The organism is Cellulosimicrobium arenosum (assembly GCF_014837295.1).
GTDB lineage: Bacteria > Actinomycetota > Actinomycetes > Actinomycetales > Cellulomonadaceae > Cellulosimicrobium > Cellulosimicrobium arenosum.
Genome location: NZ_JACYHB010000004.1, coordinates 113,204 through 169,868, shown reverse-complemented (window position 1 = coordinate 169,868; position 56,665 = coordinate 113,204). Strand labels below are relative to the sequence as shown.

General features: G+C 74.5%; 53 protein-coding genes and 1 riboswitch (2 of these 54 cut by a window edge). Of the genes, 31 read left to right on the top strand and 22 right to left on the bottom strand.

All coding sequences use genetic code 11. The annotated features are described in order from the left end of the window. The 3 genes in view from IF651_RS06965 to IF651_RS06955 are tightly spaced (at most 34 nt apart) and all read left to right on the top strand, a layout consistent with a single transcriptional unit that may run on beyond the window. A protein-coding gene (locus tag IF651_RS06965; RefSeq protein ID WP_191828375.1) for an acetyl-CoA C-acetyltransferase crosses the window boundary here: on the top strand, positions 1-1,253 show its 3' portion. It extends 154 nt beyond the left edge of the window; the window shows 1,253 of its 1,407 coding nt (coding positions 155-1,407); its start codon lies beyond the left edge, outside the window; its stop codon occupies positions 1,251-1,253. Positions 1,254-1,287: 34 nt separating this feature from the next. Then, the gene (locus IF651_RS06960; protein ID WP_191828374.1) at positions 1,288-2,658 is read left to right on the top strand and encodes a 3-oxoacyl-ACP reductase; all 1,371 of its coding nucleotides are present in this window, start codon (positions 1,288-1,290) and stop codon (positions 2,656-2,658) included. Continuing rightward, positions 2,655-3,716, top strand: coding sequence for a MaoC/PaaZ C-terminal domain-containing protein (locus tag IF651_RS06955; RefSeq protein ID WP_191828373.1), 1,062 nt, complete (start codon positions 2,655-2,657; stop codon positions 3,714-3,716). The genes IF651_RS06960 and IF651_RS06955 overlap by 4 nt, the downstream gene beginning before the upstream one ends. Positions 3,717-3,757: 41 nt before the next feature. Here the strand turns inward: IF651_RS06955 and IF651_RS06950 are convergent, their stop codons facing one another. Further along, positions 3,758-4,306, bottom strand: coding sequence for a hypothetical protein (locus IF651_RS06950; RefSeq protein ID WP_191828372.1), 549 nt, complete (start codon positions 4,304-4,306; stop codon positions 3,758-3,760). 182 nt (positions 4,307-4,488) lie between these two features. Here IF651_RS06950 and IF651_RS06945 point away from each other — a divergent pair, with 182 nt between their 5' ends. Then, positions 4,489-4,659: a CsbD family protein gene (locus tag IF651_RS06945; protein WP_191828371.1), complete on the top strand. Its 171-nt coding sequence runs from the start codon at positions 4,489-4,491 to the stop codon at positions 4,657-4,659. Between the two features lie 115 nt (positions 4,660-4,774). On the opposite strand, the gene IF651_RS06940 is transcribed toward IF651_RS06945, so the two are convergent. Beyond that, positions 4,775-6,196, bottom strand: coding sequence for an aminotransferase class V-fold PLP-dependent enzyme (locus IF651_RS06940; RefSeq protein WP_191828370.1), 1,422 nt, complete (start codon positions 6,194-6,196; stop codon positions 4,775-4,777). 30 nt (positions 6,197-6,226) lie between these two features. Then, a riboswitch (SAM riboswitch) is annotated at positions 6,227-6,343 on the bottom strand. Between the two features lie 227 nt (positions 6,344-6,570). On the opposite strand from IF651_RS06940, the gene IF651_RS06935 reads away from it, so the two are divergent. From IF651_RS06935 to IF651_RS06905, 7 genes are all read left to right on the top strand, one after another. Then, the gene (locus IF651_RS06935) at positions 6,571-7,041 is read left to right on the top strand and encodes a rhodanese-like domain-containing protein (protein WP_191828369.1); all 471 of its coding nucleotides are present in this window, start codon (positions 6,571-6,573) and stop codon (positions 7,039-7,041) included. Next, complete coding sequence (locus tag IF651_RS06930) at positions 7,038-8,294, top strand: O-succinylhomoserine sulfhydrylase (protein WP_191828368.1); 1,257 nt, start codon at positions 7,038-7,040, stop codon at positions 8,292-8,294. The genes IF651_RS06935 and IF651_RS06930 overlap by 4 nt, the downstream gene beginning before the upstream one ends. A gap of 127 nt (positions 8,295-8,421) precedes the next feature. Next, complete coding sequence (locus IF651_RS06925; protein WP_191828367.1) at positions 8,422-9,153, top strand: methyltransferase domain-containing protein; 732 nt, start codon at positions 8,422-8,424, stop codon at positions 9,151-9,153. 128 nt (positions 9,154-9,281) lie between these two features. Next, positions 9,282-12,737 carry an exodeoxyribonuclease V subunit gamma gene (gene recC / locus IF651_RS06920; protein WP_338403833.1) on the top strand — a complete coding sequence of 1,152 codons (3,456 nt, stop codon included), beginning with the start codon at positions 9,282-9,284 and terminating at the stop codon, positions 12,735-12,737. After that, positions 12,734-16,279, top strand: a complete 3,546-nt coding sequence (locus IF651_RS06915; RefSeq protein WP_191828365.1) for a UvrD-helicase domain-containing protein — start codon at positions 12,734-12,736, stop codon at positions 16,277-16,279. The genes recC and IF651_RS06915 overlap by 4 nt, the downstream gene beginning before the upstream one ends. Continuing rightward, a complete protein-coding gene (gene recD, locus IF651_RS06910; RefSeq protein ID WP_191828364.1) occupies positions 16,276-18,309 on the top strand; it encodes an exodeoxyribonuclease V subunit alpha in 2,034 nt (677 codons plus the stop codon). Before IF651_RS06915 ends, recD begins: the two co-directional genes overlap by 4 nt. A 41-nt stretch (positions 18,310-18,350) precedes the next feature. Next, complete coding sequence (locus IF651_RS06905; protein WP_191828363.1) at positions 18,351-18,758, top strand: Rid family hydrolase; 408 nt, start codon at positions 18,351-18,353, stop codon at positions 18,756-18,758. Between the two features lie 20 nt (positions 18,759-18,778). Here IF651_RS06905 and IF651_RS06900 read toward each other — a convergent pair whose 3' ends face one another. Next, positions 18,779-19,135, bottom strand: coding sequence for a hypothetical protein (locus tag IF651_RS06900; protein WP_191828362.1), 357 nt, complete (start codon positions 19,133-19,135; stop codon positions 18,779-18,781). Between the two features lie 244 nt (positions 19,136-19,379). Between IF651_RS06900 and IF651_RS06895 the strand changes: the two genes are divergently transcribed. The 5 genes from IF651_RS06895 (at position 19,380) to IF651_RS06875 (ending at position 23,195) form a co-directional block, all read left to right on the top strand. Beyond that, the gene (locus IF651_RS06895; protein ID WP_191828361.1) at positions 19,380-20,447 is read left to right on the top strand and encodes an LLM class flavin-dependent oxidoreductase; all 1,068 of its coding nucleotides are present in this window, start codon (positions 19,380-19,382) and stop codon (positions 20,445-20,447) included. A 192-nt stretch (positions 20,448-20,639) separates the two neighbouring features. After that, on the top strand, positions 20,640-21,116 hold the full coding sequence (locus tag IF651_RS06890; protein WP_191828360.1) for a DUF7832 domain-containing protein: 477 nt from the start codon (positions 20,640-20,642) through the stop codon (positions 21,114-21,116). Next, positions 21,113-21,328, top strand: coding sequence for a PIN domain-containing protein (locus IF651_RS06885; RefSeq protein WP_191828359.1), 216 nt, complete (start codon positions 21,113-21,115; stop codon positions 21,326-21,328). Before IF651_RS06890 ends, IF651_RS06885 begins: the two co-directional genes overlap by 4 nt. Positions 21,329-21,331: 3 nt before the next feature. After that, complete coding sequence (locus IF651_RS06880; protein ID WP_422110454.1) at positions 21,332-22,264, top strand: MBL fold metallo-hydrolase; 933 nt, start codon at positions 21,332-21,334, stop codon at positions 22,262-22,264. Positions 22,265-22,313: 49 nt separating this feature from the next. Then, positions 22,314-23,195 (top strand): LLM class flavin-dependent oxidoreductase, encoded by an 882-nt coding sequence (locus IF651_RS06875; protein WP_191828358.1) that lies wholly within the window; start codon positions 22,314-22,316, stop codon positions 23,193-23,195. A 31-nt stretch (positions 23,196-23,226) separates the two neighbouring features. Here the strand turns inward: IF651_RS06875 and IF651_RS06870 are convergent, their stop codons facing one another. Genes IF651_RS06870 through purS form a run of 4 tightly spaced genes read right to left on the bottom strand, consistent with a single transcriptional unit; the run spans position 23,227 to position 25,654 of the window. Beyond that, on the bottom strand, positions 23,227-23,523 hold the full coding sequence (locus IF651_RS06870) for a hypothetical protein (protein ID WP_191828357.1): 297 nt from the start codon (positions 23,521-23,523) through the stop codon (positions 23,227-23,229). Positions 23,524-23,532: 9 nt separating this feature from the next. Beyond that, positions 23,533-24,639 (bottom strand): GNAT family N-acetyltransferase, encoded by a 1,107-nt coding sequence (locus IF651_RS06865; RefSeq protein ID WP_338403813.1) that lies wholly within the window; start codon positions 24,637-24,639, stop codon positions 23,533-23,535. Next, positions 24,636-25,358: a phosphoribosylformylglycinamidine synthase subunit PurQ gene (gene purQ / locus IF651_RS06860; protein ID WP_191828356.1), complete on the bottom strand. Its 723-nt coding sequence runs from the start codon at positions 25,356-25,358 to the stop codon at positions 24,636-24,638. Before purQ ends, IF651_RS06865 begins: the two co-directional genes overlap by 4 nt. Then, positions 25,358-25,654 (bottom strand): phosphoribosylformylglycinamidine synthase subunit PurS, encoded by a 297-nt coding sequence (gene purS, locus IF651_RS06855; RefSeq protein ID WP_191828355.1) that lies wholly within the window; start codon positions 25,652-25,654, stop codon positions 25,358-25,360. The genes purQ and purS overlap by 1 nt, the downstream gene beginning before the upstream one ends. A 309-nt stretch (positions 25,655-25,963) precedes the next feature. Here purS and IF651_RS06850 point away from each other — a divergent pair, with 309 nt between their 5' ends. Both IF651_RS06850 and IF651_RS06845 read left to right on the top strand, forming a co-directional pair. Continuing rightward, complete coding sequence (locus IF651_RS06850; RefSeq protein WP_191828354.1) at positions 25,964-26,317, top strand: HNH endonuclease signature motif containing protein; 354 nt, start codon at positions 25,964-25,966, stop codon at positions 26,315-26,317. A gap of 252 nt (positions 26,318-26,569) precedes the next feature. Continuing rightward, positions 26,570-28,105 carry an RICIN domain-containing protein gene (locus IF651_RS06845; protein WP_191828353.1) on the top strand — a complete coding sequence of 512 codons (1,536 nt, stop codon included), beginning with the start codon at positions 26,570-26,572 and terminating at the stop codon, positions 28,103-28,105. Between the two features lie 105 nt (positions 28,106-28,210). Here IF651_RS06845 and IF651_RS06840 read toward each other — a convergent pair whose 3' ends face one another. Then, positions 28,211-29,194 (bottom strand): phosphoribosylaminoimidazolesuccinocarboxamide synthase, encoded by a 984-nt coding sequence (locus IF651_RS06840; protein ID WP_191828481.1) that lies wholly within the window; start codon positions 29,192-29,194, stop codon positions 28,211-28,213. A 27-nt stretch (positions 29,195-29,221) separates the two neighbouring features. Here IF651_RS06840 and IF651_RS17640 point away from each other — a divergent pair, with 27 nt between their 5' ends. Then, positions 29,222-30,757, top strand: a complete 1,536-nt coding sequence (locus tag IF651_RS17640) for an AAA family ATPase (protein WP_241744197.1) — start codon at positions 29,222-29,224, stop codon at positions 30,755-30,757. Here the strand turns inward: IF651_RS17640 and purD are convergent. Both purD and IF651_RS06825 read right to left on the bottom strand, forming a co-directional pair. Further along, positions 30,741-32,030 carry a phosphoribosylamine--glycine ligase gene (gene purD, locus IF651_RS06830; RefSeq protein WP_191828352.1) on the bottom strand — a complete coding sequence of 430 codons (1,290 nt, stop codon included), beginning with the start codon at positions 32,028-32,030 and terminating at the stop codon, positions 30,741-30,743. The two genes, IF651_RS17640 and purD, sit on opposite strands and share 17 nt — an antisense overlap. A gap of 70 nt (positions 32,031-32,100) precedes the next feature. Continuing rightward, a complete protein-coding gene (locus tag IF651_RS06825; protein WP_191828351.1) occupies positions 32,101-33,387 on the bottom strand; it encodes an adenylosuccinate synthase in 1,287 nt (428 codons plus the stop codon). Between the two features lie 153 nt (positions 33,388-33,540). On the opposite strand from IF651_RS06825, the gene IF651_RS06820 reads away from it, so the two are divergent. Both IF651_RS06820 and IF651_RS06815 read left to right on the top strand, forming a co-directional pair. Continuing rightward, positions 33,541-33,975: a DUF3151 domain-containing protein gene (locus IF651_RS06820; protein ID WP_191828350.1), complete on the top strand. Its 435-nt coding sequence runs from the start codon at positions 33,541-33,543 to the stop codon at positions 33,973-33,975. Positions 33,976-34,037: 62 nt separating this feature from the next. Beyond that, the gene (locus IF651_RS06815; RefSeq protein ID WP_191828349.1) at positions 34,038-34,403 is read left to right on the top strand and encodes an STAS domain-containing protein; all 366 of its coding nucleotides are present in this window, start codon (positions 34,038-34,040) and stop codon (positions 34,401-34,403) included. A gap of 17 nt (positions 34,404-34,420) precedes the next feature. Here IF651_RS06815 and IF651_RS06810 read toward each other — a convergent pair whose 3' ends face one another. Further along, on the bottom strand, positions 34,421-36,631 hold the full coding sequence (locus IF651_RS06810) for a SpoIIE family protein phosphatase (protein WP_191828348.1): 2,211 nt from the start codon (positions 36,629-36,631) through the stop codon (positions 34,421-34,423). Between the two features lie 172 nt (positions 36,632-36,803). On the opposite strand from IF651_RS06810, the gene IF651_RS06805 reads away from it, so the two are divergent. Continuing rightward, positions 36,804-37,226, top strand: a complete 423-nt coding sequence (locus tag IF651_RS06805; protein ID WP_422110453.1) for an STAS domain-containing protein — start codon at positions 36,804-36,806, stop codon at positions 37,224-37,226. A 167-nt stretch (positions 37,227-37,393) separates the two neighbouring features. Here the strand turns inward: IF651_RS06805 and fbaA are convergent, their stop codons facing one another. From fbaA to IF651_RS06790, 3 genes are all read right to left on the bottom strand, one after another. Next, positions 37,394-38,416: a class II fructose-bisphosphate aldolase gene (fbaA, locus tag IF651_RS06800; RefSeq protein ID WP_191828347.1), complete on the bottom strand. Its 1,023-nt coding sequence runs from the start codon at positions 38,414-38,416 to the stop codon at positions 37,394-37,396. Between the two features lie 70 nt (positions 38,417-38,486). After that, the gene (locus IF651_RS06795; RefSeq protein WP_191828346.1) at positions 38,487-39,167 is read right to left on the bottom strand and encodes a TrmH family RNA methyltransferase; all 681 of its coding nucleotides are present in this window, start codon (positions 39,165-39,167) and stop codon (positions 38,487-38,489) included. A 49-nt stretch (positions 39,168-39,216) separates the two neighbouring features. Next, positions 39,217-40,197 carry a DUF368 domain-containing protein gene (locus IF651_RS06790; protein ID WP_338403812.1) on the bottom strand — a complete coding sequence of 327 codons (981 nt, stop codon included), beginning with the start codon at positions 40,195-40,197 and terminating at the stop codon, positions 39,217-39,219. A gap of 103 nt (positions 40,198-40,300) precedes the next feature. Between IF651_RS06790 and IF651_RS06785 the strand changes: the two genes are divergently transcribed. Further along, positions 40,301-41,041, top strand: a complete 741-nt coding sequence (locus IF651_RS06785; protein WP_191828477.1) for an HAD-IIA family hydrolase — start codon at positions 40,301-40,303, stop codon at positions 41,039-41,041. 48 nt (positions 41,042-41,089) lie between these two features. Here IF651_RS06785 and pyrE read toward each other — a convergent pair whose 3' ends face one another. Continuing rightward, the gene (pyrE, locus tag IF651_RS06780) at positions 41,090-41,665 is read right to left on the bottom strand and encodes an orotate phosphoribosyltransferase (RefSeq protein ID WP_191828345.1); all 576 of its coding nucleotides are present in this window, start codon (positions 41,663-41,665) and stop codon (positions 41,090-41,092) included. Between the two features lie 29 nt (positions 41,666-41,694). Continuing rightward, complete coding sequence (locus IF651_RS06775; protein WP_191828344.1) at positions 41,695-42,459, bottom strand: SDR family NAD(P)-dependent oxidoreductase; 765 nt, start codon at positions 42,457-42,459, stop codon at positions 41,695-41,697. 59 nt (positions 42,460-42,518) lie between these two features. On the opposite strand from IF651_RS06775, the gene IF651_RS06770 reads away from it, so the two are divergent. The 3 genes from IF651_RS06770 to IF651_RS06760 all read left to right on the top strand — a co-directional run bounded on the left by IF651_RS06770 (position 42,519) and on the right by IF651_RS06760 (position 44,760). Continuing rightward, positions 42,519-43,349, top strand: coding sequence for an exodeoxyribonuclease III (locus tag IF651_RS06770; protein WP_191828343.1), 831 nt, complete (start codon positions 42,519-42,521; stop codon positions 43,347-43,349). After that, positions 43,346-43,966 (top strand): DUF4190 domain-containing protein, encoded by a 621-nt coding sequence (locus IF651_RS06765; RefSeq protein ID WP_191828342.1) that lies wholly within the window; start codon positions 43,346-43,348, stop codon positions 43,964-43,966. The genes IF651_RS06770 and IF651_RS06765 overlap by 4 nt, the downstream gene beginning before the upstream one ends. Positions 43,967-44,094: 128 nt before the next feature. After that, positions 44,095-44,760 (top strand): DUF4190 domain-containing protein, encoded by a 666-nt coding sequence (locus IF651_RS06760; RefSeq protein ID WP_241744195.1) that lies wholly within the window; start codon positions 44,095-44,097, stop codon positions 44,758-44,760. 35 nt (positions 44,761-44,795) lie between these two features. Here IF651_RS06760 and IF651_RS06755 read toward each other — a convergent pair whose 3' ends face one another. Next, positions 44,796-45,683: a peptidoglycan-binding domain-containing protein gene (locus IF651_RS06755; protein WP_191828341.1), complete on the bottom strand. Its 888-nt coding sequence runs from the start codon at positions 45,681-45,683 to the stop codon at positions 44,796-44,798. A 288-nt stretch (positions 45,684-45,971) separates the two neighbouring features. On the opposite strand from IF651_RS06755, the gene IF651_RS06750 reads away from it, so the two are divergent. The 4 genes from IF651_RS06750 to IF651_RS06735 all read left to right on the top strand — a co-directional run bounded on the left by IF651_RS06750 (position 45,972) and on the right by IF651_RS06735 (position 49,693). After that, positions 45,972-46,685, top strand: a complete 714-nt coding sequence (locus IF651_RS06750) for an ATP-binding cassette domain-containing protein (RefSeq protein ID WP_191828340.1) — start codon at positions 45,972-45,974, stop codon at positions 46,683-46,685. Next, positions 46,685-47,554, top strand: a complete 870-nt coding sequence (locus IF651_RS06745) for a hypothetical protein (protein ID WP_191828339.1) — start codon at positions 46,685-46,687, stop codon at positions 47,552-47,554. The genes IF651_RS06750 and IF651_RS06745 overlap by 1 nt, the downstream gene beginning before the upstream one ends. A 127-nt stretch (positions 47,555-47,681) precedes the next feature. Continuing rightward, complete coding sequence (locus tag IF651_RS18180) at positions 47,682-49,037, top strand: histidine kinase (protein WP_191828338.1); 1,356 nt, start codon at positions 47,682-47,684, stop codon at positions 49,035-49,037. Beyond that, positions 49,034-49,693, top strand: coding sequence for a response regulator (locus IF651_RS06735; RefSeq protein ID WP_191828337.1), 660 nt, complete (start codon positions 49,034-49,036; stop codon positions 49,691-49,693). Before IF651_RS18180 ends, IF651_RS06735 begins: the two co-directional genes overlap by 4 nt. 48 nt (positions 49,694-49,741) lie before the next feature. Here IF651_RS06735 and IF651_RS06730 read toward each other — a convergent pair whose 3' ends face one another. The 4 genes from IF651_RS06730 to clpB are packed head-to-tail and all read right to left on the bottom strand — an operon-like array spanning position 49,742 to position 54,571. Continuing rightward, positions 49,742-50,467, bottom strand: coding sequence for a DUF2071 domain-containing protein (locus tag IF651_RS06730; RefSeq protein WP_191828336.1), 726 nt, complete (start codon positions 50,465-50,467; stop codon positions 49,742-49,744). Position 50,468: 1 nt separating this feature from the next. Then, positions 50,469-50,906: a hypothetical protein gene (locus IF651_RS06725; protein ID WP_191828335.1), complete on the bottom strand. Its 438-nt coding sequence runs from the start codon at positions 50,904-50,906 to the stop codon at positions 50,469-50,471. An 8-nt stretch (positions 50,907-50,914) separates the two neighbouring features. Then, a complete protein-coding gene (locus IF651_RS06720; RefSeq protein WP_338403811.1) occupies positions 50,915-51,892 on the bottom strand; it encodes a diacylglycerol/lipid kinase family protein in 978 nt (325 codons plus the stop codon). A gap of 60 nt (positions 51,893-51,952) precedes the next feature. After that, on the bottom strand, positions 51,953-54,571 hold the full coding sequence (gene clpB / locus IF651_RS06715; protein WP_191828333.1) for an ATP-dependent chaperone ClpB: 2,619 nt from the start codon (positions 54,569-54,571) through the stop codon (positions 51,953-51,955). Between the two features lie 212 nt (positions 54,572-54,783). Between clpB and IF651_RS06710 the strand changes: the two genes are divergently transcribed. Further along, entirely contained in the window at positions 54,784-56,142 is a 1,359-nt protein-coding gene (locus tag IF651_RS06710) for an LppM family (lipo)protein (RefSeq protein ID WP_191828332.1), read from the top strand. A 34-nt stretch (positions 56,143-56,176) separates the two neighbouring features. Here the strand turns inward: IF651_RS06710 and IF651_RS06705 are convergent, their stop codons facing one another. Further along, a protein-coding gene (locus tag IF651_RS06705; protein WP_191828331.1) for an enoyl-CoA hydratase/isomerase family protein crosses the window boundary here: on the bottom strand, positions 56,177-56,665 show its end. The gene runs 591 nt beyond the window's last position; the window shows 489 of its 1,080 coding nt (coding positions 592-1,080); its start codon lies beyond the right edge, outside the window; it ends in the stop codon at positions 56,177-56,179.

The window sequence follows — 56,665 nt, the reverse complement described above, 5'->3', positions numbered from 1 at the left end:
CCGCGCTCGAAGGGCTCGTCGCGCGCTACGGGCTCCAGGGCGAGCGGCTCGGGGAGGTCGTCGGCGGCGCGGTGCTCAAGCACGCACGCGACTTCAACCTCGTGCGCGAGAGCGTGCTCGGCTCCTCGCTGTCCGCGCAGACCCCGGCGTACGACCTCCAGCAGGCGTGCGCCACCGGGCTCGAGGCGGCGATCGCCGTCTCGAACAAGATCCGGCTGGGCCAGGTCGAGTCGGGGGTCGCCGGCGGGAGCGACACGGTCTCCGACGCTCCGATCGCCGTGAGCGAAGGGCTCCGTCGCGCGCTGCTCGAAGCCAGCCACGCCAAGACCTTCGGTGCGCGCGTGAAGGCCTTCGGCTCGGTCCGCCCGTCCGACCTCGCGCCGCTGACGCCCTCGACCGACGAGCCGCGCACCGGCCTGTCGATGGGTGAGCACCAGGCGATCACCACCGCGCGCTGGGGCATCACGCGCGAGGCGCAGGACGCGCTCGCGCTCGCCTCGCACGAGCACCTGGCCGCGGCGTGGGACGCCGGGTTCTTCGACGACCTGGTCACGCCGCACCGCGGGCTCGTGCGCGACCAGAACCTGCGCGCCGACTCGTCGCTCGAGAAGCTCGCGAGGCTCAAGCCGGTCTACGGCAAGCGCCTCGGCGGGTCGCCGGACGACAGCGGCCACCGCGACGGTCCCGAGCCGACGATGACCGCGGGGAACTCGACCCCCCTGACCGACGGCGCGTCGACCGTCCTGCTCGGCTCGCGCGAGTGGGCGTCCGAGCGCAACCTCCCGCTGCTCGCGCGCGTCGTCGACGCCGAGACCGCCGCGGTCGACTACGTGCACGGCCACGAAGGGCTGCTCATGGCCCCGGCGCATGCCGTGCCACGCCTCCTGGCCCGCAACGGCCTGATGCTGGGCGACCTCGACTTCTACGAGATCCACGAGGCGTTCGCCTCGACGGTGCTCACGACGCTCGCGGCGTGGGAGGACGACGAGTACTGCCGCACCGAGCTCGGGCTCGACGGCCGGCTCGGGTCGATCGACCGCGGCCGCCTCAACGTCACCGGGTCGTCCCTCGCGGCGGGCCACCCGTTCGCCGCGACCGGCGGACGCATCGTCGCGACGGCGGCCAAGCTCGTCGCACGCAAGGCTGCCGAGACCGGCGGCACCACGCGCGCGCTCATCTCCGTGTGCGCCGCCGGCGGCCTCGGCGTCGCGATGATCCTGGAGTCGGTCCACAGCACCGACGCCACCGCCTGACGGCCCGACCGACGACCCGAGAGGAACCCCCACCGTGACCGACTCCTACGTCAAGGCCGTCAACTCCGGCTTCACCAAGACCCTCGCCAAGAAGCTCGGGCTGCCCCGCCCGGCGGTGCTCCGCCGCTTCCGCGCGGGTGATCCTCTGACCGTCGGGCCCGTGCTCGTGCTCGGCGGCACTCCCGGCGTGGCCGACGACGCCGACCGCGTCGCCGACGCGCTGCTCGGCTGGGACCTGGACGTGCGCCAGAACGCCGACGACAGCACCCGGTGGGGAGCGATCGTCGTCGTGCTCACCGAGATCGCCCGGCCCGAGGACGCGTCGCCGACCGTCCTGGCGCTCGCGGCGAACCTGCGGCGCCTCGCGCCGAACGGCCGCGTCGTGACGATCTCGCGTGCCCCCGCCGACGGCGACGACCCGGCCCTCGCCGCCGCCCGCGAGGGCGTGGACGGGTTCCTGCGCTCCGTCGCCAAGGAGCTGCGCTACGGCGCGACCGGCAACGGGGTCCAGCTCGTCACGAGCCGCGACGAGGTGCCCGTCGACGCCGTCAGCTCCCTCGCGGCACTGCGGTTCTTCCTCTCGGCACGCTCGGCGTTCGTCGACGGCCAGGTGCTCCGCGTCGGGTCGCCGGTGGCCGACGTCGGCGTGGCCGGCGCGTACTGGGACCGGCCCCTCGAGGGCAAGGTCGCCGTCGTCACCGGTGCCGCGCGCGGCATCGGCGCCCAGGTCGCCCGGACCCTCGCCCGCGACGGCGCGCGGGTCGTCGTCGTGGACGTCCCCGCCGCGGGCGAGCAGCTCACCACGGTCGCCAACGAGATCGGGGGCACCGCGCTCCAGCTCGACGTGACCGCCGACGACGCGGGCGCGCGCATCCTCGAGCACGCCCGGGCACGCCACGGCGGGCTCGACGTCCTGATCCACAACGCGGGCATCCTGCGCGACAAGCTGCTCGCCAACATGACGGCCGACAGGTGGGACGCCGTGATCGCGGTGAACCTCGCCGCCCAGGTCCGCATCTCCGAGCACCTCCTCGGCGCGAGCGGGTTCTCGGCCGAGCCGCGCATCGTCTCGCTCGCCTCGACGAGCGGTATCGCGGGCAACCGCGGCCAGTCGAACTACGCGTTCTCCAAGGCCGGGGTCATCGGGCACACGCGCGCGTTCGCGGCGCGGCTCGCGGACCTCGGCGGGACGGCGAACGCCGTCGCGCCCGGGTTCATCGAGACCGAGATGACCGCGTCGATCCCGTTCGTCACGCGCGAGGTCGCACGCCGGGTCGCCTCGCTCCAGCAGGGCGGCCGGCCGGTCGACGTCGCCGAGGCCATCGCGTTCCTCGCCTCGCCCGCGGCCACGGGCGTGAACGGGCAGGTGCTGCGCGTGTGCGGGCAGAACCTGGTGGGCCGATGAGGGTCGAGACGCTGCCGGCCGTCCCGGGACTCGGCGGGCTCTACGGCAAGGGGCTCGCGGCGTCGGGCAGACTGATGATGACCCGGCGGCTGCCGGGCGGCGGCGCGTCGGACCTCGCCCTGCCCGACGTCGCGTACCGCGTCGCGGGCGTCGCGACCGGGGACGACGCCGCGCCCGGCGCGGTCGGCAGCGCCGCGCACCTCGCGCGCTACGCGCAGGTCGTCGGCGAGGCGCCGTCGGAGCACCTGCCGGCGGGGTACCTGCACGTGCTCGGCTTCCCCCTCGCGACGGCGCTCATGGTGCGCGGCGACTTCCCCCTGTCGCTGCTGGGCATGGTCCACCTCGCCAACGCGGTCTCGCTCGTGCGGCCCGTGCGGCTCGGCGACACGCTCGAGGTGCGCGCCTGGGCCCAGGACCTGCGCCCGCACCGCAAGGGTGTCCAGGTGGACCTCGTCACCGAGATCTCGGTCGAGCGCACCGACGACGAGCGCGCCGCGGGCGTCGGCCTGCCCGCGACGACGTTCGCGTACCGCGGCGTCTCGACCTACCTGGCGAAGGGGACGCGCCTGCCCGACGACTCGGCCGGGCGGACGCCCGAGGCGCACCGGGACACGGGCCGGGACGCCCAGACGTTCCAGCCGCCGCTGCCCACGGCGCGCTGGTCTCTCGACGGCGGGACGGGCCGTGCGTACGCCGCCGTCTCCGGCGACCGCAACCCGATCCACACGTCCGCGCTCGGTGCGAAGGCGTTCGGGTTCCCGCGCGCGATCGCCCACGGCATGTACACGGCGGCGCGCGCGCTCGCCGAGTCGGGAGCGGGCCGCGGCGAGACCTACGACTGGACGGTGTCGTTCGCCAAGCCGGCCCTCCTGCCGAGCACGGTGGACGTCGCCATCCGCCCCGCGGCGGACGCGTCGGCCCGGGGACGGCAGGACGTCGAGCAGGTCGAGGCTCCCGTGCCCGACGGCGCGGGCGACCCCCGCACCGGCCTCACCTACGTCGCGTGGGACCGCGCCGGCCGTCCGCACCTGTCGGGCCGGGTCGCACCGCGCCCCTGACCGTCCGGCGGTGTCGTCGCTGAGACCCCGGGCGCGGGGTCTCAGCGACGGTTGAGCGGCACGGAACGTTGGGCGACGAAGGCGCGTGCCGACCGGCTCGTGAGCGAGACGAGCGCGCCGAGCCCCGCCGCCGCCGAGCACGCGGCAGCCCCGAGCCCGGGCAGCGAGAGCGTCCCGGATCCCGCGACGCGCGCCACGAGGACGTCGACCACGGCCAGGACCACGCCGCCGGCCGCAAGGTGCAGTGCGGCGGTCCAGGACGCCCGACCGCCCCGGGCCACGGACTGCGGGAGCGCGACGGCGACGAGCACGAGCACCACCTGGAGACCGACCAGGGCCCACGTCGCACCCGCCGACGGCTCGCGCGTCGTGCCCGCCCCGAGCAGGAGTCCGGCGCCGACCACCGCGAGCAGCACCTGGACCCCGAGCAGGCGCGAACCCGTGACCAGGGCGACGGGCGTCACCAGCAGCCTCTCCTCGCCCTGTCGCCGCGCGCACTCGCGTGCTCGCTCCGCCTCGAGCACGCGCGCCCAGTCGTCCGCTGTCCCACCGAGCCCGCCCTGCTCGAGCTCACGCTGATCCGGGTGCATCGTCCCTCTCCCCCTTGACGACCTGCCGGTCCGTCCCCTGCGAACCGGGGCAAACCTACTGTCCGCCGGAGACGTCCCGGAGGTTGTCCACAGCCCTGGCCCGAGTGCCGGGGCGACTCCTGTCCGCGTGCGAGCGGAGCGGGTCGTGCCTACCGTCGAGGTCCGACGACGAAGGAGCTGAGATGGGACTGGACGACAAGATCAAGCACTCGGCCGAGGAGGCCAAGGGCAAGGTCAAGGAGGCCACCGGCAAGGCGAAGGACGACGAGCGCCTCGAGGCCGAGGGCAAGACCGACCAGGCCTCGGCGAACATGAAGCAGGCGGGCGACGACGTCAAGGACGCGTTCAAGTAGTCGACGCCGTGCACCCGTGACGACGAGCGGGAGCGTGCCCCCACGCGCGCTCCCGCTCGTCTGCGCCGGGGCGCGCGACGCGACGGGTGCGGACGCGTGATCTGCTGCCCCAGGGTCAGGCTGGCGCCGGTCCGCAGCTCGCGGCGTCGGCCAGGAAGCCCGCCGCGGCGGTCGCGAACAGGCCCTCCAGCCCGGACCCGGCAGGCACCGGACGCGGGTCGTCGACGACGGCCCAGCAGCCGTCGACCACCTCGTACCGCACTCCCGGACCGCTCTCGACGTAGCTCCGCACCGCGCCGACGAGACGCACGACCTCGGCCCCGGTCGTCCCGACACCGACGGACGCGCGGATTGCTCCGGCGTCGTACCCGAGGCGCGCGAGCAGCGGGTGCGCGCAGAACCGGCCGTCCCGCACGCCGATGCCGTGCTCGGCCGACAGGTAGGCGGCCACGAGGCCGGGGTCGTGCCCGGCCACCGAGAACGTGACGACGCCGACGGGGTCGACGGCGTCGCTCCACACGGTCACGACCTCCACCCCGTCGATCCCCGACAGCCCGTCGACGAGCGCGTCCCGCAGCGCGGCCTCGTGCGCGCCCAGCGCGGCGGGGTCGAGCGCGGCCAGCGCGTCGCACGCCGCCGCGAGCGCGACCGTGCCGACGACGTTGGGCGAGCCCGCCTCGTGGCGCGCGGGCGCCGGCTGCCAGTCGGTCCCGTCGACGCGGACCTGGCTCACCGCACCGCCGCCGGCGAGGTACGGCGTGCCGGTGTCGAGCCAGTCCCGCCGGCCCACGAGCGCGCCCGAGCCGAACGGCGCGTACGTCTTGTGACCCGAGAACGCGACGTAGTCCGCCCCGGTGCCGGCGAGGGAGAACCCGCGGTGCGGGACGAGCTGGGCGCCGTCGAGCAGGACGCGCGCACCGGCGTCGTGCGCGATCCGCACGACCTCCGCGACGGGCAGCGACTCGCCCGTGACGTTCGAGGCGCCCGTCAGCGCGAGGAGCGCGTAGTCGAAGCGGGCGAGCTCGGCGCGCAGGCCCGAGAGGGTCTCGGCGACCGACCCGCCGCCCGCGAGGACCGTCGCCCCGCCGGTGCGCTGCCACGGCAGCAGGTTCGCGTGGTGCTCGACGTCGAGGACGAGCACCCGGCCGGGCGTGCCGTCCGCGCGGGCGGGCACGCAGCCCGCGAGGAGGTTCAGCGAGTCGGTGGTGTTGCGCGTGACGATCGTCACGTCGTCGGGCCGGGCACCGACGAACACGCCGATCGTGGCGCGCGACGCCTCGTACAGCGCGGTCGAGACCTGGGAGAGGTACCCGGCGCCGCGGTGCACGCTCGCGTACAGCGGAAGGACCTCGGTGACGCGGTCCGCGACGGACCGCAGCGCCGGCGCGGACGCCGCGACGTCGAGGTTGGCGTAGGTCACGCTGCTGCCGTCGACGAGCGGGACGAGCGTGTCGCTCCCGACGACGGGAAGCAGGGCGGGGACGTCGGCGACGGTTCGCGCGGCGGGCTGACAGTCGCGTTCGGCGAGAGCGGTCATGGGTCCTCCGATGGGTCGTCGGGGAGGTCCTCCCCGCGCTTGCCCGCACGCCGGTCGACGCGGGGCCAGGTCGTCACCCGGGGCACCCCGCCGCGAGAGGAGGGTTGCCGGCCAGCAAACCGGGGTTTTGCGCTGGCACTCATGACCTGCGTCCAGGATGGGCGAGGCCCGCGGAGCGTGTCAACCGATGGGCACGTCGTCTCGCATCCTGAGCCGGCGGAGGCCCGGCACCGGGCGCGGTGACGTACGATCCCCTCAACCATCCGGAGCGGCCGAGTGACGTGGCACGTCGACGCCGCAGCAACCCCCCGGCCCCGCCGTCGCGGCGAGGCAGGGCGCAGGGTGCTACTGCCACGACCGATGGAGGAGATCCCATGAGCGATGACCTGACCCCCCGCCCTGCCGCCGGCTACGCCGGTGACCTCACGCCTCAGCAGGCATGGGACCTGCTCGCCGCCGACGAGCGCGCCGTCCTCGTGGACGTCCGCACGGTGGGCGAGTGGCGCACCATCGGGGTGCCCGACGTCGCAGGGCTGGGCCGCGACGTCGTGTTCGACGAGTGGGTGACGCCGCAGGGCCCCAACCCGGCGTTCCTGGACGAGCTCGCGCAGGCGGGGCTCGCGCCGGGGGACGAGCGACCGGTCGTGTTCCTGTGCCGGTCCGGGCAGCGCTCGATCGGCGCGGCCCGTGCTGCCACCGGTGCCGGGCTGGGCCCCGCCTACAACGTGCTCGAGGGCTTCGAGGGCGCTCCCGGCTTCACCGGCGCGCGCGACGTCGAGGGCTGGAAGGTCCGCGGCCTGCCGACCACGACCTACTCCCCCGACCAGGCGGAGACGGACCGGTGAGCGCGGGCGACGGCGTCGGGCGACCCGTCCCCGGTGGCTCCGGCCGCAAGCCGCTGCCCGCGAGCGCCCGCCCGGCGACGCTCGCCGTGCGCGGCGGCAACGCGCGGACCGAGTTCCAGGAGACGTCCGAGGCGCTCTTCCTCACGCAGGGATACACGTACGACCGGGCGGCCGACGCCGAGGCCGCCTTCAAGGGCGAGCTCGACCGGTTCGTCTACTCCCGCTACGGCAACCCGACCGTGCACACGTTCGAGGAGCGCCTGCGCCTGATCGAGGGCGCCGAGGCGTGCTACGCGACGGCGTCGGGCATGTCGGCCGTGTTCACGTCGCTCGCGGCGCTCGTGCAGTCCGGGTCGCGGATCGTCACGGCGCGCGCGCTGTTCGGGTCGAGCGTCGTGATCTTCGACGAGATCTTCGCCAAGTGGGGCGTGCGCACCGACTACGTCGACGGCCACGTGCTGTCGCAGTGGGAGGAGGCGCTGTCCACGCCCGCGGACGTCGTGTTCTTCGAGACGCCGTCCAACCCGATGCAGGACATCGTCGACGCACGACGTGTGGCCGAGCTCGCGCACGCGGCGGGCGCCGTCGTCGTGCTCGACAACGTGTTCGCTACGCCGCTCATGCAGAAGCCGCTCGAGCTCGGCGCGGACGTCGTCGTGTACTCGGCGACCAAGCACATCGACGGGCAGGGCCGCGTGCTGGGCGGGGCGATCCTCGGGACCGAGGAGTACATCGGCGGGCCCGTGCAGACGTTCATCCGCAACACGGGCCCGACCCTCTCGGCGTTCAACGCGTGGGTCCTGCTCAAGGGCCTCGAGACGATGCCGGTGCGTGTCGCCGCGCAGAACGCCGGGGCGGAGCGGATCGCACGCGAGCTCGAGAAGCTGCCGGGCGTCGCACGCGTCCGCTACCCGTTCCTCGAGTCCCACCCGCAGGTCGAGCTCGCGCGCTCGCAGCAGACGGGCGGCGGGACGGTCGTGACGTTCGACCTCGACGTGGCACCCGGGACCGACGCGGAGACCGCCAAGAAGCGGGCCTTCACGTTCCTCGACGCGCTGCAGCTCGTGGACATCTCCAACAACCTGGGCGACGCGAAGTCGATGGTCACGCACCCCGCCACGACGACCCACCGCAAGCTGGGCCCCGAGGGCCGCGCGGCGGTCGGCATCGCGGAGACCACGATCCGCCTGTCGATCGGCCTGGAAGCCCCCGAGGACATCATCACCGACGTGACCCAGGCCCTGGGGTTCTAACCCCACCCTCCGTCGAACATGTGGTTGTGGCCTGTCCTGACGCTGGGACGGGCCACGACCGCATGCTCGACGGGGGATAGGGGCATGATCGATCTCGCTGGCGCGCGGCGGGACTAGTGTCGGAGCCGTGCCCGACGCGATCTTCGACGACCCGACACTCGCTGCGCTCTACGACCCGCTCGACCCGGACCGCTCGGACCTCGACGCGTACGCGGCGGTCGTCGACGAGCTGGGGGCGCGGTCCGTGCTGGACGTCGGCTGCGGCACGGGCACGTTCGCGTGCCTGCTCGCGCTGCGCGGGGTCGAGGTGGTCGGCGTGGACCCGGCGGGCGCGTCGCTCGACCTGGCGCGGACCAAGCCCGGCGCCGACCGGGTGCGCTGGGTGCACGGCGACGCAGCCGCACTGCTGACCCTGCCGCCGCTGCAGGTCGACCTCGCGACCATGACCGCGAACGTCGCGCAGGTGTTCCTGACCGACGACGCGTGGACCTCGACGCTGCGCGGCGTGCACGCGGCTCTCGCCCCGGGGGGACACCTGGTCCTCGAGACCCGGGTGCCCGCGGGCCGGGCCTGGGAGGGCTGGGTGCGCGACGAGACGTTCGTCCGGGTCGACGTCCCCGGCGTCGGGGTGGTCGAGAGCTGGACCGAGCTGACCGACGTCGCGCTCCCGCTCGTGTCCTTCCACGACACGACCGTCCTGCCCGACGGGCGGGTGCTCCACTCGGACTCGACGCTGCGGTTCCGCTCGCGCGAGGAGGTCGAGGCGTCGCTCGGCGCGTGCGGGTTCGTCGTCGAGGACGTCCGCGACGCGCCGGACCGGCCCGCGCGGGAGTGGGTGTTCGTCGCACGACGGAGCTGACGGCGGTGCGCGTGTGGACGACGTCTCGCCCCTGTGGGCGGCACCTCGTAGCCTCCTCGTAGCGCGTCGCCGTCCGGCCGGCGCGGTTCGGTCATGACCAACCTGACAGGGGTCCTCGTTTGCTGCACGTGCACCGGTCGGAGCGCGCGGACGCGCTGATCGCACCGCTCGCCGCCGTGCTGTCGCAGCCGCCGGAGGACCCGTTCACGCCCGACGTCGTCGCGGTGCCGACGCGGGGGGTCGAGCGGTGGCTCGCGCAGCGGCTGTCGCACCACCTCGGCACCGATCCGACGGCCGCGGCGGCACCGGGCGGCGTGTGCGCCAACGTCGACTTCCGCGGGCCGAGGCGCCTCGTGGAGCAGGTCGTCGCGGACGTCACCGGCGTGCAGCCCGACGACGACCCCTGGCGGCCCGAGCGCCTCGCGTGGTCGGTGCTCGAAGTTCTCGACGCGTGCCTCGCCGAGCCGTGGGCGGCTCCGCTCGCGCGGTACGTCGGCGACCCGGACGACGAGGTGCGGCGCGGTCGTCGGCTGACGCTCGCCAGGCACGCGGCGGACCTGCTCGTCGACTACGCGCGGCAACGCCCCGACGTCGTGCTCGGCTGGTCCGACGCGGGTCCGGTCCCTCGGTCGTCGCCGGCCGACGAGCCCGTGCCCGACGACCTCGACTGGCAGCCGCAGCTGTGGCGCCGCCTGCTCGACCGCGTGCCCGGAGCGGACCCGGCGCGGCGCGTCGAGGACGCCGTCGCCGCGCTGCGCGCGGACCCGACCCTCGTCGACCTCCCGGCGCGCCTGTCCGTGTTCGGGCCGACCCGCGTGCCGGAGGACGAGCTGCGGGTCCTGGGCGCCCTCGCCGAGCACCGCGACCTCCACCTGTGGCTCGTGCACCCCTCCCCTGCCCTCTGGGAGCGCGTCGCCGCGCACGGCGACGACGTCATCGAAAGCACCGCGCCCGACGACGCCCCGAGGGTCGTGGGCAGCCGCGCGGACGTCCCGCCGCTCGCCCGGCACCCCTTCCTCGGCTCGACGGCGCGCGACGCCGTCGAGCTGCAGCTGAGGCTGCAGGGAGCGGAGGCGACCCATCACGCGGCCGAGACGCCGCCGCCCACGCTGCTCGGCGCCCTGCAGTCCGCGCTGCGCGCCGACGCCCCCGACCAGGGGCACGTCCTCGCCCCGACGGACCGCTCCGTCCAGGTGCACGCGTGCCACGGCCGGGCGCGGCAGGTGGAGGTGCTGCGGGAGGCGCTCGTCGGGATCTTCGCCGCCGACCCGACCCTGCAGGCGCGCGACGTCATCGTGCTGTGCCCGGACATCGAGACGTTCGCCCCGCTCGTGACGGCCACGTTCGGCGCGGTCCCCGAGCTCGGCGACGACGCCCACCCGGGCCAGCGCCTGCGGGTCAGCCTCGCCGACCGCGGCGCGGCGACGACCAACCCCGTGCTCGGGCTCCTCGCTGCGCTGCTGCGCCTCGCGGACGGCCGGGTGACCGCGTCCGAGGTGCTCGACGTCGCGGCGAGCGCGCCGGTGCGGCGCAGGTTCCGCTTCTCGGACGACGACGTCGACCGCCTGCGCGGGTGGGCGGTCGAGGCCGGCGTCCACTGGGGCGAGGACGGGGAGCGGCGCACGCGGTTCGGCATCGACGCCCGCGTCCGGCAGGGCACGTGGGACGCGGCGCTGGACCGCATCCTGCTGGGCGCGGCGATGGCCGACGAGGACGCCCGGTTCGTCGGTCCCGCGCTCCCGCTCGACGACGTCGGGTCGACGGACGTGGACCTCGCCGGGCGCCTCGCGGAGCTGGCCGCCCGGCTGACCGAGGTGCTGGGCGGGCTCTCCGACGTGCATCCGCTGGGTCACTGGCTCGACACGCTCGACCGCGCGCTGACGCTCCTGGCGGAAGCGCCCCCGACCGAGGCCTGGCAGATCGGTGCCGCGCGCCGGGTCCTCGGCGACGTGCGGGCAGCGGGGTCGGCGCACGGGCAGGTACCCCTCCGCCTGGCGGACGTGCGCGCGGTGCTGGACGACCGTCTCGCCGGCCGGCCGACGCGCGCCGGGTTCCGCACCGGCGCCCTCACGGTGTGCTCCATGGAACCCATGCGCTCGGTCCCGCACCGCGTGGTGTGCCTCCTCGGGCTGGACGACGGAGCCTTCCCCCGCAACGCCACCCCGGCGGGCGACGACCTGCTCGCGCGGCACCCCGAGATCGGCGAGCGCGACGCACGCAGCGAGGACCGGCAGATCTTCCTCGACGCCGTCGCCGCCGCGGGCGACCACCTCGTCGTCGTGCACACCGGGGCCGACGAGAGGACCGGTGCCGCCCGCCCCCCGGCCGTGCCCGTCGCGGAGCTGCTCGACGCGCTGGACCGGGCGGCGACCACGTCCAGCGGCGGACCGGTGCGCGAGCACGTCGTCGTGCGGCACCCGTTGCAGACCGTCGACGAGCGCAACTTCGCCCCTGGCGCCCTGGGGGTTCCCGGGGCGTTCAGCCACGACGCCGCGGCGCTGGACGGCGCCCGCGCGGCACGTGGCGAGCGCCAGGTCGTCGGCGCGCTGGTGCCGCGGCCGCTGGACCTGCCGGTCGGCGCACCGACCGGCCGAGGGTCCGGCGCCGACGGCGGGGACGTCGAGCTCGACGACCTGGTGCGGCTGCTGGAGAACGCACCCCGGTGGTTCGCGCAGAACACCCTCGACCTGAGCCTCGTCGTGGACTCCGACGACGTGGACGACCGGCTCCCGCTGGCACTGACGGGTCTGACCGGCTGGGGCGTCGGCGACCGCGTCCTGCGGGCCGCGCTCGCCGGCGTCGACCCGGGACGAGCGATGCAGGCCGAGTGGCGCCGGGGGCAGGTCCCGCCGCGCGAGCTGGGCCGCACGGCGCTGCAGCGCGTGGTGCACTCGGTGGGCCCGCTGCGCGTCGTCGCCGTGGAGGCCGCCCGCGAGGCCGACGCCGCGGCGGGGCGACCGGCGAGCGCGGACGTGCTGCGCTCCGGGGAGACGGTGGACGTGCGTGCCGTCCTGCCGGACGGGCGTACCGTCGTCGGCACCGTGCCGGGGGTGCACGGGCGGCGTGTGGTACGGACCGAGTACTCGCGGCTCGGCCCCAAGCACCGGCTGCGTGCGTGGGCGCAGGTCCTCGCCCTCGCCGTGAGCGCGCCCGGGCAGTCGTGGGACGCGGTGACGGTCGGGCGGTCGTCCCACGGGGCCTCCGTCGCGTGGTCCACGCTCGTACCGCCGGACACCGCGACGGCGGGCACGCTGCTCGCCGACCTGGTCGCACTGCGCGACGAGGGCGCGCGCGAGCCGCTGCCGCTGCTGCCCGAGGTGTCGCTGAAGTATGCGGAGGAGCGACGCGCGAGCGACGCCCGCGACGCCGTGATGCGTGCGAGCTGGTCGTGGAACAAGGGGTTCGAGCGCAAGGACCCGTACGTGGTCCTCGCGTGGGGCCGCGACCCGCAGCTGTCCGACGTCGCCGGGCAGTCGACGCCCGCCGACCTCGACCGGCTGCCCGACGACCCGTCCCGGCTCGGCGCCGTCGCGCGCCGCGTGTGGGACCCCCTGCTGGCGAACGAGCAACGAGGTACCCGATGACCGGCCCGGAGTCCGCCGCACCGCTCGCGAACACGCACGAGGCGAGCGTGCACGAGGCGACCGCGCACGACGCAGCGCCGCGGCGCTTCGACCCGTTCGGTGCGCTCCCGACGGGGACGGTCGTGCTCGAGGCGAGCGCGGGGACGGGCAAGACGCACACGATCGCGACCCTGACGGCCCGCTACGTCGCCGAGGGCGTGGCGACGCTGCCGGAGATCATGCTCGTCACGTTCGGCCGCGCGGCCACGTCCGAGCTGCGCGACCGCGTCCGGGAACGCCTCGTCGCGACCGAGCGGGCGCTGCGCGGCCCCGACCCCGCGCAGGACCCGGACGCGTTCGTCGCGTTCCTCGCCGCGACGGACGACGCCGAGCTGGACCGGCGCCGTGACCGGCTGCGCGTCGCGCTGTCCCAGCTCGACGCCGCGACCATCACCACGACGCACGGGTTCTGCCAGCAGATGCTCCGTGCGCTCGGTACCTCGGCGGACGTGGACCTGACCACGACGTTCCTGCCGGACGTCGCGGACCTGGTCCAGGAGGTGACCGACGACCTGTACGTGCGGACCTTCGCCGACCAGGGCGAGCCACCGCTGACACCCGCGGACGTGCGCGACGTCGTGCGCAGGGCGGTGAGCGACCACGGCGCGGTGCTCGCCCCGGCCGACGCGCCCTCGGGGACGCTCGCGGCCCTGCGGCACGGCCTGGCCGTCTCCGCCCGGCGCGACGTGGAGGCGCGCAAGCGCGCGATGCACCTGCTCGACTACGACGACCTGCTCGTGCTGCTGCGACGCGCCCTGACGGATCCCGAGCACGGCGAGACAGCGGCAGGACGGGTGCGGTCCCGGTTCCGCGTCGTCATGGTCGACGAGTTCCAGGACACCGACCCGGACCAGTGGGAGATCCTGCGCACCGCGTTCCACGGGCACCGCACGCTCGTCCTCATCGGCGACCCGAAGCAGGCGATCTACGCCTTCCGCGGGGCGGACGTCGTGACGTACCTGCAGGCCGTGGAGGACGCGCAGGACACGGCGACGCTGAGCAGGAGCTGGCGCAGCGACGGCCCGTTGCTCGCCGGGCTGCACGCACTGCTCGGCGAGACGGCGCTCGGCGACCCGCGCATCGTCGTCCGGCCGGTCGACGCGGCGAACCCCTCGGCCCGTCTCGCCGGCGGGGCGCCGGTTCGGCTGCGCCAGGTCACGCGGCGGGCGTTCCGGCTCGGTGGGTCGTCCGCGCCGTCGGCCCCGGACGCGCGGTCGCTGCTCGCGAAGGACGTCGCGGCCGACGTCGCGGGCCGGCTCGGGACCGCGACGGGCGGAGACCGGGTGCTCGACCGGACCGGCAGCGCGGAGGACGGTCCGGAGCGCTGGCGGGCGCTCGAGCCTCGCGACGTCGCGGTGCTCACCCGGACGAACGCGCAGGCCGAGGCGGTGCGCTCCGCGCTCGTGGCGCTCGGGGTGCCGGCCGTCGTCTCGGGGCCGTCGAGCGTGTTCGGCTCGGCGGCCGCGCAGGACTGGCTCACGCTGCTCGCGGCGCTCGAGCAGCCCGGCCTGCACCGCCGCGCGACCGCGCTCGCGCTCACCCCGTTCGTCGGCTGGGACGCGCAGCGGCTTGCCTCGGCCGACGACGCGGACCACGACGAGCTGAGCGACACCGTCCGCGCCTGGGCGCGGCTGCTGGCGGACCGGGGTGTGTCCGCGGTCGCGGAGGTCGCGGCCCGGCGGGGCTCCACGGAACGCGTCATGACGCGGTCGGACGGCGAGCGCTACCTGACGGACCTGAGGCACGTGACGCAGGCGCTGCACGAGGCCGCGACGACCGACGGCCTGGGCACGGCGGCGCTGACCGCGTGGCTGCGCGCCCGGATCGCCGAGGTCGGGGCCGTGTTCACCGACGAGCGCACCCGCCGCCTCGAGACGGACGCCGCCGCCGTGCAGGTGGTCACGGTGCACGGGGCCAAGGGACTGGAGTTCGGGGTCGTGTACGTCCCGTTCGGCTGGGACCGGTACGAGCCGGACGACCTCGAGACGTTCGCGTTCCACGACGACCACGGGCAGCGGGTGCTGCACGTGGGCGGGGTCGGCTCCCCCGGCTACGTCGATGCCCGCAAGCGGGCGCGCGACGAGGAGCTGGGCGAGGACCTGCGTCTGCTCTACGTCGCGCTCACGCGCGCGCGCCACCAGGTGGTCGTGCACTGGACCCCGACCAAGAAGAACACGGCGTCCGGCCCGCTCACACGGCTGCTGCTCTCCGACCGCCGGCTCGGCGACGAGCCGGGACCGCACGCGCGCCCGGACGCGATGCGCGACGACGCGGTGCGGGCCGCGTTCGAAGCCGTCGCCGCACGCTCGGGCGGGACGGTCGTCGTCGAGCAGGTCGACTCCCGGCCGAAGGGCGAGCACTGGTCCCCTGCCGACGACGGCGAGACGAACCTCGCGCTCGCGACCGGCGGCCACCTGCCGGACCGCGAGTGGCGGCGCGCGTCGTACTCGGCCCTGACCGCGGCCGCACACCACGGACCCGTCGGCGGGATCGAGTCCGAGCCCGAGGACCCGGGCATCCAGGACGAGCCGGAGGAGTCGCCCGACGACGACGCCCCGGGCGTCACGGCGGGCCCGGGCACGACGGACCGGGGGGCCGGGGCCGACCGGGCGGTCGCCCCGGGTGCCGACGTACCGTCCGCGTTCGAGGGACAGCCGGGCGGGACGGCGTTCGGCACGCTCGTCCACGAGATCCTTGAGTACGTGGACACCTCCGCGGGCGACCTCGACGCGGAGGTCCTGGCCCGGTGCGCCCAGGCGGCGACGGTCCGCGTCCCCGGTGTGGAGCCGGTCGCGCTCGCGGCCGCTCTCGGCCTCGCGCTGCGCACCCCGCTCGGGCCGCTCGCGGGCGGGCTCTCGCTCGCCGAGATCGACCCTCGCGACCGGCTGCCCGAGCTCGACTTCGAGCTGCCGCTCGCCGGCGGCGACGCGACGCGGGGGATCCTGCCGTCCACCCTGCGCGACCTCGCGGGAGTCCTGCGCGCGCACCTCGCCGCCGACGACCCGTTCGCCCGCTACCCGGACCTGCTGGCGGCGCTGGCCACCGAGTCGGGGCCTGACGGGGTTCCGCTGCGCGGCTACCTCACCGGCTCGATCGACGCCGTGCTGCGCGTTCCCGCGACGCACGCGGACGGCCCGGCGGATCCCGCGCGCTGCCGCTATCTCGTCGTGGACTACAAGACGAACCGCGTCGGGCCGCCCGGGGCACCGTTGACGGTCGCCGACTACCGCCCCGAGGCGACGTGCGACGCGATGCTCGCGTCGCACTACCCGCTGCAGCTCGTGCTGTACCTCGTCGCGCTGCACCGGTACCTGCGCTGGCGCGTGCCCGGCTACGACCCGGACCGCGACCTCGCGGGCGGCGCTTATCTGTTCGTGCGCGGCATGGCCGGCCCGGACACCCCGGTCGGGCCCGACGGCGCCCCCTACGGCGTCGTCGCGTGGACGCCTCCACAGGGGCTCGTCGTCGCCCTGTCCGCCCTGCTCGACGGAGGTCGCGAGTGAGCACCACCACGCACGCCCCCACCCCGGCCGCCGTTCCGACGCCCGAGCCGACCGACGAGGGGGACCCGCGCCTCGCCGTCGGCGCCCCCGCGTGGCTCGCCACCTTCAACGTCGCGCGCGTCGTCTCCGCGGCGGACCTGCGCGTCGCGCTGCGCCTCGGCCGCCTGACGGGCGAGGGCGACGACCGCGTGCTGCTCGCCGTCGCGCTCGCCGTGCGCGCCGTGCGCAGCGGATCGGTGTGCGTGCGGCTCGCCGACCTCGACTCGCTGCGGCGGCCCGAGGACGAGGAGTCGGTGGGCGTGGACACGGACCACCTGCCGTGGCCCCCCGCCGACGAGTGGGCCGAGGCCGTCGCGCGCAGCCCGCTCGTCGCGGCGGGCGTGGACGGACCGGACGACCGGCCGGTGCGCTGGGTCGGCGGCATGCTCTACCTCGACCGGTACTGGCGCGACGAGCTGGCTGTGCGGCACGACGTCGACGGTCGGCTCACCGCGGTGGACCTGCCCGTCGACGACGCACGTCTGGCCGCTGCCCTCGACCGGCTGTTCCCCGCCGAGCAGGACTCCCGGCAGCGCCTCGCCGCCGCTCACGCCGCGCACCGCCGGCTCACCGTCCTCACGGGCGGGCCGGGCACCGGCAAGACCACGACGGTCGCCCGCCTGCTCGCCGTCCTGCACGACGCCGCCCGGCCGGACGGGGCGCAGGGCCCCCCGCCGGGCGCGCCTCGGGTGCCCGGATCGGTCGGCGCGCACGCGTCCCGGCCTTCGGGGCTGCGCGTCGCGCTCGCGGCGCCGACGGGCAAGGCGGCGGCTCGGCTCCAGGAGGCGGTCCGCGACGTGGTCTCCCGGTTCGACGACCCCACCGACCGCGACCGGGTCGGAGCACCCATCGCGTCCACGCTGCACCGGCTGCTCGGCTTCCGCCCCGGGAGCACCACCCGGTTCAAGCACGACGCTCATCACCACCTGCCGCACGACGTGGTGGTCGTCGACGAGACGTCGATGGTCGCGTTGCCGCTGATGGCCAGACTCCTGGAGGCGATGCGCCCCGACGCGAGGCTCGTCCTCGTGGGCGACCCGGACCAGCTCGCGTCGGTCGAGGCGGGAGCGGTGCTCGGCGACCTGGTGAACCGCTCCCCGGTGGCCCCGCCCCCGAGCGCGCCCGCCGTCCTCGCCGCGGCGGACACGGCTCTGGTCGATGCGCCGCCTCTCCTGCCGGACGAGGTGGACGACCGTTCGGCGTTGAGCAACGGCGTCGTGCGGCTGCGCACGGTGCACCGTCAGGACCAGGACTCGGAGATCCTGCCGCTCGCCGCCGCGATCAAGGCGGGCAGGGCGGACGACGTCCTCGCGCTGCTGCGTGCGGGCGACCGCACCGTGCAGTTCTTCGAGTCCCCGGACGGCGAGCCCGACGACGCGGCCGTCGCCGAGATCCGGACCGACGCCGTCGACGCCGGTGCCCGCCTGGTCGCCGCCGCCCGCGCGGGCGACGCCACCGGGGCCCTGGCAGCGCTCGCCGAGCACCGCGTCATGGTGGCGCACCGCCGGGGCCCTGCGGGCCGGGGTCGCTGGGCGGCGCAGGTCGAGGCGTGGGTCGAAGAGGCCACCGATCGGCCCGCGACCGACAACCCGTGGGTCGCGGGGCGCCCGTTGATCGTCACGACGAACGCCCCGGACGTCGGGCTCTACAACGGCGACACCGGCGTCCTCGTGGCCGACGGCGACGCGTCCGGTGTCGTCGCGGTGTTCGGCGACCCCGACGCCCCGGTGCGCGTGCGCACGCACCGGCTCCCGCCCGTCGAGTCGGTCCACGCGATGACCGTCCACCGCGCCCAGGGCAGCCAGTTCCGCCGCGTCACGCTCCTGCTCCCGCCGGAGACCTCCCCGCTCCTGACCCGGGAGCTGCTGTACACGGCGGTCACCCGGGCCCAGGAGGGCGTCCGGGTGGTGGGCAGCGAGGCCGCGGTGCGGGCCGCCGTCGCGCATCCGGTGCGGAGGGCGAGCGGGCTGCGCGAGCCGCTCGGCCCGTGACGTCCGTCCGCAGGACCGACCTCGACCCTCCTGGAGGAACCGTGCCGAAGAACGTCACCCTCGTCCGCTCGTCCGCGCTGTCGGACGTCGCCCAGTACGCCTACGCCGCGACGGTCACCGCGGGCACCCGACTCGTCTTCCTCGCCGGTGCGTGCCCTCTCGACGCGGACGGGCGCACGGTCGCACCCGGGGACCACGCCGCGCAGGCGGCGCAGTGCATCGAGAACGTGCTGCTCGCCCTCGACGCGGCGGGCGCCACCCTGGAGGACGTCGTGAGCACGCGCGTCCTCGTCGCGTCGTCGCGCCAGGACGACCTCGTCGCCGCATGGGACGTCGTGCGTGCTGCGTTCGGCGACCACGACGTGCCCAGCACGCTGCTCGGCGTCACCGTCCTCGGCTACGCGGACCAGCTCGTGGAGATCGAGGCGGTCGCCGCGATCCGGGACTGACACCAGTTGCTGCGTCCCCCTCACTCGAAGCCGGGGTACTCCCAGGGCGAGACGTCGAACAGGGCGCGCGACGCCGCGTCGCCGTCCACGAGGCGGTCGACCACGTGCTGGTGCAGCACCTCGGCGCCCTCGCGCGTGAACGACGAGCTGAACAGCCCGCCCGGCTCGACGCGTGTGGAGTACATGAGCGGCATGCGACCCTCGGACCGGTCGTACCCGACCCAGCGCGTGAAGACCGACCAGCCGCCGACGACGTCGAGGCCGATCACGGAGCGGTCGTCCGCGCGCAGCTCGTGCCATGTGCGTTCGTCGATCGGCACGCCGTCGAAGTCGTAGTACAGCACCACGTCCGCGTGGAAGTTGATGTCCTCGTCCACGGCCGCTCCCCTCGCCCCAGGGCCGTCCGGTGCGCAGCCTCGTCGTCGTTGCACCGGCCTCGTCCAGCGATGATGCAACGTCCGCACGGTCGGCGCCATTCGACACGACGGGACCCTCCTCACCAGGATGAACACCGCTGCTCGCCCGCCACGGGCCGACATCCGCCCGGCATCCCACCAGCCATCCGACCAGCATCCGACCAGCCCGGAATAGTCGCTCCGGGCGTCGGGGTTGACACCGGTGATGAGCACCTCGCCCGGCGTCACGCCGTCCCCCCGCCTGTCCGTCCTCGACCTCGTCCCGGTCCGTTCGGGCCAGACCACCGCGCACGCGGTGGCCGCGTCGCTCGACCTGGCCCGCCTCGCGGACCGCCTCGGGTTCGAGCGCTACTGGTTCGCCGAGCACCACAACATGCCCGCCGTGGCCGCGTCCACACCGCCGGTGATGATCGCCGCGGCGGCGTCGGTGACGCAGCGCATCCGCGTCGGGTCCGGTGGTGTCATGCTGCCGAACCACGCGCCGCTCGTCGTCGCGGAGCAGTTCGCTGCGCTGGAGGCGATCGCGCCCGGGCGCATCGACCTCGGCCTGGGCCGCGCGCCCGGCTCCGACCCGGTCGTCACCCAGCTGCTGCGCGCGACCGGCCCGACGGCCGACGTCGACCGCTTCCCGCAGCACGTGACGGACATCCTCGCCCTCATGAGCCCTGACGGTGCGCAGCTGCGCCTCACGAGCGGGCAGGTCTACGACGTGCGCGCGACGCCCGCCGCCGAGAGCACCCCGACGGTCTGGCTGCTCGGGTCGAGCGACTACTCCGCGCGCCTCGCCGCCGAGCTGGGCCTGCCCTACGTGTTCGCGAACCACTTCTCCGGCCAGGGCGTCGACGAGATCCTCGCGCTCTACCGCGACGGCTTCCGCCCGAGCGAGGCGAACCCCGAGCCGCGGACGTTCCTCACGCTCAACGCGGCCGTCGCGGAGACCGACGACGAGGCGCGCGCCCGCGCGCTCCCCCAGGCGCGGATGATGGCCCGGATGCGCACGGGCAAGCCGCTCACGTCCCTGGAGACTGTCGAGGACGCGCTGGCGGCCCCGCTCGACGCGCTGGCGGAGCAGATGGTCGAGGACCAGCTGCGCCGGTGGGCGGTCGGCACGCCCGACGCATCGGCCGCCGAGATCCGTCGCCTGGCCGAGAGGCACGGCGTCGAAGAGGTCATGATCGTCCCGGTCGCGGCATCCCGCACGGACGAGCCGCTCGACAAGACCCCGGGCCGCACCCAGACCCTCGAGCTCCTGGCCGCCGCCCTCCGCCCCTGACCCCTCCTGCCCCGACCCCGACCCCGACCCGCCCGCCCCTCCCCGCCCCTCCCCCCTCCCCGCTCGCCGTCGAACACGCCATGAGGGTCGTTCTGAGCCGCTTCGCGACCTTCAGGTCGTGTCGACGGCGGGTGGCGGCGTGGTCGGCGGCCGGGGGTGGCGGGCAGCGGGTTGGGGTAGCGTCGCCGGGTGATGTACGACGACGTTGACTGGCACTCCGGCGGCGAAGGGCTTCCCGCGGACGTCGGGCCCGGGGGCGCTGCGACCCACATCGGTGTGTTCCTCGCCTGGGCGGTGCTCGAGGGCCACGCGTCCGCCGACCTGCTGCGCGACGCCACCGACGAGGTCGTCGGGCTGCGTGCGCGAGCGGCCACCGGTGCCCGGCTCGTCCTGGCCCGCGGCGGTGCCCTCACCGACGCCGACCTCGACGACGACGCGGCAGCGTTCGCCGCCGCCTACTACACCGGCGACGAGGACGACCCGGACGGCGCCGGTCTCTACCTCGAGGACTACGTCGACGCGGCGAGCCCCGACGCCGGCGATCCCGAGGACGTCTATCGCGTCCCGGACACGTGGGAGACCTACGACCTCGTCGGCCCGCTGATCAGCGCCCGGTTCTCGCAGTGGGAGGACGAGGGTCGCCCCGCGGTCCTGCGTCAGCGCGGATGAGTGCTGCGACCGTCCGGACCGCTCTCGATGTCCCAGTACGACGAGCGAAGGGCCTTCTCGACACCCACCTCCTGCTCTGGGCGGGGCTGCCACCGGTGCATCGCTACCCGTCTCATCGCCTCCTCGTCGCGCAGGCGATCACCGAGGGGATCCCGCTGGGCACCCACGACGCGGCTCTCGACCGCTCCCCCGGCCCGATCCAGGTCGCCTGAGCCGTGCCCTCCCCCACGCCCGTCACGCCGCTCGTCTCGGTGCTGCGCGCCGACAACCCCGGCCCCATGACGCTCGACGGCACGCGCTCGTACGTGCTGCGAGCTCCCGGTGCCGCCGGGTGCGTCGTCGTGGATCCCGGGCCCGACGACGACGCGCACCTCCGCGCGCTCGCCGCGGCCGGCCCGGTCGAGCTGGTCCTCGTCACGCACCGCCACTCCGACCACACCGCCGGGTCCGCCCGGCTGCACGCGCTCACCGGCGCACCGGTCCGCGGCGCCGAGCCCGCCTCCTGCCATGCCGGCCCGCCGCTCGTCGGCGGCGAGACGATCACGGCCTCCGGCGTGCGCATCCACGCCCTCGCCACGCCCGGCCACACGGCGGACTCCGTCTGCCTCGTCCTGCCCGACGACGGCCCGCCCCTCTCGGCACCGCGTGCACCGGCCGCGGGGGGCGGGGAGGACGCGCCCCGGCGGGCCGGCCACGCGGCGTCGGGCAGCGTGCTCACAGGCGACACCGTGCTCGGCACGGGCACCACGGTCATCGCCGAGCCCGACGGCGCGCTCGGCGCGTACCTCGCGAGCCTGGACGCGATCCAGGACGCCGCCGACCGGCTCGGGGGCGGGCGGCCCGTCACCGGCCTGCCCGGGCACGGGCCCGTGATCGACGACCTCGCCGCACGCGTACGGGCGTACCGCGAGCACCGCCTCGACCGGCTGACCCAGGTGCGTGCCGCGCTCGCCTCGCTCGGCGTCACCGCCGGCGACCCGCTCGCCGTCGAGCGCGTGACCGCGCGCGTCTACGCCGACGTCGACGCGTCCGTGCTCGGTGCCGCGCGGCAGAGCGTCGCGGCCCAGCTCGCGTTCCTGCAGCGGGCGCAGCAGGTGGCGGTCCGGCGACCACGAGGACGTTCTCGCGGGCGGCGCACCTCGCTGTGAGCGTCGGCAGAGTGTCGGCGGTGTCGGCGGTGTCGGGCACGATGGGCGCATGAAGGCTCCTCGGCTCGGTATCGCGTTCGTCCCCACCCACTCCCCGGAGAGCCTGCGGGCGCTCGCGACGGGCGCGGAGGCCGCGGGCCTCGACGACCTGTGGGTGTGGGAGGACTGCTTCAAGCAGAGCGGGCTCACGTCGGCAGCAGCGGCGCTCGCGTGGACGGACCGGCTGCGGGTCGGCCTGGGTCTCATGCCCGCGCCGCTGCGCAGCACCGCGATCACGGCGATGGAGGTCGCGACGCTCGGGCGCGCGTTCCCGGGCCGGTTCGTCCCGGGCGTCGGGCACGGCGTGCAGGACTGGATGGAGCAGGCGGGCGTGCGGGCCGCGTCACCGCTGACCCTGCTGCGCGAGCACACGGTCGCGCTGCGTGCGCTGCTCGCGGGCGAGGAGGTCACGACGTCGGGCCGGTACGTGAACCTCGACCGCGTGCGCCTCGACTGGCCGCCGGTCGAGCGGGTGCCGCTGTGGCTCGGCGGGGTCGGACCGCGGTCGGTAGCGCTCGCCGGCGAGCTGGGCGACGGCCTCATCCTCGCGAACGCCTACACCCCGACGGAGGTGCGGGCGATCGCGGACGCCGCGTCGTCGGCTGCACGTGACGCCGGCCGGACCGGCCTCGACGTGCAGGCCACGGTCATCGCCGCGACCGGCCGGGACGCGCAGGAGCGCGTGGACCGCGAGGTGCCGCTGTGGGGGCGCGAGGCCGGCATCGGTATCGGGGCGGCGGGCGACGCGCGCGCCGTGGCGGACGCCGTGCTCGCGATGGCGCACGCGGGTGCCACCGCGGTCGCGATCCAGCCGACCGCCGACGAGCCCGACCTCGCCGGCTTCGTGCGGTTCCTCGGCCGCGAGGTCCGGCCCCTGGTCGTCGCGGGCTGACCGCCGGACCCGGCGGTCTACCGACCCGGGATCAGCGCCCGACGGGCCGTCGCTGTGCGCGCCGCCGCTCGTGCAGCGCGTGCACGAGCACGACCGTCGCGCTCACGAGCACCACGGCGGCGGCGGCCACGACGAGGCGGACGGGGAACGACGCGTAGAGGTCGGTGACCTCGGTGACGGGCAGACCCCAGGCGACGGCGGTCTCGCGGACCTGCTCGGCGGTCGCGCCCAGCCGACCGGGGACCAGGGCGGCGACGCCGAGGACCCACCCGAGAAGCTGGCCCACGAGCCCGGGCACGGTAGAGATACCCGCGACGGCAGGAAGCATGCATCGACCCTAGCGGCCAGGACGACGCGGTTCCAGCGGCTTGCCGAAGCAGAGCGCGATGGGGTTCGGGCCGTCGAACGGCGGGAACGGCAGCACGACGCGGTAGCCGAGCGACCGGTACAGCGTGATGGCCGCGGGCTGGCGGATACCGGTCTCGAGCACGGCCGTGCTCGCCCCGAGCCGCCGCGCCGCGTCCTCGGCGGCGGCCATGAGGGCCCGCGCGGCACCCGCACCGCGCGCCGACTCCCGCACGAACACCTTCTTCACCTCCAGCGATCCCTCCGGAGCGCCCGCATCGGGCCGGCGCAGGAACGCGCAGCCGACCGCCTCGCCGTCCGCGGCCACCGCGAGGAACGACGCGACCACGTCCGCACCCAGCCGCGCGTCGAGCGCGGCGTACCCGGCAGCGTCCAGTGCGCCGAACACCTCGGGGTAGAGCACGGCCGACGAGCTCTCGTGCATCTCGCGCCGCAGCCGCGCCGCGTCCGGGTCGTCCCAGGTGCTCGGCCGGACCTCGACGTCCCGCCCTGCTCCGAGCCCCACCGCGCTCCCGACGCCGCGGGTGTCGGACCGGCGCACGGCCGCCGCCGCGCCGTCGGCACCGAGGCGAGCGAGGTCCAGCGCGAAGCATCGCGACTCCGGCTGGTCCGCGTAGTGCCCGTACCGCTCGATCGGCAGATAGCCGAGGCTCAGGTACAGGTCGATCGACTCCGGCTGGAGCGTGCCGGTCTCGAGGACGAGCCGTCCCAGCCCGACCGACGCGGCCTGGTCGTGCACCGCGCGCATCACCGCACGGGCGTACCCGTGCCCGCGGTGCTCGGGGGCGACGAACAGGCGCTTGGCCTCGCCGGTCGCGAGCGGGTGGACGCCGCCGCGCCCGTCCGGCGCGCCGGAGACGTCGCGCAGCGCGACGCACGCGACGGGCACGTCGCCGGCGTGCAGCACGACGACGCCGAGCAGCCCCGCGGGGTCGAAGTCACCGTCGTCGGGCTCGCCGTAGCGCTCGGTCAGCTCGGCCTGCTGGCGCGCGAACAGCGCGACCGCCTCCGGGTGGTCGCCGGCGACCAGGCTGACGCGACCCGGCGGCGGGTACGCGGCCTCGGGCGGCGAGGTCACGCGTGGACGAGCACGCCCAGCACGGACGTGAAGAGGGCCAGCCCGTCGGTGCCGGCTCGGGGCCCGGCCTCCGCAGCCGGGCCGAAGCCCGCCTCGACGGCGTGCTCGGGGTGCGGCATGAGACCGACGACGTTGCCCGCCGCGTTCGAGATGCCCGCGATGCCGCGGCGCGAGCCGTTCGGGTTCTGGCCGTCGTAGCGGAACACGACCCGTCCCTCGGCCTCGAGCTCGTCGAGCGTGCGGTCGTCGGCGACGAACTGGCCGTCCTGGTTCTTCAGGGGGACGGTGATGCGCTGTCCGGCGGTGAAGTCGCGCGTCCACACCGTCTCGGCGTTCTCGACGACGAGGACCTGCTCGCGGCACACGAAGTGCAGGTGGTCGTTCTTGATCATCGAGCCCGGGAGCAGGTGGGCCTCGGTGAGGACCTGGAAGCCGTTGCAGATGCCGAGGACAGGCAGACCGCCGTTCGCGGCGTCGACGAGGGACTCCATGACCGGCGCGAACCGGCTGATCGCGCCGGCGCGCAGGTAGTCCCCGTACGAGAAGCCGCCCGGCAGGACGACCGCGTCGACCCCGTGCAGGTCCGCGTCCGCGTGCCACAGCGAGACGGGCTCGCCGCCCGCGAGGCGCACGGCGCGGGCGGCGTCGCGGTCGTCGAGCGTGCCGGGGAACGTGACGACGCCGACGCGGGCCGTCGCGAGCGAGGTGGGCGTCGTCATCAGGCGAGGCCCTGGGAAGGCGCGGTCGTCACGATGTCGGACGAGTCGGTCACCGCGTCGGCCACGCGGACGACGTCCTCGATGACCGGGTTGGAGAGCACCGTCGAGGCGGCCTCCTGCGCGGCGGCAAGCACCTCGGGCGTGACGTCGCCCTCGACCTCGAGCTCGAACCGCTTGCCCTGACGCACCGAGGTGAACTGGGTGAAGCCGAGCCGAGGCAGCGCCCCGACGACGGCCTTGCCCTGCGGGTCCAGGATCTCGGGCTTGGGCATGACCTCGACGACGACGCGTCCCACGGGGGCTCCTTGGCAAGAGAGTTGAGGAGAGTCGGGCTGTCCCGGAGGGTTCCTCGGGAGCCGACGGCGTGATTCCACGGTCATTCTACCCAGCCAGGGGCCCGTCCGGGCCCGCGGTCCAGCGGCGCGAGTCGGGCTCCGCAGCGCGCGTCGGAACACGACCGTGGGTAGGTGTCGCTACGATCGAACGTGTGTTCGAGACGCACGCTCGACCACACGTGCGAGGGCGGGGTCCTGCCCCTTCCCCGCCCTTGCACGGGTCGAGACAGGCAGAGGCCGCCGGAGTGACCGACGCGAAGGAGATCGCTCGTGCCAGCACGTCCACAGGTGCCGACCGACCAGGCAGCCCCGACCGGACAGGTCCCGACGACGCAGCGCCCGTCCGCTCGGACCGTCGCCCGGGTCTTCGCGCGGGACGCGACATGCACCTTTCCCGGCTGCAGCGTGCCGGCGTTCCGGTGCGACCTCGACCACGTCGTCGCCCCACGACCCGGCGACGAGTCCGGCAACGGCGCTCACAACCTCGTCGCGCTCTGCCGGCGCCATCGGGTCCTGCGCGCCCGGGACGGCTGGCGTCCCGCGCTGCTCGGCGACGGCACGGTGCGTTGGACCGGGCCGAGCGGGCACACGTACGAACGGCCGGCGCCGCGTCGCGGCGCATGACCCACTCCGGCGAGCTCCGCCCGAGAAGCCCGGGAGAACGCTCCCTGGTGACATCTTTCGGGTATATCGGTACGGTGCTTGGAAGGGCGAGCGGCGTCCTGGCAGCGCTGCCACCGCCGCCCACCCGGTGAGACGAGGGAGCGTGCGCACCGCGCGCCCCTGACGGGTACAGCAGGCCCGTCTGCGGGCTCCCCCGTGGCGTCCTCGACGGCGAGGGCGCTCGTGCCGAGGAAGCTCCTGAGGAGAATCACGATGCGAAGAGCACTGACAGCGCTGGCCACCGTGGCGGCGATGACCGTCGCCGGAGCCGCGGTGGCGGCACCGGACCCCGCACCGGACGTCAGCACGCCGGCTCCGGTCGCCGAGCTGCCGCAAGGACAGATCGACGCGCTGGAGCGCGACCTCGGCCTCGCCGAGGACGAGATCGTCGACCGGCTCACCCTCGACGCGACGACGACGGCGATCGAGGAGCACCTCAGCCGTGAGGTCGGCGACGCCTACGCCGGCACCTGGCTCCCCGAGGGCGCCGACGCGCCGGTCACCGCGGTCACCGACGCAGCGCTCGTCGACGAGGTCGAGGACGCGGGCGCGGTCGCCGTCGTCGTGGACCACGACCTCGCGGACCTCGAGCAGGTCAAGGCGCAGCTCGACGGCACCTCCGCCCCCGAGGCCGTGCAGGCCTGGTACGTCGACCCGACGACCAACGAGGTCGTCGTCGAGTCGACCGACCCGGCCGCCGCGCGCGAGTTCCGGGACGACGCCGGCGCCGCCGCGGACACGGTCCGTATCGAGACGGTCGACGACACCTACGAGGTCGCGCGCGACGTGCGCGGCGGCGACGAGTTCCACCGCCCCACCGGGGACGGGTACGTGACGCTCTGCTCCGTCGGGTTCGCGGTGCAGGGCGGCTTCGTGACGGCGGGCCACTGCGGCTCCGGCGGCAACGCCGTCACGGCACCCGACGGTGCCGGCCTCGGGACCTACCAGGCGTCCGGCTGGCCCCGCAACGACTTCGCGTGGGTACGGACGAGCGGCGGCTGGACCTCCACCCCGACGGTCAACGACTACGCGGGCGGTACCGTCGCGGTCGCAGGTTCCGCCGAGCAGGCGATCGGCGCGTCGGTGTGCCGCTCCGGACGCACCACGGGCTGGCGCTGCGGAGTCATCGAGCAGAAGAACGTGAGCGTGAACTACGGGGAGGGAGACACGGTGGGCCTGACCATCGGCACCGCGTGCGCCGAGGGCGGGGACTCCGGCGGTTCCGTGATCTCGGGCAACCAGGCGCAGGGCATCACGTCCGGACGCATCGGGGACTGCTCGTCGGGCGGCAAGTTCATCTACCAGCCGCTGCGACCCGCGCTGGACGCGTACGGCCTCTCGCTCGTCACGACCGGCGGGAACGGTGGCGGGGCACGCCCGATCGTCGGCTACGTCGGCAAGTGCATCGACGTCCCGAGCTCGGACTTCACCGACGGCAAGGCCTTGCAGCTGTGGACGTGCAACGGGACGAACGCCCAGGCCTGGTCCTTCGAGGGCGACGGCACCGTCCGGATCTCCGGCATGTGCATGGACGTCGCCTGGGGATCGCCGGACAACGGAGCCGTGATCCAGATCGCCGGCTGCAGCGGGAACCCGGCCCAGCAGTTCCGCCTGCAGGGCGACGGGACGCTCCGCTCGGTGCTGTCCGGCCGGTGCGTCGACGTGGACGGGTGGGGCACCGCCGACGGCACCCGGCTCATCCAGTGGGACTGCCACGCCGGCGCCAACCAGCAGTGGCGGCGCGCCTGACTCGCGGACGCGCCACGCACGACGCCGGTGACCCGCCGGGCCACCGGCGTCGTGCCCGTCCGAGGATGCGTCGCGCCCGTCCGGGAACGCGTCGGTCCGGCAGGGTCAGCGCAGCGGCGAGCCCGTGATGCGCTCGTACGCCTCGAGGTACCGGTCCCGCGTGTGCACGACGACGTCGGCGGGCAGCGCCGGCGGCGGGACGTCGGACGCGCGGTCCCAGCCCGAGTCCCCGGACGCGAGCCAGTCGCGGACGAACTGCTTGTCGAAGCTGGGCTGGGCACGCCCTGGTTCCCACTGGTCGGCCGGCCAGAAGCGCGACGAGTCCGGCGTGAGGACCTCGTCGCCGAGCACCGTCGCTCCGGTCGCAGGGTCTGCTCCGAACTCGAGCTTGGTGTCGGCGAGGATCACACCACGCTCGCGCGCGATCTGCTCCGCCCTCCCGTACACCGCGAGCGTCAGGTCGCGCAGACGGGCCGCGACGTCGACGCCGAGCCGCGCGGCGACGACCTCGAACGGGACGTTCTCGTCGTGCTCCCCGACCGCCGCCTTCGTCGCGGGCGTGAAGATCGGCTCGGGCAGCCTGGACCCGTCGACCAGACCGTCCGGGAGCGGCACGCCGCACACCGCGCCCCCGGCGCGGTACTCGACCAGCCCGGAGCCGGTGAGGTAGCCGCGGACCACGCACTCGACCGGGAACATGTCCAGTCGGCGGCAGATCATCGCCCTCCCGGCGACGACGTCCGGCACCAGCCCGTCACCCGGTTCGGCGGAGATCTCGGTCGAGACGACGTGGTTCGGCACGAGGTCCCCGAGCTGGTCGAACCACCAGAGGCTGAGCTGCGTGAGGACCACGCCCTTGTCGGGGATCCCGGGCGAGAGCACGTGGTCGAACGCGCTCACGCGGTCGCTCGCGACGACGAGCACGACGTCGCCGAGCGGGTGGACGCCGCCCACGGCGGGCAGGTCCGGCTCGTACAGGTCGCGCACCTTGCCGGAGTACACGTGCGTCCACCCGGGCAGCTCGAGGCGTGCGGTGTCGAGGGCGTCCGTCTCGCCGAGCGAGAGCTCCGGGGCAGGGTCCAAGGGCATGTCGGTCACGGGGCCTAGTCTCGCACCATGCACTTCGAGGGCTCCCCCGCGTCCGCTGCCGGCCCCTCCGGCGGTCCGCCGCACGAGGACCTCGAGGACGATCCGAGGACCGCCGCCTTTCTCGACACCTTCGCGACCTTCATGGAGGCCGTCAACCAGCGTGCACAGCGGCACCACGGCACGCCCGGCCCCTCCGTCGCCACCCTGCTGCGAGAACATCTCGGCACCGACCCGCGGGGGCTCGCGGTCGTCACCGAGACCGTGTCCGCGTTGCGATCCGTCGACGCCGACGTGGCGCTGGAGGTCGTGGTGCAGCGGCACGGCGGCGGGCGGCTGGTGGGCGTGGGAGGCGGCGAGCAGCGGATGCACACGTCGTTCTCCGAGATCGCCGAGCAGTCGGCCGTGTGGCAGCAGTTCCCCGTCGGTGCGGTCGACTACGCGCGAGCGGCGACCGGCCCGGACACCGAGCGGCGCACCGTCGCGTTCGGGCTGCACCTGTTCACCTACGCCGGTTCCCCCGTGGCCGTGCTCCAGCGGGCCGCGAGCCCGCGCCACGGGAACGAGGGTGCGGTCGAGGTGATGGGGTCCGACGAGGACGCGGCGCTCACGCTGCTCGGCGAGCTGCGCGAGGCGATGGTCGAGCACAGCGTGCTCCGCGGCCGGGTCGTGACGTTCACGGCCTCCGAGTACGGCCCTTCGGTCGGTGGCATGGCGTTCCTGCGCAGGGACCGGGTCCCGGCGTCCGACGTCGTCCTGCCCGAGGGCACGCTGGCCCGGATCGAGCGTCAGGTCATCGGGGTGGCGCGCCATCGCGAGGTGCTGAGGTCCGCCGGTCAGCACCTCAAGCGAGGGGTCCTGCTCCACGGCGCGCCCGGGACGGGCAAGACCCACACGGTGCGCCACCTCGTGGGCGAGAGCCCGGGGACCACCGTGATCCTCCTCGCGGGCGGAGCACTCCAGCTGGTCCGCCTGGCCGCGGAGACGGCGCGCGCGCTCCAGCCTGCCGTGGTGGTGCTCGAGGACTGCGACCTCATCGCCGAGGACCGCTCGTTCCACGACGGACCGCAGCCCCTGCTGTTCGAGGTGCTCGACGCGATGGACGGCCTCGCCCAGGACGCGGACGTCGCGTTCGTCCTCACGACGAACCGCGCCGACCTCCTCGAGCGCGCGCTCGCGCAGCGGCCGGGACGCGTCGACCTCGCGGTGGAGATCCCGCTGCCCGACGAGAACGCACGCAGGCGGCTGTTCGCGCTCTACCGCGGCGGTCTACCCTTCTCCGCCGCCGTGCTCGACGACGTCGCCCGGCGCACCGACGGCGTGACGGCCTCGTTCGTCAAGGAGGCCATCCGACGCGCCGTCCTGCGTGCGGCCGAGGCCGGTCACGGTGTCGGCGACGTCGACCTGCGCAGCGCGGTCGACGAGATGACCGACGACGCCGAACGCATCACGCGGTCGCTCCTCGGCTCCACACCGGACCTTCTCGACGACGAGCCCGCCTGGACGGACGACGACGGGTTCGACGTCGTCGAGCCGCCCGAGGAGCCGGTCAGCCCGCGAGGGTGACCTCGCCCGCGGCGGCCCGCGCCGCGATGTCGGTGCGGTGCTGTGACCCGGCCAGCTCGATCCGCCCGATCGCCTCGTACGCGCGGCTGCGCGCCTGGCCGAGGTCTGCCCCGCTCGCGACCACCGAGAGCACTCGCCCACCGGCGGAGACCAGCGCGCCGTCAGCGTCGAGCGACGTGCCGGCGTGCAGCACGTGCACACCCTCGACCTCCTGCGCGGCGTCGGCACCGATGATGCGATCGCCCGTGCGGGGCGACTCCGGGTAACCCCGCGCGGCCAGGACCACGGTCACGGACGCGTCGTCGGACCAAGCGAGGGGCGGCAGCTCGGCGAGTCGGCCGTGCGCGGCCGCGAGCATGACCACGGACAGCGGGGTGCGCAGGCGGTCGAGCACCGACTGGGTCTCGGGATCGCCGAACCGGGCGTTGAACTCCACCACGCGCGCGCCGCGGCTCGTCAGGGCGAGACCGACGTACAGGATCCCGACGAACGGGGCACCGCGGCGCGCCATCTCGTCGACCGTGGGCTGTGCGACCCGCGCCACGACCTCCTCGACGAGCCCTTCCGGTGCCCACGGGAGCGGGGTGTACGCCCCCATGCCGCCCGTGTTGGGACCGGCGTCGGCGTCGAAGACCCGCTTGAAGTCCTGGGCGGGGACGAGCGGCACCACGGTGGTGCCGTCGCACACGCAGAACAAGGACACCTCGGGCCCGTCGAGGTACTCCTCGACGACGACCTGCGACGACACGAGGCAGGCCGCGGCGTGGTCGAGCGCGGCGGCGCGGTCGTCCGTCACGACGACGCCCTTGCCTGCGGCGAGCCCGTCGTCCTTGACGACGTGCGGCGCGCCGAACGCGTCCACGGCGGCGGCGACCTGGTCGAGGTCGGTGCACACGTGCGCGAGCGCGGTGGGGACTGACGCTGCCGCCATGACCTCCTTGGCGAACGCCTTGGAGCCCTCGAGCCGCGCGGCCTCGGCGGACGGGCCGAACACCGGGATCCCGACGGCACGCACCGCGTCCCCGACCCCCGCGACGAGCGGCGCCTCGGGCCCGACGACGACGAGCTCCGCACCGAGGTCCGTCGCGAGCGAGGCCACCGCCTCTCCGTCGAGCGCGTCGACGGAGTGCAGCGACGCGAGCTCACCGATGCCCGGGTTCCCGGGAGCGGCGTGCAGCTCGTGCGGCGCGGTGCCGAGCCGCTCGGACTCGCCCGCGAGGGCGTGGACGATGGCGTGCTCGCGGGCACCGGTTCCGACGACGAGGATCTTCACGGGCGACGAGTCTACCGACGTGCCGGGCGCCGCGATCCTCGGCGGTCGCTCACCTCTGCCCGACGAGCCTTCAGTGGATGAGGTCGTGACGGGGGATGATCGCGTCACGGCTCGGCCCGACGCCGATCGCCGAGATCCGCGTCCCGGACATCTCCTCGAGCGCGAGCACGTAGCGCTGCGCGTTGACGGGCAGCTCCTCGAAGGTGCGGGCGCCGGAGATGTCCTCCCACCAGCCGTCGAGGTCCTCGTAGATCGGCTTCGCGTGGTGGAACGCCGTCTGGTCGAGCGGCATCTCGTCGTGGCGCACGCCGTCCACGTCGTACGCGACGCACACGGGGACCTTCTCGAACCCCGTGAGGATGTCGAGCTTGGTGAGCACCATGTCCGTGATGCCGTTGACGCGCGTCGCGTAGCGCGCGATGACCGAGTCGTACCAGCCGCAGCGCCGGGAGCGGCCCGTCGTGACCCCGTACTCGCCGCCGGTCTTGAGCAGGTACTCGCCGTTCGCGTCGAACAGCTCGGTGGGGAACGGACCCTCGCCCACGCGGGTCGTGTACGCCTTGATCACGCCGATGACCGAGCTGATCCGCGTCGGTCCGATGCCCGACCCGGTCAGCGCGCCGCCTGCCGTCGCGTTCGACGACGTGACGAACGGGTACGTGCCGTGGTCGACGTCGAGCATCGTGGCCTGGCCGCCCTCGAACAGGACGTTCTTGCCGGCGTCGAGCGCCTGGTTGAGCACGAGGGAGGTGTCCGCGACCATCGGCCGCAGCCGCTCGCCGTACTCGCGCAGCTCGGCGACCGTCTCGTCGACGGTGATCGCGCGTCGGTTGTAGACCTTGACCAGCAGGTGGTTCTTCTGGTCGAGCGAGCCCTCGATCTTCTCGGCGAGGATCTTCTCGTCGAACAGGTCCCACACCCGGATGCCGACTCGGTTGATCTTGTCGGCGTACGCCGGGCCGATGCCCCGGCCGGTCGTGCCGATCCGGCGGTTGCCGAGGAACCGCTCGCTGACCTTGTCGATCGTGCGGTGGTATCCGGCGATCACGTGCGCGGAGCCCGAGACGAGCAGCTTCGAGACGTCGACGCCGCGGGAGATCAGGTCGTCCAGCTCCTGGAACAGGACCTCGATGTCGACGACCACGCCGTTGGCGATGACGGGCGTCACGCCCGGCGAGAGGATGCCCGAGGGCAGCAGGTGCAGCGCGTACTTCTCGTCGCCGATCACCACGGTGTGGCCGGCGTTGTTGCCGCCGTTGAACTTCACCACGTAGTCGACCCTGGACCCGAGGAGGTCGGTCGCCTTGCCCTTGCCTTCGTCGCCCCACTGGGCACCGACGAGCACCACGCCTGGCATGTTCCCCACTTTCGCACTGCCTGTTCCTCGGACCGGTCCGGTCGCGCGCGGGGCCGAGGCGTCACCCGGGCGGCAGTCACCCGGGGACCGCGACGAGTTTACCGGTCGTTGACCTCGGGGGCCGGACGGCCCCCGGTTCGGCACAATGGACCCATGAGCGACTCTCACCAGAACCTGCTCGGCGGCCTCGCCCCGACCGAGCTCCCCGACGACTACGCCGCCGTCCGTGACGCGCTCGACGCGGGAGAGGACCCGTACGAGGTGGCCGCGCGCGCCCCGTCGTCGTCCCTCGTGTGGGCGCTCCTCGCGGAGGACTACCTCCACGAGAACGGGTCGAAGGGCGCCGTGACCGCCTACGCGTTGGCCCGCACCGGCTACCACCGTGGTCTCGACGCGCTGCGCCGCGCCGGCTGGCGGGGCCAGGGTCCTGTCCCGGCCGACCACGTGCCGAACCAGGGCTTCCTGCGCGCCCTCCTCGCGCTCGCCGAGTGCGCCGCGTACATCGGCGAGATCGACGAGGCCCAGCGCTGCGAGACGTTCCTGCGCGACTGCGGCACCTCACCGGACGAGGTCCGCGCCCTGCGCTGAGAGCGCCGACCCGGAGATCGTGGAGTGTGCGGCGCGGTGGGCGCGCGTCTAGAGTCGTCGACATGATCGAGATCGCCACATCGCCCGCGACGACGACCCTCGTCATCGCCGGCGATCTCGACCTCGCCGAGCGGGACCAGTTCCCGGAGATCGCCGCGCGGGTGGTAGGGCTCCGCCGTCAGCTCCTGGTCATCGACATGTGCCGCGTGACCTTCATGGACTCCACGGGCGCCGCGTTCCTCATCTCGCTCGCGGACTCGGGGCGCAAGCGCGGCGGTGCGACGGTGCTGCGCGGCTGCGACGACCGCGACCTGTTCGTGCTCGAGGTCTGCGGCGCGCTCGAGCTGTTCCGCATCGACTCCGAGCACCGCTGCGAGCCGACCACGCCGCCGTCGGGGTTCACGAGCGTGGACCCGCGGCGCCACTGAGCCTGCGGCCCCGGCGCTCAGTCCTCCGAGGACCGGGGCGCCGGGCGCACCTTCGCCCACACCAGCTTGCCCGTACCCGTCGGGCGCCAGCCCCAGTCCGCGAGGCGCTCGACGATCTGCATGCCGAACCCGCCCATCCGGTTCGCGTGCCCGTCCGTCGGCATCGGGGGGGCAGGATTCGCGTCCTCGACCTCGACACGGATCCCGTCGCCCGTGTCGAACAGGCGCAGCGCCAGGTGACCCCACCCGTGCAGGACCCCGTTCGCGACGAGCTCGGAGACCACGAGCTCCGCGTTCGCCGCGTCCTTGACGCCCCAGGCCTGGCACGTGCGCACCACGGCGTGCCGCGCGCGGCCGATCGAGGCCGGCTCGCTCGGGAGGAGCCAGCGCCGGCTGCGCGGGCTGAGCGCCACGACGTCCGCGTCCCGCACCGGGTCCGGGATGCGCACGACGACGAGCGCGACGTCGTCCTCGGGCGCGTCGGCGAGCCGGGACAACAGCTCCTCCCCGACGCCGGCGGCATCGACGGCCGAGACCGCGGACGACGCCGCGACGAGCGCGTCGAGCCCGACCCGCAGCGCGCGGTCCCGGCGTTCGATGAGGCCGTCGGTGTACAGCACGAGAGTGTCGCCCGGTCGCAGCGCGGCGGAGCCCGTCGCCCGGCTGCGGCCGCCGAACCCGACCAGCGGGCCGCCCGCCTCGTCGAGCTGGGTGACGGTGCCGTCACGCAGCAGCAGCGGCGGCAGGTGACCGGCCCGCGAGTACTCGATCCGCCACGCGTCGTCCGGGTCGTCGGCGTCGGGCCGGATCAGGGCGCCGTAGACGAGGCTCGCCGAGCGCGGGATGCGCATGCCCTGGACGAGCTGGTCGACGCGCTCGAGCACGGGTCCCGGTGTCGTCAGCTCGAAGGCGTAGGACCGGACCACCGACCGCAGCTGACCCATCGCGGCCGCGGCCTCGACGTCGTGCCCCACGACGTCGCCGATGACGAGCCCGACGACGTCCGGCGCGATCTGCAGGACGTCGTACCAGTCGCCGCCCACCTGGGCGTGCTCCGAGTTCGGCGCGTAGTAGGTCCACACGTCGAGCCCGACGACGTCCGCCTGCTCCGGGAGCATGGCCCTCTGCAGGGTCTCCGCGAGGCGGTGCTCGCGTGCGTAGAGACGCACGTTGTCGACGGCCGCACCCACGCGCCGCGCGACGACCTCGAGCAGCTCCAGCGCGCTCTCACCGACCGCGTTCGTCGGGTCCGGCAGCGCGACCACGAGCAGCCCGAGCACGCAGCGTCGGCCCGGGACGGCGATCACGCGCAGGCTCGTCGGGGTCGTGCCGGGCACCTCCAGGCGGTGCTCGATGTCGCGCTGCAGCCAGCCCGAGGCCGACCACTGCCCGTACGGCGCGGCCAGGTCGAGACGCACCGGCCCGGCGATCCGGCCGTCCAGCAGGTCCTGCACGCGGTCCGGGACGTCGGGCCGGGGGACCCCGGAGGACGAGTCGTCCGCCCGCGCCGCGTCGCCGAGCGCATCCGTCTCGTGCGATCCGGGCGCAGGGAGCACCATCCCCGGCGAGAACCGTCCGTGCCGACGACCGCGGCCGGTCGGCGGGGAGCTCGCGTCGATGCCCTCGGCGTACCGCAGCCCGTCGTCGTTGAGGTAGAACCCCGCCCAGTCGACCACGACGCCCGTGACCAGCTCGGTGATGTCCCGCAGGACGAAGGGCTGCTCGAGGTCGACCAGCAGGTCGGAGCTCTGCGTGACGACGTCGAGGAGAGCCCGTTCCCGCCTCTCCACGTCGAGCGACGCGACCTGGGCGGCATACCGCCCGTGCAGCTCCGAGACGTCGATCTGCGCGCCGACCCAGTGCGTGACCTCACCGTCCGCGTCGGGGACGGGCGCGAACGACAGCTGGCACCACACGAGCGACCCGTCCCGCCGGGCGAGCCTCAGGGTCTGGGTGATCTCCCGTTCCTCGGTGATCGCGGACCGCAGCTGCTGCGCGTCGACCGGGTCGGTCAGCAACGACTCGAGCACGTGGGGGCTGCGGCCGACGACGTCCTGGGAGGTGAAGCCCGTCTGACGCTCGAAGGCGCGGTTGACCCACACGATGGGCATCTCCTGCGCCCGCGGACCGGTGACGAACATCGCGATGCCGGCACTCGCGATCGCGTCGGCGCACATCTGCCGGACGTGTTCCGGCAGCGCCGCCCCGAGGTCGGGCGAACGGCCCATGATCACCTCCGGCGGTGGGTCACTTCGGGTGGAATACGTCGCGATTCCCCATCTGTCCGGGCGTCAGGTCGATTCAACTGCCTCGGCCACGCTACTGTCCCGACAGGACATTCAACCGTAGATTGGGGGCCACCGAGGCCTCCAAGGGTCTGGACAGCGGAAAGGAGCACCGGTGGGCGACGGTACACCCTCAGCCACGGACCGTGAGGTCGGCGTCGGCAGGGACGGAGCACGATCCGCTGCCGGCGACCCCGCGAGCGTGCACGTCATCGTCGGCGCGTCACGAGCGAGGATCGTGCTGTCCGGCGAGATCGACGCGGAGCTCGGCGCGGACCTGCAGGAGGCGACCGTCGCGGCCGAGGAGTCAGGGCTCCCGGTGGAGATCGACGCGCACCACGTCACGTTCATGGACTCGTCCGGTGTCGCGTTCCTCGCCCGGCTCGCGTCGCGCGGGCCGCAGCGCGTGCGCGTGCTGCGCGCTCCCCCGACGGTCCGGTTCCTGCTCGAGGTGACCCGGATCGGCGAGCTGCTCGACATCGTCGACACGGACCCGGGCTTCGACGACGGCGCACGCCCCGCTCCCGAGCCCGGCTGACCTCCGCACGCGCCGGCGGTCCGACCAGGAGCGTCGTGCGACCGGACGCACGCGTCCACCGACACCGCGGTCGGGCGACGCCCGGCATGACGAAGGCCCCCGGCGCGAGCCGGGGGCCTTCGTGCCAGCGAACGGCCGGGCGGAGAGCCGCGCGGGCCGTTCGAGGGTCAGCGGATCTTGTTGCCCGCCGACCGCAGCTGCTGCGACGCCTCGACGATGCGCGCGGCCATGCCGGCCTCGGCCTTCTTGCCCCAGGCGCGCGGGTCGTAGGCCTTCTTGTTCCCGACCTCGCCGTCGATCTTGAGCACGCCGTCGTAGTTCTCGAACATGTGCGACACGACGGGGCGCGTGAACGCGTACTGGGTGTCGGTGTCGATGTTCATCTTGATGACGCCGTTGTCCACGGCCTCCGAGATCTCCTCGGCCGTGGAGCCGGAGCCGCCGTGGAAGACGAGGTCGAACGGGTTCTCCGTGCCGATCTCGGCGGCGACGCCGTCCTGGATCTCCTTGAGGAGGGCCGGGCGGAGCTTGACCGCACCGGGCTTGTAGACGCCGTGCACGTTGCCGAACGTGAGGGCCGTCAGGTAGCGCCCCTTCTCGCCGGTGCCGAGCGCGCGGACCGTGGCGAGGCCGTCGGCGACGGTGGTGTAGAGCTTCTCGTTGATCTCGGCCTCGTGACCGTCCTCCTCGCCACCCACGACGCCGATCTCGATCTCGAGGATCGTGCGCGCGGCGACGGACAGCTCGAGCAGCTCGGTGGCGACCTCGAGGTTGCGGTCCAGCGGGACCGTGGAGCCGTCGAACATGTGGGACTGGAACGTCGGGAGGCCACCGTTCCTGACCTGCTCGGCCTCGATCGCGAGCAGCGGGCGGACCCAGGAGTCGAGGTTGGCCTCGACGCAGTGGTCGGTGTGGATCGCGATCTGCACGGGGTAGTTCTTGGCGACCTCGGCGGCGTAGCCGGCGAGCGCGAGCGAACCGGCGATGCGGTCCTTGACCGTCGAGCCGGAGGCGTACTCGGCGCCGCCCACGGACACCTGGATGATGCCGTCGGACTCGGCCTCGGCGAAGCCCTGGAGCGCGGCGGTGATGCTCTGCGACGACGTGATGTTGACGGCCGGGTAGGCGAACTTGCCTGCCTTCGCCCGGTCGATCATGTCGGCGTAGGCCTCGGGGGTTGCGATGGGCATGCGGAGCTCCTGTGGAGTCGTGCGGGGTGTGATGTCAGGGGAAAGTCTGGCACGGATGCGTGCGTCGGTGTCAGTGCCGTTCGCCCTCTGGTCCTCCGCCGTCCGCACCGAGCACGTGCTGCGCGGCCCACGTGTGCAGCGCGATCGCGGCCGCGGCACCGGCGTTGAGCGAGCGCGTCGACCCGAGCTGGGTGATGTGCACGACGTCGCGGCAGGCGGCCACGGCGTCGGGCGTCAGTCCCGAGGACTCCTGGCCGAGCAGCAGCACGCACGACGCCGGGAGGGCGTAGCCCTCGATCGGCACCGAGCCGGGCACGTTGTCGACCCCGATCACGGGCAGCCCTTCCTCTGCGGCCCACGCCGCGAGGTCGGCCGCCGTCGCGTGGTGGTGCACGTGCAGATAGCGGTCCGTGACCATCGCGCCGCGCCGGTTCCAGCGCCGCCGCCCGACGACGTGCACGCCCGTCGCGTTGAACGCGTTCGCGGTGCGCACGACGGACCCGATGTTGAGGTCGTGCGCCCAGTTCTCGATCGCCACGTGCAGCGCGCGGCCGGGCGGCCGGCGGGCGTCCATGTCCGCGACGATCGCCTCGACCGTCCAGTACCGGTAGCCGTCCACGACGTTGCGCCGGTCGCCGTGGGCGAGCAGCTCGGGGTCGTACCGCGCGTCGGTCGGCCACGCGTCCGGGCCCCCGGGCCAGGGACCCACGCCCACCGCCCTCTCCTCGGGCGTGGTCCCGCTGCTCGTCATGCGGTCATTGTGCCCCGGGTCCGCGCGCCGCCCGCGGCGACGACGGTCGTCAGGCCACCGCGGCCCTGCGGCGCGTCACGCGCGCCTCCCAGACCATCGCGAACAGCACGACGCCGGCACCCGCGAGCGCCAGCAGGACCGGCCCCACGAGCGAGCCCGACGGCGCGAGGAGCATCCCGTCGTCGGACTGCCAGGGCCACAGCGCGCGCAGCGACCCGACCATGAGGCCGGCGAGGACCGCCATCGTCCCCTGCCGGTGCTGGTGCAGGAGCCACTGCAGGAGCTTCACGAAGCTCGCGAGGCCGATGAGCGCGCCCAGGGCGAAGGCACCCACGAACGCCAGGTCGCGGTCGTGGATCGCCTCCTGCACCGGGACGTACAGGCCCATCGCGAGCAGGATGAACGAGCCGGAGACCCCCGGCAGCACGAGTGCGTTGATCGCGACCGCGGCGGCGAGGAACACGAGCCACAGCGACGGGTCGTCGACCTGCCCCGGTGGCAGGCTCGTGAGCCAGAACCCGGCGGCCGCCGCGACGACGAGCAGCACGCCGTCCAGCACGCGGAACCGCGCGGGCATGAGCCGCAGCGGGACGGCGATCGAGACGACGATCATCCCGAAGAACACCGACCGCACCGGTACCGGGTGCGACTCCAGCAGCGGCGCGACGAACGACAGGGACGCGAGCAGGACGACGGCCATGCCGAGCAGAACGGGCACGATCAGCGGCCAGTCCACGGCGCGCCACGCGCGCGCGGCGGGGGCGATCCCCCGGCGGCGGGCCAGTCCGCCGACGAGCTCGCGGGCCGCGTGCAGGACCTGCCCCGCGGCGTCGATCAGGTCGTCGTAGAGGCCGACGACGAGCGCGATGGTGCCGCCCGAGATGCCGGGGACCGACTCGGCTGCGCCGACGAGGCCGCCGCGGACCGCCGAGCCGGGAGCGGAGGTCCACGACGTGCGGGGACGGCGCGCGTGGGCAGGGTGCTCGTGGTGCACGTCCTGCGGAGGGTCGGGCGGCGGCGTGGTCGTCACCTGCGAGAGCGTAGCCGGACGGACAGTAGGCTGGCTGCGGCCCCACCCCCGGCAGAAGGAGCGGACCGTGACCGAGCGCACCATCGAGGCGTGGCTCACCGACATGGACGGCGTGCTCGTCCACGAGGGGCACGCGATCCCCGGCGCGCCGGAGTTCATCCGCGCGCTGCGTGACAAGGGGCGCCCGTTCCTCATCCTGACGAACAACTCCATCTTCACGGCGCGCGACCTGCGGGCGCGGCTCGCGACGTCGGGCATCGACGTCCCCGAGGACGCGATCTGGACGTCCGCCCTCGCGACGGCCCAGTTCCTGCACGACCAGATCCCCGAGGGCAGCGCCTACGCGATCGGCGAGGCGGGCCTGACCACGGCTCTGTACGAGGCGGGGTACACGCTCACCGAGGCCGACCCGGACTACGTGGTGCTCGGTGAGACGCGTACCTACTCGTTCGAGGCGATCACCAAGGCGGTCCGGCTCATCCTCGGCGGCGCACGCTTCATCTGCACCAACCCGGACACGACCGGCCCCTCCCAGGAGGGCCCGCTGCCCGCGACGGGCGCCGTCGCGGCGATGATCACGTCCGCGACGGGCCGCAAGCCGTACTTCGTGGGCAAGCCGAACCCGATGATGTTCCGGTCCGCGCTCAACCGGATCGACGCGCACTCGGAGAAGACGGCGATGATCGGCGACCGCATGGACACCGACGTCGTCGCGGGCATCGAGGCGGGCCTCTACACGTACCTCGTCATGACGGGGTCGACGCGCGCGTCGGAGGTCGACCGGTTCCCGTTCCGTCCGAGCCAGGTGATCGACTCGGTCGCGGACCTGGTCGACCGCATCTGACCGGCCCCCGGACCGGCGTCCTTCCCGGGCCGGAGTGCCGCGACCGCGTCAGGACAGGCCGAGGTCGGCCAGGTCGAACAGGTGGTGGTACGGCACGCCGAGCGCCTCGATCTTCTCGCCCGCGCCCGTGGCACGGTCGACGATCGTCGCGACGCCGAGCACCTCGCCCCCGGCCGCGCGCACGGCCTCGACGGCGGCGATCGGGGAGCCGCCGGTGGTCGTGGTGTCCTCCACGACGACGACCTTGCGGCCCGCGACGTCCGGTCCCTCGATCTGACGCTGCATGCCGTGCGCCTTCGCGGCCTTGCGCACGACGAACGCGTCGAGGTCCTGCCCGCGCGACGCCGCGGCGTGCAGCAGCGCGGCGGCGATGGGGTCGGCCCCGAGCGTGAGGCCGCCGACGGCGTCGATCTCCGCGGTGCCGAGGCCCTGCTCCTCCAGCAGGTCGAGCAGCTGGTGCCCGATCAGCGGCGCGGCCCGGTGGTGCAGCGTCACCCGGCGCAGGTCGACGTAGTAGTCCGCCTCCTTGCCGGAGGACAGCGTCACGCGGCCGTGCACCACGGCGAGCTCGCGGATGAGGGCGAGCAGCTGCTCGCGGGGCGTCGAGGAGAGTTCGTCGGTCACGTCCGCCAGGGTAGCGGCCGGGGCGGTGGTCAGCGGTAGCTCCCCACGGCGCGGACCGCCGTGCGCGGAAGCACCCGCAGCGCGGCGGACGCGAGCCGGTACCGCGCCGACGGCGTCGAGATCACGACGCCGCGGCGCACGTCCGCGAGCGCCGCCGTCACGACCCGGTCGGCGTTGAGCCAGGCGATCCCGGGCATGCCCGACACGTCGACCCCGGCCCGGTCGTGGAACTCGGTGTGGGTGAACCCGGGGCACAGGACGGTGGCGGTGACCCCGGAGTCCTTGAGCTCGACGGCCAGGCCCTCGGTGAACGACCGCACCCACGCCTTCGCCGCGGCGTAGGTGCCGCCGGCGGTGAGCGCGGCGACGGACGCGACGTTGAGGATCGCGCCGCGACCCCGTGCCGTCATCTGCCCGGCGGCGGCGTGGGAGAGCACCAGGACGGCCTCGACCATGACGTCGAGCGCGTTCACCTCGAGATCGACGTCGCCGCCCACGAAGCGCTGGTGCGTCGCGAAGCCCGCGTTGTTGACCAGCAGCCCGACCGGTCCCTCGTCCCCGGCGCCCGGGGAGGCCAGGCGCCGGGCGACGCGCGCGACGTCGTCGGGCACGGACAGGTCCGCGGGCAGGACCTGCACGCGCACGCCCGCGGCAGCTCGCAGCTGGCCCGCGAGGTCCTGGAGCCGGTCCTCGTCGCGCGCGACGAGGACCAGGTCGTGCCGGGCGGTGGCGAGCTGCCACGCGAACTCCAGGCCGAGACCGGCGCTCGCGCCGGTGATCAGTGCTGTCGCCATGGGGTCAGCCTACGGTCGAACGGGCGGTCCGGCGTGCCTGCGGCACCTAGGGTGGGGGCGTGCGCCTGGCCACCTGGAACATCAACTCCGTCCGCGCCCGCGTCGACCGGGCGGTCGCGTTCCTCGAACGGTCGGGCACGGACGTGCTCGCGCTGCAGGAGACCAAGTGCACGCCCGAGCAGTTCCCCCGCGAGGCGTTCGAGGCCGCCGGGTACGAGGTCGCGTGCGCGGGGCTGAACCAGTGGAACGGCGTGGCGGTCGTCTCGCGCGTCGGGCTGGACGACGTCGCGACCTCCTTCGACGGCCAGCCCGCGTTCGGGGACCCCGCCCGGGTCGAGGCGCGCGCGCTGGGCGCGACGTGCGGCGGGGTCCGCGTGTGGAGCCTGTACGTGCCGCACGGCCGCGAGCTGGGCGACCCGCACTACGCGTACAAGCTGCGCTGGCTCGACGAGCTGCGGGCCCGGGCCGCGGGCTGGCTCGCGGACGACGCCGCCGCGCAGGTCGCGCTCGTCGGCGACTGGAACGTCGCGCCGCTCGACACCGACGTGTGGGACGTCGCGTACTTCGCGGGCAAGACCCACGTGACACCTGCCGAGCGCGACGCGTTCGCGGCGTTCGGCGCCGCCGGGTACACCGAGGTCACGCGCGAGACCATCCCCGCGGAGCGGTCCTACACCTACTGGGACTACCAGCGGCTGCGGTTCCCGCGGAACGAGGGCATGCGGATCGACTTCGCCTACCTGTCCCCCGCCGCGCGCGCCCGGGTGACCGGCGTCGCGATCGACCGCGACGAACGCAAGGGCAAGGGCGCGTCGGACCACGTGCCGGTGGTCGTGGACCTGGACGACCTGCACGGGCGTGGCCCGGGAATCGATACGGTGTCCCCATGACCACGACGCCTGGCAGTCCCGAGGATCCCGACCGGGGACCTCAGGACCCGTACGCCCCGCAGGACCCGGACCGGACGTCGAACCCCTACGGGTCGCCGAACCCCTACGGCTCGCCGGGCCCCTACGGTGCACCCGACCCGCAGGCGGCGCCGCGTCCCCACCAGCAGCCGTTCTCGCCGTACAGCCCGCCCGGCGACGCGCCCTCGGATGCGCCCGGGTGGACCCCGCCGTCGGGCTCGGCACCGGGCGCTCCCCCGCCCTACGGCACGCCCGCGCCCTACGGCGCGCCGCCCGGATCCGGGCAGCCGACCCCCTACGGGCCCGTCGGCGGTGGCTACCCGCCGCCGGGCTACCCCAGTCCCGGGTACTCGTCGGTGTACACCCCTCCGGTGCCGACGAACCAGCTCGCGCTCTGGTCGATGATCGTCTCGCTCGCCGGGGTCCTGCTGTGCGGGTTCCCGGGCATCGTGGGGCTCGTGCTGGGCGTCGTCGGCGCGATGCAGATCAGCCGGGACAAGACCAAGGGCATGGGCTTCGCGGTCACGGGCATCGTCGTCGGACTCCTCGGGATGATCTTCGCGGGGTTGTTCCTGATCGGTGTCGCGCTGGACAGCTGACCATGACCGACGACCTCTTCGCCGCGCCCGAGCCGCCGGCTCGTCCCGACCCGTCCGGGCCGACGCCCGCCCCGGGTGTCCCTCCGGTACCGCCACCACCCGGGTCGGTACCGGTCAGCGACCCTCGGATGCCCACCGGATCGCAGCACGAGGGCGGCTTCGCGGCCGGCACGTACGCGCCGGGCTGGGACCCGCAACGGCCCGTGCGGCCGCGGACCGACGCGCTCGCACTCGCGTCCGTGCCCGCCGGGGTGGTCCTCGGACCGGTCGGCATCGGTCTGGGCGGCGCCGCGCTGAGCCGCGTCCGCGCGCACCGCACCCGCGGTCGCGGTCTCGCGATCGCGGGCATGGTGACCGGTGCGGTCGTGACCGTCGCCTGGGCCGCGGGAGCGGCCCTCTGGTGGCAGGCGGACCGGGCGAGCACGCCGCTGGCCGGGGACGTCGAGGCACCCGTCACCGTGGCGGCGACGCGCCTCGTGGTCGGCAGCTGCCTCGCAGAGCTCCCACCGGACGGGGAGGTCTCGCAGGTGCGGGTCGTCCCCTGCGCGGACGAGCACCGCGCCCAGGTCGTCGCGCGCACCGACTTCGGTGCCGACGAGGTGTGGCACGGTCAGGAGGGCGTGAGCGCGCGTGTGGCGAAGGTCTGCACGCCGGGCGTGCTCGGTCCGGACGCGCCCGACGGCGTCGACCTCGTCGTGTGGGCGCCCACCGACGCGTCGTGGTCCGGCGGGGACCGCACCGGTCTCTGCCTCGCGGGCGGAGACGAACCGCTGCCCGCCGACCTGCTCGGCTGACCGCGGGGTCGTCCCCGGCCACGCCTTCCGGCGGACTACTCCGTCGGCTCGGCGGACTCCGTCGGCTCCGCGGGCTCGGTCGGCTCCGCGGGCTCCCGCGACGCCGGCGGAGCGAGGGCACCGGCGTCCGAGCCGTCGTCGGGTTCCGCGGTCTCCGCACCGCCCGAGCCACCGCCCGAGTCGCCCGAGTCGCCGTCCGAGTCGCCGCCGTCGCCGTCCTCCACGTCGGCGCCGTCCAGGTCGCCCGGCTCGGCGGCCAGGGCGTGCACCGTCTCCGCGGTCACCGTCCCCGTCGGGACCAGGCCGTTCCCCTGCTGGAACGCGGTCAGCGCGGCGACGGTCGCGTCGTCGAGCCGACCTGTCGTCTCGAGGTCGGCGCCGAACGCGACGAGGCGCTGCTGGACCCACTGCACGCCCGCCTCCTCGTCGGGGGCGGCGGGGGACGTCGGCGCGTCGTCGGGAGACGGGGCCGGGGTGGCCTGCTCCTCGGTGCTCGGCTCGGCCGGTTCGTCGGACGCGTCGTCGTCCGGCTCGGTGGTCCCCGGGTCGGTGGGCGTGCCCGCGGGCTCGTCGGGCTCACGGGGCGGGACCCGCTCGCCCCCGCCGCGCGTGGGCGGGTCGTCGACGACGGGTGGCGGGACCCGGGTGACCCGGACGCTCGGCTCGGGTCGCGGCTCGACGACCAGGTCGTCGGGCTCGGCCGGGCCCTGCCCCTCGGCCACGGAGCCGGGCACGACGACGGGCTGTCCGCCCCCTGTCGCCGCACCGACCACGCCGGCGACGGAGACGGCGAGGACGATCACGCCGGCACCGGCGACCACGGACAGCCAGGGCAGGGCGGAACGGGCGCGGAGAGCGTCGCGAGAGCCGCGCGCGGGCACGGGCGACCCGGGGGGAGCGTTCGGTCCGGTTCGACGAGGCATGGCGCGCCTCCCTCCTGCAGTGCTGGACGGGTGGTGCCGGGGCCGCGAGACGGCGCGCGGCCCGCCGCTCGGTCGGGTCCGCCCCCACCTTGCCCCATGTGCACCGGATCTGTCACCCCGCCCCGGGTCGGTGCCGTCGACGGTCGCCCAGGGCCGCCCGGGCCGCCGAGGGCCGCCGTAGGTCGCACGACGAGTTCCCCCGCACGGCCGAAGCGGTGGAGCACCGCACCCCGTGAGGCTGGGAGAGCGACGGAGAGCCCGTCGGTTCCAGGGAGACGAGGACCACCTGTGCCTACCATCGAGATCTCCGGCCTGGGCAAGTCGTACGGACGGTTCGACGCCGTCCGAGACGTGACCTTCGCCGTCGAGCCCGGGCGCGTCGTCGGGCTGCTCGGCCCGAACGGAGCGGGGAAGACGACCACGCTGCACGTCCTGCTCGGCCTCGCGTCCGCGACCACCGGCACCGCGACGTTCGGCGGTCGCGCTTACGCCGACCTGGCGCACCCCGAGCGGATCGTCGGGGCCCTCCTCGACGCGGGCGGCCTGCACCCGGGACGTACCGGTCGCGACCATCTCCGGGTCCTGGCCGCCGCAGGACACCTGCCCGTGCAGCGGGTCGACGACGTGCTCGCGCTCGTCGGCATGACCCCCGCGGCGGACCGCCGGGTCCGCACCTACTCGCTCGGCATGCGGCAGCGGGTCGGGCTCGCCGCCGCGCTCCTCGGTGACCCGGAGGTGCTCGTGCTGGACGAGCCCGCGAACGGTCTCGACCCGGCGGGGATGCGCTGGCTGCGCGACCTCCTGCGGAGGTTCGCCGACGACGGCGGCGCCGTCCTGCTCGCGAGCCACGTGCTGCCCGAGGTGAGCCAGGTCGCGGACGACCTCGTCGTCATGGGCCAGGGTCAGGTCGTCGCCGCCGGAGCCCTCGACGACCTCGTGACCGACCGTTCCCTCGAGGACTACTACCTCGACCTCACCGCCACCACCGAAGGAGTGCGCTGATGTACCGCGCCGAGATGCTCAAGCTCCGTACGACCCGTGCCCCCTGGGTGATCGCCGCCGTCGCCCTCGTCGGGATGCTCCTCGTCCAGGGCGTCCTGCTCGCGCTCCCGCGGGTCCTCGAGAACCTCGAGGCGCTCGGGGGTCCGACGACCGGCGTACGCGCCGAGATCGAGCCCGACCTCGGCTCACTCACCGACCCGACGCTCGCAGGATTCCAGCGGACGGTCCTCGACCTGCTCGGCACCGGCGGGGGTGGCGGGTCGACCGGGGTCGTCGCGATCTGCATGCTCCTGCTCGGTGCCCTCGCCGTCACGACCGACTTCCGGACGGGCGGCATGGTCCCCACCGCGCTCGTGCAGCCGTCGCGGTCGCGGGTGCTCGTCGGCAAGGCGGGAGCGACCGCGACCGTGGCGATCGCCGTCGGGCTGGTCCTCGCCGTCGTGACGGCTGCGGGGCTCCTCGCCGCCGTCGCGACGACGCCCGACGCGCGCCTCGCGCTGTCCGCCGGGGAGGTCCTCGGCATCTGGGGCCGCGGGGTCGTCGTCCTGGTCCTGCTCACCTGGTTCGGGCTCGGCGTCGGCACGCTGGTCCGGGGCCAGGTCGCGGCGATCGTCGTCGTCGCGGCGATCGCGCTCGGAGAACCTCTCGTCCGGTCCGTCGTCGCCCTGCTCTCCGGCGGGCAGTCGGCCGCGGCCGCGTGGTTGCCCCTCGGCCTGGGGTCTCTCGCCACGACCGGGCAGGACGCCGCCTCGCTCCTCGGCGGGTCGGCGCAGGTCGGTGCGGCCACCGCGCTCATGGGCCTCGGCGTCTGGGTCGTGCTGCTGCTGGGCGGCGGCGCCGTCTCGTTCCGCCGGCGCGACCTCGTGTGATCCTGTGGCAGGTCGTGGCTCGCCGCGCCCGTCCTAGGGTGGTCGGGTCCCGCCCGCCCGTCTGCCCGCCTGCCTGTCGACCCGCCCGTCGACCCGCCCGTCCGTTCGCCGAACTGGAGGACAGCCCGTGACCGAGGTCCTGCGCCGGTGGCTCGCCGCCGGGGGCATCCGGACGGCGACCGCGCGCGACGCCGTCCTCGCAGGGGTCGTCGCGGCCGCGAGCGTCGCGCTGGTCCTCGGGATCGAGCAGCTCGCCGTCTCCGAGGCGGGGAGCGCGTTCGGTGCCGGCCCGGGTGCCGTCGTCGTGACGGCGCCCGAGCGGGCGGCGGTCGTGGCCGTGCTCGTCGCGCAGTCGGCCTGCCTGGTCCTGCGGCGCCGTGACCCGGTCACGTGCCTCGCGCTCACCGTCCTCGGACAGGTCGCGCTGCTCGCGGTCCTGCCCGCGTACCTGTCGTTCCAGGCGCCGGCGACCCTGGTGGCGGCGTACTCCGTGGGCGCGTACGCGCCGCGGCGGCGCGGCCTCGTGGCCGCCGCGGTCGCGGCGGTCGTGCAGGCGCTGCTCCTGTTCGCGCTGGGCGGAGGCGGTCTGCTCGGCACGAGCGGCGCGGCCTACGCCGCACAGGCGTCCAGCGCGCTGGTCAACGCGCTGCTGACCTATCTCGGCGCGGCGCTCGTCGGGGAGTACGTCGCGACACGGCGCTCGCTGCTCGCCGAGCTGCGCGACCGCGTGCGGCGTGCCGAGCGCGAGCGCGCGGCTCTGGCGGCGCAGGCCGTGCTCGAGGAGCGCGGACGCATGGCCCGCGAGCTGCACGACGTCGCCGCGCACCACCTGTCCGGCATCGTCGTGCAGGCCGCCGCCGCCGAACGGCTCGTCGACCGCGACCCCGAGCGCGCGAAGGAGTCGATGCGCCGCATCCGGTCGCAGGGACGCGAGACCCTCGACAATCTCCGGCTGGTCGTCGGGCTGCTCCGCGGTCCCGGCGACACCGAGGCCGCGCCGCAGCCGACGCTCGCCGACGTGCCGGGTCTCCTGGCCGACGCACGCGCGGCGGGCGCGGACGTGCAGGACCAGACCCGGGGCGACCCGTGCGCCCTCGCACCCTCGACACAGCTCACCGTGTACCGCGTCCTGCAGGAGGCGCTGTCCAACGCGCGCCGGCACGGCACCGGCCGGCGGGTCGAGGTGCTGCTCGACTACCGGGAGCCCGGGCTCGTGCTCCACGTCCGCAACGCCGCCCCCGCCGCGGAGCGCGGACCCGTCCCGGGTCCCGCGTCCCACGGGATCGTCGGCATGACCGAGCGGGCGACGATGGTCGGCGGCACGCTCACTGCCGGACCGCGGCCCGACGGCGCGTGGTACGTCCGACTCGCCGTCCCCCGCTCGCCGCGTGCCGTTCACCACGCCACCGGCGGCACCGTCCTCCCCGCCGCGCCCGAGGAGCCAGGAGTCGCGCCGTCACCCACCACCGAGGAGAGACCATGACTCGCGTCGTGCTCGTCGACGACCAGGCCGTCGTGCGCGCCGGCTTCACCGTGATCCTCGAGAGCGAGGGGGTCGAGGTCGTCGGTGAGGCGTCCAACGGTGCGGACGCCGTCCGCGTGGCCCGCCGCGAGCGCCCCGACGTCGTGTGCATGGACGTCCGCATGCCGGGCGGCGACGGGATCACCGCGACGCGCGCACTCGCCGGCCCGGACGTCGTCGACCCGATACCCGTGCTGGTCGTGAGCACGTTCGACCTCGACGACTACGTGTTCGGCGCGCTCGAGGCGGGCGCGAGCGGGTTCTTGCTCAAGGACGCCGAGCCCGACGTCCTGGTCGACGCCGTGCGTCGCGTCGCGGCCGGCGACGGGCTCGTCGACCAGACGCTCACGCGGCGGGTCATCGACGAGTTCGCCCGCCGCCGCTCTCCGGTGGTCCCCGACGACGCGGCGAACGCTCTGCTCACCGCGCGCGAGCACGAGATCGTCACGCTCCTGTGCCGCGGTCCGTCGAACGCCGAGATCGCGGCGACGCTCTTCCTCGAGCCGAGCACCGTGAAGTCGCACCTGAGCCGCATCCTGACCAAGACGGGTGCGCGCGACCGGGTGCAGCTCGTGGTGTGGGCGTACGAGCACGGCGTGGTCACGCCGGGCGCGTGACCACGGACGGGTGTCGCGTGCTGCGGGGCCGAGGACGACGGCGACCGCTCAGCCCACGGCGTGGGGCAGGGCGAACCGGGCGTGCACGGGTTCGGCGGCGACGTGCACGAGCGGGTCGTCGCCAGGCAGGCCGAGGCGCCCCAGCGCGTCCGTGCGCCACAACCCGACCGACCCCCGGCGCAGCGTCCAGGGCTCGTGCTCGACCGGGAAGCGCCACAGCCGCCCCGCTCGCACCGCGTACGCGTTCCAGCGCGCGGTGAGCCACTGCACCAGGCCCGACGTCGCGTCCACCGTCTCGTCGGCATGCACCGTGGCGTCGAACCGGAGAGGCCGGCGCCGGGCGGGCTGGTGCGGCACGCGGAAGGGCTCGGGTCCGTCCGTCGCGGCGAAGCGATAGCGCCACGGCCCTGCGGCCGGCGCGTCGACGGCCGCCCGCGCGTGGTGGTAGGGCACCCCGGCGGCGCGCGTCCCCGCGACGAACAGTCGTCGTGTGCACCACAGTCCGAGGAACCAGACTCCGCGGGTGCCGGTCCGGTCGCGGACGTAGACCCGCAGGTTGAGCTCGGGGAACGTCGACCAGCCGGGCACCGCGGCGAACGGCCCGAGCCGGACGTCCGCCATGACGAAGGGCACGAGACCGACCCAGGTCGCGCCGTCGTACGTGTCGACGGTCAGGCCGGGCGGCAACCAGGTCTGCACCAGGTCGGGATCGACCTGCCGGTGGACGAATGCGAGCGACTCCCACCGCTGCGCCCCGACGCCCGCGAGCCGCACGTCAGACCACCCGGTAGAGCAGCCCCTGCGCGAGTGCGACGACGACACCCAGGACCGCCGACCCGCCGAGCGCCGCGCCCGCCGCCGCAAGACCCGTGCCCGCGTCGCGGCGGGAGAGCGCGAGCAGCCCGGTCACGAGGGCCACGAGACCGGCGATACCGCCCAGGAAGCCGTTGCCGATCTGGACGGTGCTGAGCACCGCGGGCGAGTAGCCCGACGCCGACAGGATGAAGGGGTAGACGAGCGTGACGAGCGTGCCGACGAGCACCGTGACGAGGCCTGCGACGAACGACGTCACCGCGAGCGGCGAGCGCCGCCGGGACGTCGGGCCCGGTGCCGCCTGCCCCTGCGCAGCGAGATCCGGCGGACCGTACGGCGAGGACGCACCGTAGGGAGAGGGGGCCCCGTAGGGCGGAGGCCGGTCGGCAGGTGTGCTCATGGCGGACATCATGCCGGGTCCGGAGCGCCCTCGGTCAGGTCCGTCGACTCGTCCGGCTGGTAGACGCACACCCACAGCGCGTCGGGTCGCACGCTCACGTCGAGACGTTCCGAGGGATCGATCACGTCGCCGTCGAGCTGGCGCGGCTGGGACCGGTCGGAGACGATCGAGATCGTCGTGCCGCGCACGACCTCCCGGCTCGGTACGCGGCTCTTGCCCCGGACGACGCCCCACAGGAGCTGCACCCAGTGCTTGAGGTTGCGCGGTGCGACGATCGCGACCTCCATCTGCCCGTTGTCCGGCTCGGCGTCGGGCAGGAGGTTCGTCCCCGCCTGGAGCCGCCCGACGTTCCCCACGAGCACGGTGCGCGCGCGGCGCCGACGCGTCTGCCCGTCGACCGTCACCTCGACGTGCATCTGGTCGTCCGCGAGGTGCTTGAGCGCCGAGACCACGTAGGCGAGCGCGCCCGCCTTCGCCTTGAGCGCCGTCGGGGCGTCCTCCATCATCGCGGCGTCGAGGCCCATGCCGGCCATGACCGAGAAGACCTGCCCGTCGACGACGCCGACGTCGATGGCCCGGCGACCGCGCTCGAGCGCGAGGCGGATGCCGTCGGTGGGGTTCGGCGGCACGCCGAGGTTGGTCGCGAGCAGGTTCCCCGTGCCGCCGGGCAGGATCGCCAGCGCGACCTCGGTCCCCACCAGGCCCTCGATGACGGCACGGACCGTCCCGTCGCCGCCGCTGACGAACACGACCTCCGCGCCGTCGTCGACCGCCTGGCGCGCCTGCCCGGTACCCGGGTCCTCCGCCGTCGTCTCCAGCCAGGCCGGGGCGGGCCAGCCGTCGCCGGCGAGCCGGTCGGTGATCGTCGCCCGCAGCTCGTCCAGGCCCTCGACGCGGTTCGGGTTGACGATCACCGCCGAGCGGAGCGGGGAGCGGTCCAGCCGCTGCTCGGCGGCGGGCTCATGGGTCTCGTGGTCTGGCGGCACGACCCGAGTATGGCCCGTCATCACGCCGCCCGCCCAGCCCCGCGCGGGGCAGGGCCCCGCTCACGCCGACAGGATCTCCGTCGCGAGGGTCAGCCCCGCGCCGTCGGGCTGCCGGTCGACGCGTACGACGTCGCCGTCTGCGACGTCGCCCGCGAGCAGCATCTTGGCCAGGGCGTCGCCGATCTCCCGCTGCACGAGGCGGCGCAGGGGGCGTGCGCCGTACGCGGGGTCGAAGCCCTCGATCGCGAGCCACTCGCGCGCGGCCGGGGTGACGTCGAGCGTGATGCGCCGGTCGGCGAGCCGCGCGGCCAGGTGCTTGACGCTGAGGTCCACGATGTGTCCCAGCTCGTCGAGCGACAGCGGGTCGAACACGATGACGTCGTCGAGCCGGTTCAGGAACTCGGGCTTGAACGACGCCCGGACCGCGGTCATGACGCTCTCGCGCTTCGCCACGTCGTCGAGCACCGGGTCCACGAGGAACTGCGAGCCCAGGTTCGACGTCATGACGAGGATGACGTTGCGGAAGTCCACCGTGCGGCCCTGGCCGTCCGTGAGACGTCCGTCGTCGAGCACCTGGAGGAGGATGTCGAAGACCTCGGGGTGGGCCTTCTCGACCTCGTCGAGCAGCACGACGGAGTACGGGCGACGCCGCACGGCCTCGGTGAGCTGGCCGCCCTCCTCGTACCCGACGTACCCCGGGGGCGCGCCGACGAGGCGCGCGACCGAGTGCTTCTCGCCGTACTCCGACATGTCGATGCGCACCATGGCGCGCTCGTCGTCGAACAGGAAGTCCGCGAGCGACTTCGCGAGCTCGGTCTTGCCGACGCCCGTCGGTCCCAGGAACAGGAACGAGCCCGTCGGGCGGTCCGGGTCGGAGACGCCGGCCCGCGAGCGCCGGACCGCATCGGACACCGAGCGCACCGCGGCCTGCTGACCGATGAGCCGGTCGCCGATCACGTCCTCCATGTGCAGGAGCTTCTCGGACTCGCCCTGGAGCATGCGGCCGGCGGGGATGCCGGTCCACGCGGACACGACCTCGGCGATCTCGTCCGCCCCGACCTTGTCCGCGATCATCGGCGCCTGCTCGGCGATCTCCTCGGCGCCCTCGACGGCGGCCTCCTGCTCCTCCGCTGCGTCGAGCTCGCGCTGGACCTGCGGGATCTCGCCGTACTGCAGCCGGCCCGCCGTCTCGAGGTCGCCCTCGCGCACGGCGCGCTCGACCTGGACGCGCAGCTCGTCGAGCTTCGCACGCAGGTCGCCCACACGGTTGTGACCGGCCTTCTCGGCCTCCCAGCGCGCGGTGAGCGCGGCGAGCTCCTCGCGCCGGTCGGCGAGGTCGGCACGCAGCCGCTCGAGGCGGTCGAGGCTCGCGGCGTCCGTGGAGTCGGAGAGCACGACCTCCTCCATCTCCAGGCGGGTCACCGCGCGCTGCAGCTCGTCGATCTCGACGGGCGAGGAGTCGAGCTCCATCCGCAGCCGCGACGCGGCCTCGTCGACGAGGTCGATGGCCTTGTCAGGGAGCTGGCGACCGGTGATGTAGCGGTCGGAGAGCGACGCGGCGGCGACGAGCGCGGAGTCGGCGATCGTCACCTTGTGGTGCGCCTCGTACCGCTCCTTGAGCCCGCGCAGGATCGCGACCGAGTCCTCGACGGACGGCTCGCCGACGAACACCTGCTGGAACCGGCGCTCCAGCGCGGGGTCCTTCTCGACGTTCTCGCGGTACTCGTCGAGCGTCGTGGCACCGACGAGGCGCAGCTCGCCACGGGCCAGCATCGGCTTGAGCATGTTGCCCGCGTCCATGGCGCCCTCTCCTCCGGCGCCGGCTCCCACGACGGTGTGCAGCTCGTCGATGAAGGTCACGACCTGCCCGTCCGACGAGCGGATCTCCTCCAGGACGGCCTTCAGCCGCTCCTCGAACTCGCCGCGGTACTTGGCGCCCGCGACCATGCTCGCGAGGTCGAGCGAGATCAGGCGCTTGCCCTGGAGAGACGTGGGGACGTCCCCCGCGACGATGCGCTGCGCGAGGCCCTCGACGACGGCCGTCTTGCCGACGCCGGGTTCCCCGATGAGGACGGGGTTGTTCTTGGTGCGCCGGCTCAGGACCTGCACGACGCGGCGGATCTCGGTGTCGCGCCCGATGACGGGGTCGAGCCGGCCGTCCGCGGCCGCCGCGGTCAGGTCGGTGCCGTACTTCTCGAGCGCCTGGTACGTGCCCTCGGGGTCGGGGGTGGTCACGCGCGCGCTGCCGCGGACGGCGGGCAGGGCCGAGCGCAGCGCGTCCGCGGAGGCCCCTACCTGCTGCAGCGCCGTGGCCGCGGGCGACGACCCCGCGGCGATGCCGAGCAGGAGGTGCTCGGTCGAGACGTACTCGTCGCCGAGCGACTGCGCCTCCTTCGAGGCGTTCTCGAGCGCGGTGGACGTCGCCCGCGAGGGCGACGGCTGCGCGACGGCGGACCCGCTCGCGGTGGGCAGCGCGACGAGCGCGGCACGCACCTGGCGCCCGACCGCCTGCTTGTCGGCTCCCACGGCGTCGAGCAGCCCGACGGCGACCCCGCCGTCCTGCGCGAGCAGCGCGGACAGGACGTGGGTGGGCTCGAGCTGAGGGTTGCCGGCGGCCGACGCGGTCTGGATCGCCTCGCCGATCGCCTGCTGCGACATGGTGGTGAACTTGGTTTCCATCTGTGCTCCGAGGGTTCTCCGAGTGGTGCGAGTACTGATCTGACCAGTGCAACCGCCGTCAAGTTGAGTGTATTCCGCTCAAGTCTGGCCTGCGACCGGCACGCACCCCGCGCGGTCCCGGCGCTCTCGCGGCACGGGTTCACCCTCGCCCGTTCCGTCTCAAAACGGTATCGACCCTCGCCCCGGTCGACGATCCACGCCATGCTGAGGGGGTGAACACCTCGCCCGCGCGCCGCCGGATAGGCCTCGCCGCCCTCTTCGCCAGCCTCGCCCTGCTCCTGTCCGCGTGCATGCGGATCGACATGAACTTCACGCTCCACGAGGACGACACGGCAGACGGCACGATCGTCATGGCGCTCTCCGACGAGGTCGCCGAGGCAGCAGGCATGGACCCCCAGGACGCCTGGGACCAGATGAGCACCGACATGGAGTCCGACCTCCCGGACGGGGCGACCCAGGAGCCGTACGCCGAGGACGGGTACACCGGCTCGAAGTTCACCTACACGGGGCAGCCGATCTCCGACATGTCCGGGGGCACCACCGACGAGCTGTCCATCACGCGCGAGGGCGACGAGTTCGTCGTGAGCGGGACCATGGACATGTCCGACGAGGAGATGGGCCTGGACGGCACGGACGCCGACTCGGACGACATGACGCGCCAGATGATGGAGGGCTTCGAGTTCATCGTCTCCATCACCTTCCCGGGCGAGGTCGCCGAGACCAACGGCGAGGTCGACGGCACCACCGTGACCTGGACCCCGCAGGTGGGCGAGGTGAACGAGATCTCCGCCCGCGGGTCGGCGATCGAGGGCGGGGCCGCCGCCGACGGGAGCACGGGCACCGACGAGGACACCGCCGACGACCAGGGCAGCACGGACGACCAGGGCACGACCGACGACCAGGGCACCACGGCCGACGACGGCGGGCAGGGCACGACCGAGGACGCCGGCTTCCCCTGGTGGATCCTCTTCGTGATCGGCGGCATCGTCCTGCTCGGCATCATCGGTCTCGTGCTGTGGCTGGTTCTGCGCTCCAAGCCGGACGCCCAGCAGGGTGCGCAGACCGGCGCCTACGGACAGGCGCCCTACCCCGGCCAGCCGAACCAGCCTGGCCAGTACCCCGGCCAGGCGGGCCAGTACGGCTCCCCCCAGGGCGGCTACCCCCAGCAGCCGGGTCAGCCGGGTGGTCAGTACCCGGGCCAGCCGGGCCAGTACGGCTCCCCCCAGGGCGGCTACCCCCAGCAGCCGGGCTCCTACCCGCCGGCGCAGCCGGGCCAGCAGCATCCCGGGGCGCACCCCCAGACCCAGCCCACGGCTCCGCTGCCGCAGCAGCCGCCACCGGCCCCCGGCGCTCAGCCCGGCCAGCAGGGTCAGTGGGGCCAGCAGGGTCAGTGGGGCCAGCAAGGTCAGTGGGGTCAGCCCACGCAGCCCATCCCGCCGACGCCCCCGGCAGGTGGTGGCACGGGCCAGCCTCCGCAGCCCACGCAGCCGCTCCCGCCGCAGGAGGCCCCGCAGGGACCCGACGACGAGATCGACGACGCGACCCGGCTGCGCCCGCCACCCTCGGAGTGATCGACCGGGCTCGCGGAGCCCGCTCGCCCGGGGCTCAGCCCCAGAGCGGCTCCGCGGGTTCGTACGCGAGCGCCTCGTCCGCGACGCTCTCGTCCACGTCCGCGAGCGTCGCCGGCTGCCACGCCGGGTCGCGGTCCTTGTCGACGACCTGGGCACGGATGCCCTCCACGAGGTCCGGCTGCGTGTCCACGAACCAGGACACGAGCCCGTACTCCTGGGCGAGCGCCGCCCGCAGGTCCGGCAGGCGACGGGCGCTCCGGACCGCCGCGAGCGTCACGGTCGTGGCCGTCGGCGACAGGGTGGCGAGGGCGTCGGCCTCCGCCCCGGCGTCGACGTCACCGTCGCTCTCCTCCGTGCGCAGGCGCTCGACGATCTCTGCCACCGTGCCCGCCCCGTAGCAGCGGTCCACGCGCGACCGCCGCGCGACCAGACCCGACGCCGGGGGATCGACCGCGTGCAACCGCACGACCCGGTGCACCGTGCCGGCGTCGAGCGGGTCGACACCCGCCACCGCGAGCGCGAC

What these genes read in the sequence shown, in the direction of transcription:
- IF651_RS06755 (WP_191828341.1), bottom strand. Translation starts at nt 45,683, where the DNA reads ATGCCTCGTCGAACCGGACCGAACGCTCCCCCCGGGTCGCCCGTGCCC.
- IF651_RS06885 (WP_191828359.1), top strand. Translation starts at nt 21,113, where the DNA reads ATGAGTGCTGCGACCGTCCGGACCGCTCTCGATGTCCCAGTACGACGA.
- IF651_RS06725 (WP_191828335.1), bottom strand. Translation starts at nt 50,906, where the DNA reads ATGAGCACACCTGCCGACCGGCCTCCGCCCTACGGGGCCCCCTCTCCC.
- IF651_RS06745 (WP_191828339.1), top strand. Translation starts at nt 46,685, where the DNA reads ATGTACCGCGCCGAGATGCTCAAGCTCCGTACGACCCGTGCCCCCTGG.
- fbaA (WP_191828347.1), bottom strand. Translation starts at nt 38,416, where the DNA reads ATGCCCATCGCAACCCCCGAGGCCTACGCCGACATGATCGACCGGGCG.
- IF651_RS06945 (WP_191828371.1), top strand. Translation starts at nt 4,489, where the DNA reads ATGGGACTGGACGACAAGATCAAGCACTCGGCCGAGGAGGCCAAGGGC.
- IF651_RS06845 (WP_191828353.1), top strand. Translation starts at nt 26,570, where the DNA reads ATGCGAAGAGCACTGACAGCGCTGGCCACCGTGGCGGCGATGACCGTC.
- IF651_RS06760 (WP_241744195.1), top strand. Translation starts at nt 44,095, where the DNA reads ATGCCCACCGGATCGCAGCACGAGGGCGGCTTCGCGGCCGGCACGTAC.
- IF651_RS06775 (WP_191828344.1), bottom strand. Translation starts at nt 42,459, where the DNA reads ATGGCGACAGCACTGATCACCGGCGCGAGCGCCGGTCTCGGCCTGGAG.
- clpB (WP_191828333.1), bottom strand. Translation starts at nt 54,571, where the DNA reads ATGGAAACCAAGTTCACCACCATGTCGCAGCAGGCGATCGGCGAGGCG.
- IF651_RS06870 (WP_191828357.1), bottom strand. Translation starts at nt 23,523, where the DNA reads ATGCTTCCTGCCGTCGCGGGTATCTCTACCGTGCCCGGGCTCGTGGGC.
- IF651_RS06915 (WP_191828365.1), top strand. Translation starts at nt 12,734, where the DNA reads ATGACCGGCCCGGAGTCCGCCGCACCGCTCGCGAACACGCACGAGGCG.
- IF651_RS06950 (WP_191828372.1), bottom strand. Translation starts at nt 4,306, where the DNA reads ATGCACCCGGATCAGCGTGAGCTCGAGCAGGGCGGGCTCGGTGGGACA.
- IF651_RS06765 (WP_191828342.1), top strand. Translation starts at nt 43,346, where the DNA reads ATGACCACGACGCCTGGCAGTCCCGAGGATCCCGACCGGGGACCTCAG.
- purQ (WP_191828356.1), bottom strand. Translation starts at nt 25,358, where the DNA reads ATGACGACGCCCACCTCGCTCGCGACGGCCCGCGTCGGCGTCGTCACG.
- IF651_RS06940 (WP_191828370.1), bottom strand. Translation starts at nt 6,196, where the DNA reads ATGACCGCTCTCGCCGAACGCGACTGTCAGCCCGCCGCGCGAACCGTC.
- IF651_RS06810 (WP_191828348.1), bottom strand. Translation starts at nt 36,631, where the DNA reads ATGGGCCGTTCGCCCGACCTCGGGGCGGCGCTGCCGGAACACGTCCGG.
- IF651_RS06875 (WP_191828358.1), top strand. Translation starts at nt 22,314, where the DNA reads ATGAAGGCTCCTCGGCTCGGTATCGCGTTCGTCCCCACCCACTCCCCG.
- IF651_RS06840 (WP_191828481.1), bottom strand. Translation starts at nt 29,194, where the DNA reads ATGCCCTTGGACCCTGCCCCGGAGCTCTCGCTCGGCGAGACGGACGCC.
- IF651_RS06820 (WP_191828350.1), top strand. Translation starts at nt 33,541, where the DNA reads ATGAGCGACTCTCACCAGAACCTGCTCGGCGGCCTCGCCCCGACCGAG.
- IF651_RS06890 (WP_191828360.1), top strand. Translation starts at nt 20,640, where the DNA reads ATGTACGACGACGTTGACTGGCACTCCGGCGGCGAAGGGCTTCCCGCG.
- IF651_RS06895 (WP_191828361.1), top strand. Translation starts at nt 19,380, where the DNA reads ATGAGCACCTCGCCCGGCGTCACGCCGTCCCCCCGCCTGTCCGTCCTC.
- IF651_RS06955 (WP_191828373.1), top strand. Translation starts at nt 2,655, where the DNA reads ATGAGGGTCGAGACGCTGCCGGCCGTCCCGGGACTCGGCGGGCTCTAC.
- IF651_RS06795 (WP_191828346.1), bottom strand. Translation starts at nt 39,167, where the DNA reads ATGACGAGCAGCGGGACCACGCCCGAGGAGAGGGCGGTGGGCGTGGGT.
- IF651_RS06935 (WP_191828369.1), top strand. Translation starts at nt 6,571, where the DNA reads ATGAGCGATGACCTGACCCCCCGCCCTGCCGCCGGCTACGCCGGTGAC.
- IF651_RS06735 (WP_191828337.1), top strand. Translation starts at nt 49,034, where the DNA reads ATGACTCGCGTCGTGCTCGTCGACGACCAGGCCGTCGTGCGCGCCGGC.
- IF651_RS06785 (WP_191828477.1), top strand. Translation starts at nt 40,301, where the DNA reads ATGGACGGCGTGCTCGTCCACGAGGGGCACGCGATCCCCGGCGCGCCG.
- IF651_RS06825 (WP_191828351.1), bottom strand. Translation starts at nt 33,387, where the DNA reads ATGCCAGGCGTGGTGCTCGTCGGTGCCCAGTGGGGCGACGAAGGCAAG.
- IF651_RS06815 (WP_191828349.1), top strand. Translation starts at nt 34,038, where the DNA reads ATGATCGAGATCGCCACATCGCCCGCGACGACGACCCTCGTCATCGCC.
- IF651_RS17640 (WP_241744197.1), top strand. Translation starts at nt 29,222, where the DNA reads ATGCACTTCGAGGGCTCCCCCGCGTCCGCTGCCGGCCCCTCCGGCGGT.